The following is a 57,671-nucleotide window of genomic DNA, read 5'->3' as shown; positions in this document are numbered from 1 at the left end:
GTTGATATAAACTTACAGAAAATTATATCCGATTATGAAAATATGATGGAGAAATATGAGTTTTTAATAGTAGAAGGTAGTGGAGGTATTATTTGTCCAATAAAAATAGAAGGAGACGAAATAATACTTCTAGAGGATATTATAAAAGACTTAGGATTATCTACTATATTAGTTGCAAGAGCTGGTCTTGGAACTATAAATCATACAATACTTACTGTAAATCATTTAAAGAGCATTGGAATAGAAGTTAAAGGGATAATACTAAATGGATATGATGAAGATGATATAATACATAAGGATAATAAAAAAGTAATTGAGAGACTTACAGGTATAACAAATATATGTACAGTTTCAGAGATGAATAGAAATAGTATTGATGAAGAAGCTATATTAAATATTCTTAGATTGATGAAGAGTGCCAATATATAAGAGTTTTTATGGAGAGATTCAATAGTAAGAATGAACAGATATTATTATATGACATGAACTATAAAAGAAATAAAAAGAAAAATATATAAGTTTAAAGAGTATCTAAATGATACTCTTTTTTTATAATAAATGATTTAGTTTATCAATTGATAATTATTAATCATAGATTAAATTATGGCAAAATATAGTATTTTAGCATACAATATATTATCAGTTGATAATAAAGGAGTAAGTCTTATGGAAAAAAGGTATAATGAATCTAATAAGGTAACAGTAATTTCTATAGTGCTAAATATATTTCTAACAATAATAAAAATTTTTGCAGGTGTAATAGGAAAATCTAATGCAATAATAGCAGATGGTTTACATTCTGCATCCGACATAGTAACCTCAGTAGGAGTATTAATTGGAAATAAAATATCTAGAAAGCCTAAAGATGTTGAACATCAATATGGACATGAGAAAGCTGAGACTATAGTAGCATTTATACTATCTGCAGTTCTAATAATTGTAGCTTTAGATATAGGAATACAAGGGATAAAAGCTTTGTTTAATCCTAGTGGTCTAGGTACCCCAACTATTTTGCCACTTATAGTATCAGTAATATCTATACTAGTAAAAGAATATCAGTATCGAATAACAATAAAAGTAGCTAAGAAAATAAATTCCCCATCTTTAAAGGCAGATGCTTGGCATCATAGATCTGATGCATTATCATCAATAGCTGCCTTTATAGGAATTGGAGGTGCAATTTTAGGATTTAAGATACTTGATCCTATTGCTTCAATTACAGTAGCTTTAGTAGTAGTAAAAGTAGGTGTTGATATATTCAAAACATCTTGTAATGAATTAATGGATACATCTATTAATCCTAAAGATCTAAAACTTATAAATTCAATTGCAAATAACTATAGTGATATAAAAGGTATTAGTAGTATAAAATCAAGAAAGCATGGATCCTATGCATATATTGATATGAGTATATTAATTGATCACAATAAAACATTATGTAGTGCTCATGAAATTTCTCATAAATTAGAAAAGCTCATAATATCAGAATTACCTTATATTAAAGAGATAAATATTCATATAGAACCATATTCAAAAGGTTAAATTTAGTAATATAAATAACAGCTTTATATATTTAAGGTTTAGAGCATCATTTTATGATGCTCTTTTATTTACTATTTAATTAACACACAGAATAATAAATGGATATTATATAATGTTGATGAATAAAAAGGATGCTTTAAATGATTATACGGAGAATATCTATACGGGGAGATACTTTTGAAGTATCATCACTTAACGATTATAAGAGAATTAATGGATTAGATCATATTTTAGTAGGACTTATACAAGAGACGAATATAATTCATAAATATAGTGGAATATTTACATTTGATATATATCCAGAGGATTTTATGGATTTATTTATACGGAAAATCAGTTTTAATTTCTATATAAAAAAAATAAATAAATATAATATGAAGTCAGATAAAAATACAGATGAAAACGAACATGTAGAACTTAGTATTAAAATTATAGGTAAAAGAGAAAATTCACAGGATGAGCTTAATTCCAATGTTATGTATGTTCTCTCTGAAGAAATAATATCTTTTAATATATGTCATGAGTATGAGTTAATAGAATTAGATATATCAAAAATGATTAAGGAATGGGAGGTATATGGAAAAACAAAATTAACAATAGAATTTTCAATAAATACGTTAAATGTTGCTATTTTAATAAATAAGGAATATAAAAATAAAGCTTTTATTAAAATTTGTTGTAATAATAAGAAGAAATATACATTTATAAAAGAATCTAAAGGTGAGATAGATTCAAGAGAGCCAATAGAGGAAACAGAAGCAACAGATAAACAAGAAGTAATATGGGAAACAGAAGAACAGGGACTAATAGAATCGGAAGAAGTAAAGAGGGGACAAGGATTAATAGAGAGAACAACAGAAAGAGTGGTAGAACAAGAGCAAATAGGGTCTACGGGAGAACAGGGACGGATATGGTCAGCAGTACAATATGTAAATTTGGGTGGAATGGTTGCTCAAGCACAATTTCAAAAAGGACAGGAGGTTTCAGTAAATGGAATAATTCCATTTGATACAACCGTTATTCCATTTTCAGGGATAGTGAGGAATGGAGGCTCTTTTACGTTAAATATGCCAGGAGTATATTTAGTAGATTGGTCAGTAGTAGTTGAAGGAGAAACAACACTTGGAGAAATCTCAGTATCATTAAAGGCAACGAAAAATAAAATTGTAACTTCAACAGTTCCGTCTTCCTTATCAGCACAATTATGTGGAAGTTCAATAGTAATGGTAGATAATATAACTATATTGACACTTATAAATACTAGTACAGGAGTCATTAAATTATCAGATACAGTTTCTGTACAATGTCATATTAGAATAGCAAGATTAATGAATTAGAATAATATTAAAGGAAGTGCTAATATTAGCACTTCCTTTTCTAGCTGTTTAATATTGAATTTAAATCATCAATTAAAACTTTAAGGTCATAAGCATCTCTTGGTATTAAGATTCTATATCTACCTTTATCGTCTTCTTCATATTTATTTTTTAAACCACTAAAATATTTTCTAATTTCACTAGATTTTTTTTCACCTAGTTGTTTTTCTTTATCTGAATCTAAGGTAATTTTGTGGAAGTTTGTTGACTCTTTCTTTCCAGATACGCCATCTTCATTTTCAATTTTTATATAATCATTTATATTTTTCATCTATATCACCTCTAAGTATATTTTAACACTAAAAATAATAGAATATCTGAAATAATATATTGTTTTACTGTAAATTAATAATATTCAGTTAAAAGAAACTATTATAAATTCTATGTGATATAATAATTATTACGTTATAAGAAACTTAAGGAGACAAATAGATGAGAAATTTAAAACTTACATTACAGTATGATGGAACAAGATATAAGGGTTTTCAGAAGCAAAATCAAAAGGGAAGCAATGTAGTAACTATACAAGGTAAACTGGAGAATGTTTTAAGTAAAATGACAGGTGAAGAAATTAAAATTATAGGATGTGGTAGAACTGATAGTGGAGTTCATGCAGAAAATTATATAGCTAATTTCACAACAAATAGTGTAATGACTTGTGAGAAAATGTTTAAGTATTTATTAGAATATTTACCAGAGGATATAGCAATAAAGTCAATTAAAAATGTTAGTGAAAGATTTCATTCAAGATATAATGTTAAATCAAAAACATACGTATATACTATAGATAATAATACATATAGAAATGTTTTTTTGAAAAAATATGCATACTACATAGATAGTGAATTAGATATAGAAAAAATGAAAGAAGCTGCTAAGCTATTAGTGGGAACTCATGATTTTGAAAGTTTTACTAGTCTTAAGGGTAAGAAAAAGTCAACTATAAGAACTATAAATTATATAGATATAAGTAAAAAAGATGGAATAATTAAAGTTGAAGTTAATGGGAATAGCTTTATGTTAAATATGGTTAGAATATTAGCTGGAACACTAATAGAAGTTGGATTAGATAAGATACAGGTTAAAGATATAAATGAAATTATAGAAGCTAAGGATAGAGCAAGGGCAGGACATAGAGCACCTGCACATGGGTTATGTTTAAAAGAATTACAATATTAATTAAAAGGAGATGGTATAAATATTTATACTATCTCCTTTCTTATGTAATAAGGGTGTAATTAAAATGAACTACTTATTGTGAGAAAGCTTTGAACGTTTAGTAAATTTCTTTCCATTAGCATGACTACCAATCTTTTTACCATGTTCTATTCCGATTTCTGCACCTTGCTCAGAATACATTTTTCTAAGCTCAGCATTACTTTTTGGGTGATCTTTTAATCTGTTTTTGTTATTATCCATTTCAAAAATCCTCCTTAGAGCTATAATAATGTACAAGATTAGTTTGCCTAAATATTAAGATTTTATTTGCTTGAAAATGAATATTTGTGTTATTAAATTTATGATAAAATAGAAGAAGTTTGTATAAGGGGGAAAGTTTATGATTATAAAAGATAAAATTTATGGAAGTATAGAAATTGAACCAGTATTAGAGGAACTTTTAAATACAAAAGCTGTAAAAAGGCTTAAAAATGTACATCAAGGTGGAGCAAATTATTTAGTTAATCCTAAATGTGATGTTACACGCTATGAGCATTCTGTAGGTGTCATGATACTTATAAAAATTATGGGTGGTTCAATAGAAGAGCAAATAGCAGGACTGTTACATGATATTTCTCATACTGCATTTTCTCATGTTATAGATTTTGCATTAGAATGTAGCAATGAGGATTACCATGAAAAAATATTTTTAGAAGTTATAGAAAAATCTGATATACCAACTGTTCTTAAAAAATATGGATTTGATTATAAAGATATTTTATTAAATGAAGAAAAGTGGACTATATTAGAAAGGAAAGCTCCAGATCTTTGCGCAGATAGAATTGATTATACATTAAGGGATATGTTTGCAGATGAAAAGATATCTAAAGAAGAGATTAATAAGTTTATAAATTCTTTAATTATATTCGATGGAGAAATAGTTATAGATTCATTGGATACGGCAATATGGTTTACAGAGCTTTATTATAAAGAAGTTATAGATTATTTTATGGATCCATTAAATATTTATGCTTCCGATAGATTATCTAAAGCAATAAAATTAGCAATTGATAGTGGAGAAATTAAATTAAAAGATATGATGAAGACTGATGACGAGATTATACAGAAATTAGAAAAGTCTAATATAGATGAGGTAAGAAAACTTATTTTATCATTACATAGTGGTGTGAAAGTAATAGAAGATACAAAAGAATGGGATATAGTAATTAAGAATAAAATAAGATTAATAGATCCTAAAGTATATTATAAAGAAAAAACTTTTAGAGCTAGTGAAAAGTCTTATTATATAAAAAATTTAAATAATAAAGCATATAATAGAGCGAAAGAAGGTACGTATGTAAAAATTATAGAGAATTAGAATAAAAAAAGTTGATGACTAATTGTCATCAACTTTTATATTAATCTTGGTATAGATAATCTCTAGTTAAAGGTAAATCGTTATTTACTCCCTTTGAATATAGTGTTTGATGTATATCTATAGTCCAGTAGTGGAATGCAGCTGCACATGAGCATAAGTATATATGCCACATTCTTAAGAATCTTTCATCAAACATTTCTCTTTCTTCTTCCATATGTTCTTCAAAGTTCTTAACCCATTCTTGTAATGTTTTCATATAGTGAAGTCTTAAACTTTCTACATCAAGAACATGGAAATTAAGTTCTCCAGCAATATGGATTTCTTCTCTTAAAGTTGGTAAGTATCCACCTGGGAATATATAAGTAGTTATCCACTTATTACCTTCAGTTTCAACTAAGTTTGTTATATTGTGAAGTAGGAATAATCCACCTTCTTTTAAAACAGCATCAACATTCTTATAGAATAATGGGATGTTTGCATGACCAACGTGTTCTACCATACCTACACTTACTACTCTATCAAAAACTAACCCAGATTTAGCTAGATCTCTATAGTCCATTAATTTAACTGTAACTAAATCTTCAAGACCTTCTTCTTTAATTCTTTGATTTGCTTTTGCAAATTGTTCTTCGCTTAAAGTTATACCCATAGCTTTAACTTTATAAAGTTTAGCAGCTTCTATTATAAGGTATCCCCATCCACATCCAATATCAAGAAGTGATTGACCTTCTTGTAAGTTTAATTTCTTTAGTATGTGATGTATTTTATTCATCTGAGCATCATAAAGAGTGTCATTTTCACTTTTAAAATATCCACATGAATAACTCATTGTTTTATCTAGCCATAAACTATAGAAGTCATTTCCTATATCATAGTGATGTGCTATATCTTTCTTTGATTTTAAAAGTGAAGGCGCTTTAATTTTTCCAGCAAGCTTTAATAAGATGCTTTCATTTAAGAAGCTATCTTTGTTTCTCATCATGCTTTCAAATATTTCTTGTGGATCTCCTTCAAAATCTATATCTCCATCCATATAAGCTTCACCTAAAGCTACACTAGCATCAGATAATAAATCCTTTTTACTTGGGAATTTATTTATAACTATAGTGAATTTTGGTTCACCTTCACCGATTTGTGTTATTTCTCCATCCCATAATTTTAAATTGAAAGTTTCGTCAGCTAAATGTTTAGCGAATGACTTTACTATACTTTTATTCATTTCCATGTTTTACACCTCATTTGTTTAACTGTACCTTAAAGATTATAGACCTTATAAGTTTTTACTTTAATTCCTAAAAATATTCGCATATAACTATTTTTACTAATTAAAATAATATTTTAAGTGAAATACTACTAAAATCTTAACTTTACTCTGGTTTACTAAATTTGAATATTATTTGAATGATGAGAAAATGCTTGAATAGGAGCTTATAGAGGTAATACCAATTTTGAAGTTTCAAAAAATACATATAATAAGTTTTTGTAAATATTGTGGTAAAATTTTTAGGTAATTCTTAAATTATAGATATATATTGTAGTTTATATGAACATTATTACGATAAATATGAAATAAAATTAAGAACCGTTAACAAATATGTATTTAGATGAATAATGAGTATAGATTGTAAATAAATTAACATGATATTACAAAACACTAGAAAATATATTAAGATATATATGTTAACAAAAATATAGGGGGAATTAAATATGAAAAAAATAATAGCTTTATTACTTACAAGCATGCTTTCTTTTACTTTAGTTGCTTGCGGAGGAGAGAAGCCAAGTGCTGTTGTAGATAAATTTTATACAGCCTTAAAAGAATGTAACAAAGAGGAATTGAAAACATTAACTAATAAGGATTTAGTTAAAGAGGTTACTAAAATAGAGATAACAAAAGAGCAAGAGGATACAATAAAAAGGGTTCTTTCAAGTATTGATTTTAAAATAATGGGTACTGATGAAAAAGATAACGAGGCTACAGTAGATGTTGAAGTAACAGCAATTGATGGTAATGATATAGCAACTAAGTATATTAAATCAAGTTTGCAAACTTCATTAGAAGCTTCTTTAAAAGGGGAAAGCGAAGAAGAGATAACTAAGAAGTGTAGCGATATTTTAATAAAATTACTTAATGAAAAAAATTTAAAAAAGTCTACCCAAACTATTAAAGTTAATTTAGAGAAAGTAGATGGAGAATGGAAAATAAAAGATCCTGAAAATGTACTTTTAGAAACATTTAATTTAAAAAATATGTCAGACTTCTTTAAGGAGTTTTCAGAAAATAAGAAAAAGTAATTAAATTACGCTTGCATAATATATTGTACAATTTATTATGTGGGCGTTTTTATATATAATAAATAATATATGTTTAAAGGAGATTAATGTTATGTATGATATGCCATTATATAGACCACCAAGTGAAGCTTATAGTCTTATTATTCAAGTTACTCTTGGATGCTCTCATAATAAATGTAATTTTTGTAGTATGTATAAGACAAAAATATTTTCAATAAAAGAATTAGATATAATAAAGAAAGAAATTAATGAATTTAGAAGAATGTACAATAATGTAGAAAGAATTTTCTTAGCAGATGGTGATGCTTTAATTATTCCTATGGAGAAGCTTAGAAAAATATTAAAATATATAAATAAGGTTTTTCCAGAATGTAATAGGATAACTATGTATGCTTCTCCAAAATCAATTAAGAACAAAACATTAAATGAATTAATGGAACTAAATGATTTAGGATTAAAAATGGTATATATGGGAATAGAGAGTGGAAGTGAAGTTGTATTAGAAAAAATAAATAAAGGTGCAACTAGAGATGAGTTAATAGATTCATGTGAAAAGATAAAAGAAAGTGGGATATTTTTATCAGCTACAGTAATTGCTGGTATTGGAGGAAAGAAGTATTCTCATATTCACGCAAAGGATACTGGAAGTTTGATAAGTAAGATCTCACCAAATTATTTAGGGGTTCTAAGTCTTATGGTTGAAGAAAATACTAATCTTTATAATGATATTAAAGAGGGTAGATTCAAGTTATTAAACAATATAGAAATATTAAAAGAGATAAAAGAATTAATTATTAATATAAATACAGAAGAGAAAATAATATTTAGAAGTAACCACGCTTCTAATTATGTAAGTTTAAAGGGAACGTTAATGGAGGATAAGGATAGACTTATTTATGATATAGAGTGGTGTATTAAGAATCATAAATTAGTAAAAGAAGAGGATAGAAGATTATAAAATTACTGCTCTTAAAAATAAGAGCAGATTTTTTAAAAAGTTAATTGTAAAATATTTCCTATTAAAATATAATATAAATATAAAATAAAGTTTGGTAAAGGATCAATAAGCAAGAAAAGAATATTAAAGGATTAAGAAGAATATAAGAGGGATAGGAGTGAAAAATAAATCAGGTAAAATTTTATGTGATAACAGAAATATTATGTTTAATAGGAGTGAAAATATGAAGTGTAAGTATAAAAAAAGCATGTATATGATAGTACTTGTTATGATTATGGTTTTTATTGTGGGTTGCACTCCTAAGAGTGAAGAGTTTAGTATTAATGATTTTGCATACAGTATGGAAGAGAGAAATTATGAATTTGAAATTATAAATGCGGAAGATGATTTCTTATCAGGTGATAGAAAAATACTAAAGGTAGATAAAGAGCAGATAGATATATATGTATATAAAGATAGTAAAGCTATGGAAAAGGATGCAAGTTGTATAGGAAATGTCAGTGAATACAATAATGAAAAAGAAAGCGTTAAAGTAGATTGGGTAGCAATACCTCATTTTTTTAAAAATGGTAATATAATAGTTATTTATGTTGGTGAAAATATAGAGATTATAAATTCATTAACTGAGATATTTGGAAGAGAATTTGTAAATGATAATTATAAGGATATAAAGGCTAAGGAGAATATTTAAATTGTATATTTTAAATTAGAGAACCACTAGGAGGAAAAAAATGCTTCTTAGTGGTTCTTCATTTCTAGGTGGACATTAATATAATAGTATTATAGGATTATATATTAAGAGGTGATTTTTAATGGATAAGATTATAAGACCTGTATGGGCTGAAATAGATTTAGATAAAATAGCATTTAACATGAGAAATATTAAGAACGTTGCAGGAGATAGAGAAGTAATAGCAGTAATAAAAGCAGATGCTTATGGTCATGGTGCTGTAGAGCTTGCTGAAGTTTTATTAGAAAATGGAGCTTCAAGATTTGCTGTTGCAATTATAACAGAAGCAATAGAGCTTAGAGAAAGTGGTATTAAAGCTCCAATTATGATACTAGGATATACACCTATAGAGTTTGGACAAGATTTAATAAAATATGATATAGAACAAACAGTATATGATTTAGAATATGCAAAGCAATTATCAGAGATAGCTTTAAAGATGGGCAAAAAGGCTAAGATTCATATTGCATTAGATACAGGAATGGGAAGAATAGGATTTATGCCAAATGAAGAGAGCTTAAATGAAGTTTTAGAAATTGCTTCTTTAGATGGTATAGAAACAGTAGGAATATTTACGCATTTTTCAACAGCAGACGAAGAAGATAAAGAATATACTAATTATCAATTCGCAAAAATACAAAACTTTATAAAAATGCTTTCAAATAATGGGGTAAATATACCAATAAAGCATGTATCAAATAGTGGAGCTATAATAGATTTACCAGAGACTTATTTAGATGCAGTTAGAGCTGGAATTATATTATATGGATATTATCCTTCTAATGAAGTTAATAAAGAAAGACTTTCTATAGAACCTGCATTAACATTAAAAGCGAAGATAGGACATGTTAAAAAATTAGAAAAAGGCATGTATGTAAGTTATGGTAGAACATTTAAAACTGAAAGAGATAGTATAATTGCAACTCTTCCAATTGGATACGCAGATGGATATTCAAGACTTTTAAGTGGAAAGGCTAAAGTTATTGTAAATGGAAAATTTGCAAATGTAATAGGTAGAATATGTATGGACCAATGTATGATAGATGTAACAGATGTTGGTGAAGTTAAAGTTGGGGATGAAGTTATTATCCTTGGTGAAGATAGAGATTTAAAATTTAATGCTGATGATATGGCAGAACTTATTGGTACAATAAATTACGATATACTTTGTATGATAAAGCATAGAGTACCTAGAATATATAAAAAGAATAATGAAATAATTAAAGTTAAAAATTATTTTTAGATAAAATATAAGTTATAATATAAGGAGATAAAATTAGAGAGGTAGGTGATTCTTTGATTTTTTCATCCTTTAAAATAAATGAAGAAGAAAAGATACATGTGCAAATAGAACAGCACATAAAAGATAGCATAGAAAAGGGACTACTTCAAAAAGGAAGTAAGCTTCCTTCAACAAGAGAAGTTAGTAAAGTGCTTTCAATAAGTAGAAACTCTGTTATTTCTGCCTATGAGGGATTAGAGAGTGAAGGCATTATAGAAAGTGTAAAAGGAAAAGGGACATTTATAGCTGTAGAAAATAAAAGTAGTAAAGGCGACTTATATATAGATTGGGAAAATATGATAAGCGATTATGGCAATATTTGTGAAAAATTAGATGTAGTAAAAAATGAACTTCCATGGAAAAAAGGTATGATTTCCTTTAAAAGTATTGCCCCTGATGAAAGTCTTTTTGACCTAGAAGAATTTAAAAGAGCATTTTTGAATGTTTTTTCTATAGAAGGAGATAAGCTTTTAAATTATGGATATGCAAAGGGATATAAACCACTTATAGATTATTTAAAAGAATATATGAGAAAAAAGGGAGTTAATGTAGAGGGAAAAGATATATTAATAACAAACGGATTTACAGAAGGATTTGATATATTATTAAGTACTCTTACAAATCAGAAGGATATTATAATTTGTGAGGAACCTACTCATAATACAGCAATAAAAATCATGAAATCTCATGGACTTAATATAAAGTCTGTAAAGATGGATGCTGATGGAATAAATACCAAGTTATTAGATAAAACATTAAGGGAAGAACCTGCAAAACTTGTTTACTTAATTCCTTCATATCATAATCCAACTGGGATAGTAATGAAGGGGGAGAAGAGGAAAGAAGTTTATGAGATTTGCGAAAAGTATAAAGTACCAATATTAGAAGATGGCTTCAATGAAGAGTTATTATATTCAAGTTCTCATGTGGCACCTCTTGCATCTCTTTGTGCAAAGGGAAATGGAATTGTATATATTGGTAGTTTTTCTAAAATACTTTTCCCAGGCCTTAGAATTGGATGGGTTTTTGGTGATGAAAAATTAATTAGTAAACTAGAAAGTGTAAAGAGAGCGAGAAATATTCACTCATCATTTTTAGATCAGGCAGTATTTCATAAATATATGGAAAGTGGCGCTTTTAAAAGATATATGAAAAAAATAAGAAAGCATTATAAGGATAAGTATAACTTTACTCTTATTCAAGTAAAAAAATATATTCCACATGAATATATACTAGGAGAAGGGGGATTACATATCTTTATAAAGCTAAAAGGCGTTAAAGGCCGAGATGTTTTAGAGGAATGCTATAAAAGAGGCGTAGTATTTATGCCTGGAGATATATTTTATAGCAATGATTATGGTTCTGAGAGAATAAGGCTTGGATTTTCCAGAGTTAGCGAAGAAGATATTGAAAAAGGAATAAAAATAATTGGCGACGTTGTATCTGAAATAACGGATAAAAATAAAGAATGAAAAATTAATATTATATAAGTATATAGTAAATAAAAGGTGAGGAATAATTCCTCACCTGTCTTCTTCTTTATGTTTATTAACTAAAAAGTTTGGAAGTGTATTAGATGGTTTAGTATAACCACATTGAAGGGAGGATTCATCTTGATTACATAGCGTATTTAATGTATTATTTTTAGGGTCTATATTTATATTAAATATATCTTCCATCCATTTAGGTGGAGGTTCTAATTTACTAGAATCTTTTATAAATTCTCGTTTATTTTTTAATTTAAAGAATTGATTGAGTTTTTTTAGTTGATGAAGAGAATAAGGAGGAGAGTCAGTGTAATTATGAGCTGGACACACAATAAGATGATTAGGCAATTTTGATATTTTATATATGCTATCGTAATGGTCATCATAGTTTCCAGTAGACATATCGCTTCTTCCAGCACCATCTAAGAGAATCGTATCACCGGTCAAAAGTTTATCTTCAAATATTATACACATACTATCTAGAGTATGTCCTGGTGTATGAAAAAATTTTAGAATAATGCCATCTATATTCATAATTTCATGATTTTTAATCTTTTTATTTATTGATACACAATTTGTATGCTCATTCATTATGAATTTACAGTCTGTAATTTCTTTAAGATATAGAGATGCACTTATGTGATCACAGTGAGTATGAGTATCTATTACGGCTTTTAAAACTCCATTTTTCTCTTTTAAAATATCTAAATATCTATCTATATAGTCAAGCTTTGGATCGATTAAGACACAACTATTATTATTAGGGTTTAATATAAGATAGCAGCAGCAATAATCAAAGTTTAAATTATAGAATTTCATATACTTCTCCTTAAAATTGATATACTTTAGTATATGTAAAAATGAAAGACTGGGTGAAAGATACATAATAAAAAATCACCTAAATAAATATATAGGTGACTTTAGATATGCTTAACTATTTTTTCTATACTTTTCAAGTTCGGCATCAAGACTATCTTTTTCAAGAGCTGCAAATTCATCATCTAATGATGGTGTTTTTAAATCAGCTAATCCTTCTGCATAGCTTTCTTCTTTAGTAATTTTTCTTTCTATATCATCTAAGTTTATAGAATTACTTTTAGTTTGTACATTTGCCATTATTTCATTAACTTGCTTTGTAGCATTTGCAGTGTTAAGTCTTGCGGCAGCTTCATCTCTATAGCTTCTTGTCTTAGCTATTTCATCTTGAAGTTTATTTAAGTTTTCTTTTAAAGTTTGAGCCTTTACAGCTAATTCATCATAAGATTTCTTTAGTGTTTCATATTTTTTATCTGAATCAAGCTTTAATTGAAGAGCTTTCTTTGCAAGGTCCTCATTTCCTTTGCTCATAGCTAGTCTTACTTTTTCATCATATTCTGCTGAAGCACTTTTAGATTTTTCCATTTCTTTTTGTGTATCTTTTAAATTACCAAAAATTTGAGCTGAAGATATTTTTGCTTTGTTTAAGCTTTCCTCCATATCTCTAATCTTTTGATCTAATAATTCTATTGGATTTTCCATATTATCAAGTGCTGAGTTTGTTTTTGCCTTCATCATGTTAGATATTCTATTAAATATACCCATAAATAAGCCTCCTTTTTCTTTTGATTATTATAATTATAATGCTTAATTTATTTAAAGCAATCGATAAGAAATATAATTCATAAATTATTAATTAAAGAAGAAATAGTATATAACAAATATTATAATTGCTATAATACAAAGGATCACTATTGCTTTAAATATAAATGACATTCCAAAAGAACGTCCAAATAGTGAAAAGCCTGGTATAAAACTATTATTTCTTCTTCCGTAATTGTAATCATTCATGCTTGGGTTTTGATTTGTATTTGCATTATTATTAGAGCTATTGTTATTTGTAGTATTATTGCTGTTTTTAGGACCGTCATTATTATATTTATCAGATGTATTAAATTTAGAGTTTACCTTATCATTTGAGTTAGTAGAACTCTTTGGATTGTTATATTTATTAGATGTGTTAAATCTTGAATTTGATTTACTGCTTGATGGAGTGCTAAAGGAACTTTTACTGCTAGAAGATGAACTATTGTAGCTTGATGAACTTTTAAATCCAATTGCATATGCAGGAATAACAGATGCTAGAATATTAGTTAAAAGTATAGTAAGCACCACAAGAAATTTAACAATGGATTTTTTCTTATTTTTCATTAATACCTAAACCCCTTCCTAAAATAGTCTTAAATTTAATTTACTATAAAAAACATACAATTATAAAAACAATCTATTAACATTTTGTTTTATTTTGTTAAATTCACATTTAAACAAGGAAAAAAGTATTAAAATTGACAAGAGGTGAAGCATAATGAATATAGATAAGGCTAAAGATATTATAAAAAGTGAAAAAGATCACTTAGGAGAGGATTATACTAATATAACCTTTTCTATAAATGATATTATGGAATTTGAAGAAGGTACTGATATAAAAACAAGATATTTTGTTAAAAATATAAAAATACTTGATAAATATATGGAAATGTTAGATCAAGGAGAAAATAAATTAAACAAAAAGAAAAAAGTACTATTTTTTACTGTAAATGAAGCTGATTCAAATGAGATAAATAATGTAGTTAATGAAGTGTTAGATTATAAGAAAAAATATGAGAATGTTATAGAAAAGCTTAGATGTTGTTCTAAGTGTCAGTGTTTAAGTTGTTTAAGAAATTGTCCATTTCATGCTTGTTTATCATGTGGTAAGAGTGGTAGAGTAACTGAATGTGATAAAGAAAAGTATAATATAACTATGTTTGAGAATACTTATGCAAACTTATATAATTCTGAAATAAATGCATATGATTCAGTTGAAGTACTTGCACAAGTAGACATACTTACAGAAAAAACATCATTTAGAGTAATTAATTCAAATGGAGATTTTTTAATTCTTACATATATTCATGATATGCAAGGTAAGGACAATTACGGTGCTGTTAATGATAAAGAAGTTTTTAATTTTATAGCAGATCTTTATGAGCGAAATGTTGAAGATTTAGTATAAATAAAAATAGAGATTATAAAAATAGGAACCCTAAGTAATTTTTAAAATTATTTAGGGTTCCTATTCTTGTATGGAAAATTTAAAAATGCTTAATTTGTTGAGTAATAGTATTCTTATTTTAAAGTTTATTTCTCATTTTCTTTAAATGGAAACAGTAATCCTACAAGTGACAAAACTAATCCAGTAAGCATAATTGAAATTGTTTTTGTAATTTTAAAAACCTCAGGATATGCTCCGTTTGAATAAGAAATAGTAAAAATAGTATTAGAAAATATGATTAATAATATCCCCATTACTATAAATGTTATTCTCTTCTTCATATATTCCTCCCAGTATTAATTTAAAATACTTATATATAATATATATGAGTTTTTACAAAATTATATATCCAAGTGTTAGCTAAGTAAAAGTTTCGTTAAACTGTAGTATACTATAGAAATGCAATAAATGTTAAATATAGGAAGAAAAACAATGTAATTAAATAATATTATTGTATAACAGGTGATTATTTAAAATTCATTATTAAAAACTTCAAAATCTTCAGTCTCCATATTGTCATTACTATTAATATTTACTTCTATTTTGGATTTGCTGTGTGCTTTAAATCTCTTATAAAGCAGTGTAGCTATTAATCCAAATAATATAGGGCCACCACCAACCCAAATACTATTTTGTATGTTACCTTCAAGTGCAGGTTCTATAATTGAGAAGATGTTAGTAAATGTAACTACAACAAAACATATGGATCCCATTATTATTCCAGGTTTTTTAGAGAAGAACTGATATTCTTTTATTATATTATCATTTTTCTTAAATTTTATATAAGAGAAGATTATAAATGATAGTGGAACAGTACCAGATACAAAAGTCATAAGTGTCATTTTATTAAATATTGCAGATACACTTCCTCCACCAAATCCTAATAGTAGTACAAAGAATACTATAATAATAGTTTGAAGTATTATTGCATTTTGAGGCATTCCGTATTTATTATCTTTTAAAAGTTTATCTGGAAGCATTCCTTTAGGAAGACCTTCAAACATATGCTTTATAGGAGTATATATTCTAAGTGGAACAGAAGTTAGTCCTATTATAGTTAAAATAGTCATAATTCTATTTATCCATTCACCTAAAAGAATTGAATTTGAATGATTTAATCCTAGTAATACACCCAATCTATAAAATTCTTGTTGATATATATATACAGAGAAATTAGCCAAATTTACTTTGCCAGATCCAAATGTATCATCCCAATTACAAACCATCCCAAGTACTAATACGCTAGATATATATAGCACAGTTATTACTATAGTTGAAAGTATTATAGCTTTTGGTACATTCTTTTTTGCATTATGCACTTTATCAACGAGTCCACCACTATTTTCCATACCAGCAAAAGTAAATATAGAAAATACTAAAAATGCAAGTGCAGGCAAGAAGCTTGAATAACTTGAGTTAGGGCTATAGAAGTATGATTGTATATTAGTAAAGTCAAAGCCTTGTTGAAATTTAAAACCTTGAAGTACAAATACAATTAGTCCCCCACCTAAAATAAAAATATGTGAAAGAATTACAGTTACTATTGATATATTAGAAAGAAACGTTAATTTCTTTAAACCTCTAGTAGCAATAAATGCAACAACTATCATATATATAGCACCTACAATTGCAAGCGTTTGTGGTGAATTTAATCCAAATAGATGCCAAGTTGAAGTGGTATCAGAACCATAAATTGCAACAGAGAAGTATATACATATTCTTGAAGCAGCAAACCATAGTATAACGAATCCACCATACCATATAAATGTTCCTATAAGCGCGAATTTTTCACCTACACTTTCACACATCCATGAAAATATGCCGCCAGATTTATTTTTAAAGGCGGAACTCATTTCTGCAACTATAAAAGAATAGGGTATGAAAAAGAAGATCGCAGCTATTATAAAATAAGTTATTGCTGCATAGCCCATTTGATAATAAACTTGTAGACTATTTGCTAGTCCATATACAGTTAAAAATATAATTGATACGAAGCTCCAAAAGGAAATGGAATACTTACTTTTATCATCATTTAATTCTAGATTTTTTTCTTTAGTTTTACTCATAATTTTGCTTTAATAAATTAGTGTGTTTTAATTTATAAAAAGCTTCCCTCCTTATTTGTGTATTATTATACAAAAAATGCATAGTAATATTTTATTGGTGTATTTACAACAAATACAATTGTTCTTCTGTGAAATAAATTATTATAATTTTACACTTAATTATTTAACTTAAAATATATAAAGTGTATACAAAGTATAAATTATTAAGAATTAAAGTGCATAAAAATTCATGAGATAAAGGTTATTATGAAAGAGATAATAATGATATAATTAAGTAATATAATTATAGAAAAGGTGATTAATTTGATAAATGAAAATTCTATTAGAAAGGTAGAAAAGAGCTCTTATAAAGATTATAGAATTCCTCTTTATGATAGTTACTGTTTCTCTAATATACCGGATACAATAAAAAATTTATTTGGAATAAAAAATAAAAATGGACTTCCAAGTGATACTCTAGGAGGAAAAAAAGTTCAATCCAATAAAGTAATATTCTTGCTTATAGATGCTTTTGGTTGGAGATTTTATGAAAAATACAAAAATGATTCTAGATTTATGAAAAAGATAGAGAAAAAAGGAGTAGTATCAAAGATAACATCACAATTTCCATCAACAACAACTGCTCATGTTACAACAGCGCTTACAGGATTACCTGTTTATAAGCATGGTCTTTATGAGTGGTTTTATTATGAAAAGGAAGTTGATGATATAATAACGGCTTTTCTATTTAAAGAAGCTAGATCTAATGAGTATCAAAGTTTAAAAAATAAAAACATAGATCCTAAATCATTCCTTCCATCAGATAATATATTTAAAGAATTAAATACTAATGGAATTAAAAGTAGAGTATATCAGCCATCTTATATAAATAATAGTATTTATACTAATACAATGTGTGAGGGCGCAGAGATAATTGGGTATGAAGAATATAGTGATTTATTTAATAGAGTTTATAATGATCTTAAAGAAAATGATAATAAAGAATACTATTATATTTATCTACCAGAAATAGATTCTGTAGCTCATGAGTTTGGTTGTAATTCAGAAGAATTTGATTTAAAGGTAAAAGAATTTTTAAAAAGCTTAGATATGTTTTATGAAGATATAGAAAAGGATATAGAAGATATCTCTATATTAATTTCAGCAGATCATGGACAAATAGAAACAGATTTAAATAAAAAGAATTATTTAAATGAGATAATACCAGATATAGAAATATATTTAAAGAGGAATGAAAAGGGTGAGTTACTATCTCCAACTGGATATTGTAGAGATTTATTTCTTATGGTAGAGGAAGAATATATATTAAAGGTTAAAGAGGTGATTGAGGAAAAATTTAAGGATGTTGTAGAGATATTTACTTATGAGGATTTATTCGATATAGGGTTATTTAAAGAAGATAGTGAGAGATTAAATGATAGATGCCCAAATATATTATTAATTCCAAAAGGAGATAATAATATATGGTGGTATGAAGAAGGAGTCTTTGATATTTCTTTAAAAGGAGTTCATGGTGGAATAAGTAAAGAGGAGATGGAGATACCATTCCTTTATTATAGAAAAGGTGAAAAAAGTGAATAAAAAAAGATTTCTATATATTATCTTAACAATAGTAACTATGATTCTTGGATTAGCTTCAAGAAAATACGGGAGTTTATTACCAAACTTTTTAATGGAATACTCAGGGGATGCTCTTTGGGCTTTGATGGTATACTTTGGATTTAGCTTTGTATTTATAGAATTATCAATTAGTAAAAGAGGAATTATTGCATTAGTTTTTTCTTTTAGTATAGAGATTTCTCAAATTTATCAAGGTGTATGGATTAATAAAATAAGAGCTACTACATTAGGTGGATTAATATTAGGGCATGGATTTTTAGTTAGTGATCTTATATGTTATACAGTTGGAATAAGTATTGGTTTAATAATTAGTATAGTGATAGAGAATAAAATAGGAAAAGAAAAAAGCTCTTTGGATTAGCACAGTCCAAAGAGTCTTTTTTAGCATACATTTTTTAAAAAGCATATATTTTTTTATATTTTTTCAAGAAAAATATAGATACTATTATTGTAGTTAATTCGGCAAAAGGTACTACTAGCCAAAGACCATTAATATCAAATAATGGTGGTAATAGTATACAACCAAGTATTACAAATATGAATGCTCTTGCAGCAGAAATTAATGAAGAAATTTTCCCATTTGAAAAAGCAGTAAACAATCCTGAAGCAAATATATTTACACCTACAAATAAGAAGGCTACTGAAAAGATTTTTAAGCCGCTTAAAGCTAAGTCAAATACTGGATCGCCAGGTTTTACAAAGACACCTACTATATTTTTAGAAAATACTATTGATATTACAAAAATTATTATTGAAGAAACTAATATAAAAATTTCAGAGTATTTATAGGTTTCTTTTAATTTATTTGAATTATTAGCACCATAATTGTAACTAATTAATGGTGATATTCCTGAAGCAAATCCTAAGTAAGTTGAAACTAATAAAAAGTGTGCATAAAGAATTATTGTAAGGGCTGCAACACCATTTTCTCCAGCATATTTAAGTGCAATCATGTTAAATAAAAGTGTAGTAATACCAGTAGATAACTCAGTAACCATCTCTGAAAATCCATTAATCAATGTATTTAGTAACAACTTAAAATCAATTACTATTTTTGTAAATTTAAGAGTAGACTTTGATGATAGAAAGTACCAAACACCAAAAATTAAAGATATTAGTACACCTAAAACTGTGGCAAGTGCTGCTCCAGCTATACCAAGTCCTAGTATTTTTATAAATATATAATCAAATACTATATTTATAACTCCTCCAATAATAGATATATATAAGCTGAATTTAAAATCTCCATCAGTTCTTATATAATATTCTGCTAAAGATTTTAATATAAACACTGGTGTAAATAAAGCAATTATACGTCCATATGAAATACAATAATCAATAAGTTTATCTGTTGCTCCAAGGGAAATAGATATATCTTCTATAAATAAAAACATTACTATTCCTGCTATAAGTCCTAGTATAAGTGCAGAAAAGCTTAAAAAGGAAAAAGCTTTATTTGCATCTTCTAATTTACCTTGTCCAAGTTTTTGTGCAATTATGGCACTTCCACCAGTACCAAACATTACTGCTATTGCAAATACTATACTTATAATAGGGAGGACAATGTTTATACTTGCTAGTGCATCGGATCCAACAAAGATTGATACAAATATTCCATCTATAATTGTATATAAAGATATAAATACCATTGAAACAATAGCTGGTGATACGAATTTTAAAAATTCAATAAATGTAAGTTTTTTGCTAAATAAGTTTTCCATAAAAATTCTCCTTTGATAGTATATAAAATCTCTAATTATATAAGTTTTAGCTGTTAGTATTAGAGTGTATGTTATAATACGATTGTATTATAAAGTGTATAGTTACTATACAGTCAAGAAATTTTTAAAAAATATGAGGGGGGAAGTTTATGAGTGAGAAAAAAGAAAAATATTTAACTATAAGTGAATTCGGTAAATTATGTGGAGTTACAAGAAAGACCTTAATATTTTATGATAAAGAAGGAATATTTTCTCCAAGTTATAGAGATAAAAATGGATATAGATATTATAGTTTAAAACAGTATGATACATTTAATCTAATTCTAGATCTTAGGAAAATAGGTGTAACTTTAGAAGATATAAAATTGTATTTAGATGAAAGAGCTCCCGAGAAATGTATAGATTTATTACAGGAAGAAAATAAAAAAATACAGAAAAAAATTGAAGAGCTTAATCTTATATCTAAAGTTATAAATAATAAGATTAAATTAACAAAAGAAGGTATAGAAGAAATAAATAATCTAGATGTATCTATAGAAGATAGAGAGGAAGAATATATGCTTTATTCAAGAATTGAATCAAATAATCAAAAAGATTTAATGATGGACTTAATTAACTTTGTTAATTATTGCAGTGAAAAAGGGATTAATCATGGATATTCAATTGGTGCAACTGTAAGCAGGGAAAGTATACTAAATAAAAAATTTACTGCTTGCGATAAGTTTTTTGTAAATGTTAGTGATGAATATAAGAAATATAAAGAAGATAGACTATTAATAAAACCTAAAGGGTTATATGCAATAATAAATCATAGGGGAGATTACTATTGTACAGATAAGTCTTATGAAAAACTTCTAGAGTATATAGATTCTAATGGATATAGAATTTGTGGAGAATCCTATGAAAATTCTTTACTAGATTATTTTTCAATAAAAGATGAGAAGGATTATTTAACAGAAATATCTATTAGAGTGGAGAAGAAATAATAGATATTTAATAGTGATACATAAGTATTAGAAAAGATAAGAGTACACTAGTGAATTTTGAAAAAATAATTAAATTTAAAATTTCGTAACTTTTGTTACAGAATTAAATATGAGTATTTTAGTATACTTTCTTTTGTCAGAGGAAAAAAGTAGACAAATAAATTTACATAATTATTTAATAAGGTAACTAAGGAGGAAATATAAAATATGGGAATGTTTTGTTTTCAATGTCAAGAAGCAGCAGGATGCGCAGGGTGTACAGTAAGAGGAGTCTGTGGAAAGACAGAAGATGTAGCTAAGGCACAAGATTTACTAGTATATGTAACAAAGGGTCTTGCGATAGTAAGTGATGAAGGAAGAAAAGTTGGAATAATAGATACTAATGTTGATAGATACATAACAGAGAACTTGTTTACAACAATTACAAATGCAAACTTTGATAAAGAAGCAATTTTAAATAGAGTAAGAGAAACCTTAAAACTTAGAGAGTCTTTAAAAAATAGAGTAATAAAAGCTGGTGGAAAAGTTGGAGAAGTTGTAATTAAGGGTGGATTCTTTAAAAAGTTATTTGGTATGCAAACAAAAGAGTTTATAATGCCAGATGCAGCTACATGGAGTGGACAAGATGAAATAGCTTTTGTTGCAAAATCAGAAACAGTTGGAGTATTAGCAACTGAAAATGAAGATATAAGAAGCTTAAGAGAACTTATAATGTATGGGTTAAAGGGATTATCTGCATATATGAAACATGCTATGAATTTAGGATATGATGATTCAGAAATTCATGGATTTATGGCAAAGGCATTAGCAGCTACTTTAAATGATGATTTAACTGTAGATGACTATGTTGCATTAGCTTTAGAAGCAGGTAAATATGGAGTAAATGGTATGGCGTTATTAGATAAAGCTAATACTGAAAGCTATGGACATCCAGAAATAACAAAGGTTAATATTGGAGTTAGAAAAAATCCAGGAATAATAATTTCAGGACATGATTTAAGAGATTTAGAAATGCTTTTAGAACAAACACAAGGAACAGGGGTAGATGTATATACTCATAGTGAGATGTTAGCAGGACAATATTATCCAGCATTTAAGAAGTACGATAACTTTGCAGGAAACTATGGAAACGCATGGTGGTTACAAGATAAAGAATTTGAATCATTTAATGGACCAATACTTATGACTACTAACTGTGTAGTGCCTACTAATAAACCATACATGAAGAGATTATTCACAACAGGTGCTAGTGGTGTACCAGGATGTAAGCATATAAAAGCAGATAAAGATGGAAAGAAAGATTTTAGTGAAATAATAGAATTAGCTAAAAAGTGTAAGGCACCAGTAGAAATTGAAACTGGAGAAATAATTGGTGGATTTGCACACAACCAAGTATTTGCATTAGCTGATAAAGTTATAGATGCAGTTAAAAGTGGAGCTATAAGAAGATTTTTTGTAATGGCTGGATGTGATGGTAGAATGAAATCAAGAAATTACTACACAGATTTTGCTAAAAATCTTCCAAAGGATACAGTAATTCTTACTGCAGGTTGTGCTAAATATAAGTATAACAAGTTAAACTTAGGAGATATTGGTGGAATACCTAGAGTATTAGATGCTGGACAATGTAATGATTCATACTCATTAGTACTAATTGCATTGAAATTAGTTGAGGCATTTGGATTAAATGATGTTAATGAATTACCAATTAGTTATAATATAGCTTGGTATGAGCAAAAAGCTGTAGTAGTATTACTTTCATTATTACATTTAGGAGTGAAGAACATCCATTTAGGACCAACATTACCTGCATTCCTTTCACCAAATGTAGCTAAAGTATTAATTGACAACTTTAGAATTGCAGGAATATCAAATGTTAGCGATGATATAAAAATGTTTATGGAAAACTAATAATCTATAAATAATAAAAAAATTAAATTTATTGAAGGAGTTATATTATTTAATATAACTCCTTTTGTTATTTTTTTGTACAATTTTCATGTTCACAATTGATTAATAAAGTTTACTGATTGACAATAAATGCAGTATATGGGAAAATGACAGTATATTTGGTAAAAAATTTGTCGAAAGATAAGGGGTTGGAAATTATAAGTAAGAAAAGAGTTATAAGCTTATTTCTGTTAAGTATATTTTTAATAAGCAATTTTTTTTGCGTAAAAGTTAGTGCTGAGGAAAAAGATAAATATTTAAAATTTACAAATTTGACAATAAAAGATGGTCTATCTCAAGGATCAGTTTATGCAATTCATAGAGATGAAGATGGATACATGTGGTTTGGAACAAATGATGGTTTAAATAGATTTAATGGGTATGAGTACGAAGTAATAAAATCTGACGATAAAGATCCAAATACATTATTTCCAGGAATCATAGGGTCAATAGTAGAGGATAAAGAAGGTTATCTATGGGTTGGTACAAGCTCTGGTCTTTCTAAATTAAATAAAAAGACCTTATCTGTAGAGAGAATAGAGGCTGATGTTAATGATCCTAAAAAAACATCCAGCAAGCATATTTGGGACTTGTATATTGATAGCGCGGAAGACTTATGGGTAGGAACAGAAAATGGATTAAATAGATATGATTTTAAGACAAAAGAGTTTAAAAAATATTTTAGTTTTAGCAATGATGAAAGTACATTAAGTGATAATTTTACTAGCTCTATTGCAGAAGGATTAAATGGCGATATTTGGGTTGGAACAAGAAATGGATTAAATATATTAAATAAAGAGACAGGAAAGGTAGTTAGAATCCCAAGTGATGAATTACCAAGTAATAATATAGTAAAGCTTTATAAAGATTCTAATAATAATATGTGGGTAACCACACAAAATAAAGGAATAGTTAAGTTTGATTTAAAGACAAATAAGGTGGATAAGCTAGAAAATTTAAATAAATTATATGGCTCTGAAAAATTTGCAGTGAATAGTATGTATGAAGATTTTCATAATAATATGTGGCTTGGAAGTAAAGGTGGGCTTATAAAATACTCTATGAATGATGGAAGTATAGAGAGTTATACAAATAAACCCTACGATACAGAGAGTTTAGTAGATAATAGCATACAAAGTGTTTATAGAGACAATGATGGACTTATATGGATTGGTACCTATAGTGGAATAAGTATATTAGATCCAGATCAAGAGTTTACGCATTATAAAAGTCAACCAGGTGAAAAGAATACTTTAAGTGGAAATAGTATTGGCGGTATTTATAAAGATGATGATGGAAACCTATGGATTGGTACTACAAATGATGGTCTAAATAAATTTGATAGAGAAAAAGATGAAATAACCCATTATAAATTTGATCCTAATAATGATAACAGTATACCAAGCAACACTGTCTTCCAAATAACTGGAGATAAGAAGGGTAATATATGGGTAGGAACGAAGGAAGGGTTATGTAAGTTAGATCCTAAAACGGGTAAGATAAAAAGATACCAGCATAATACAGGTGAGAATTCAATAGTAGATAATGATGTTAAGGAAGTCTTCATTGATAATAAAGGATATATTTGGCTTGGAACTAGAGACGGACTGGATGTGTTTGATAGTGATAAAGAAGAATTCACTAATTTAAATAGTATTATTATAGATAATAATGTAGGAGAGACATTTATAAGGAGAATATTCCAAGATTCAAAAGGAAACTATTGGATAGGTATGGGATGGAATGGAGGAGTTATAAAACTTGATCCTAACAGAAAGTTCCTAAAAAATTATAAGGTTGAAGAAGAGAATGTTAATTCTTTAAGCAATAATGCTATTAAAGGTATTAATGAAGACAAAGAGGGAAGCATATGGATTAGTACTTCAGTGGGGATTAATAAACTAAACCCTAAAACAGAAGAATTTACAGTTTATACTGAGAAGGATGGACTTGCAAATAACTATGTATATGGAGTTCTTATAGATGATGAAGATAATGTATGGGTTAGTACAAATGGTGGGTTATCTAAGTACAATCAGAAAAAGAATTTATTTAGAAATTTTACTTTCGTAGATGGAATACAAAGCAATGAATTTAATGGTACTGCTGAATTTAAAAGTAAAAATGGAGAAATGTTCTTTGGAGGAGTTAATGGAGTTACAGCATTTTTCCCAAAAGATGTATACAGAGATAAACCTACTGATTCAAAGGTTACTATATCTAATTTCAAAGTTTATAACAATAAGGATATAAGATTAAATAATGACGGTGCAGTTTTAGAAAACGATGAAAATACATTTTCTTTTGAATTTTTTCTTCCAGATTATAGGGGTATAAGAGAAGGAAAATATGAATATATGCTTGAAGGCTTTGATAAAGATTGGGTATATTCTGGTAAAAGAAATTATGCAAGTTATACTAATATAGAGCCAGGAAAGTATACATTTAAAGTTAGGGCAAGGGATAGAAATGGTGAAATTAGTAAAGTTGAACATGTTAATATAAGGATTAAGAAGGCTTGGTATAAATCTACATTGGCCTACTGTATCTATTTTATAATACTTATTAGCTTAATTTATTTTATTATAAATTATGTGAAGATACTAAATGGATTAGTTAAGCAAAGAACTGAAGAGCTTAATAAAGAACTTTTAGAGAACGAAAAAATATATAACCAATTATTAAAGTATGAGAAATTTAGAAACACATACTTAGTGAACTTATCACATGAACTTAGAACTCCTCTAAATGTTATCTTATCAAGTGAGCAGCTTATAACTTCATTAAATAAAAAAGAAGATAATATAAATAAGCTTGATTTAAATAAGTATATGAATATAATAAAGAAAAATTCAAAGACTCTTTTAAAGGTTATAAATGATTTAATTGACAGTTCTAAGATTAGTTCCGGAGCTTATAAGTTAGATATAGGAGAAGTGGATATTGTTTATTTAGTTGAAGAAGTGGCACTATCTATGAAAACATATATAGAAAGCAATGCTCTTGAGCTTATAATAGATCCAGAAATTGAAGAAAAGATTATAGAATGTGATAAAACAAATATAGAGAGATGTGTTATAAATCTTATCTCTAATGCTGTGAAATTTACAGAAGCTAAGGGGACTATATTTGTAAGTATTAAAGAGAATAAAGATAGTATTGATATAATAGTTAAAGATACTGGTGTTGGAATACCTGAAGAACAAAAGGATATAATCTTTAATAGATTTGCTCAAGTTGAGACACAAGTTTCTAGTAAACATTGTAGCAGTGGAATAGGACTTACACTAGTTAAGAGCTTGGTAGAACTTCATAATGGTAAAATAACATTGATAAGTGAAGTTGGTAAGGGAAGTGAGTTTATAATAACTCTTCCAATAAAGCAGAAAAAACAAAATAAAGGTGATTAATTTAAAAGAAGTTATGCGAAGAGAAGCATAACTTCTTTCTTTTTAATAAAAAATTCATATGTAGAACATATGAAGAAAATATTAGAGTATTAAAATAAACATATAAATAGGTTTAGGAGGGATTATATATGAGTTTAAGAGCAAGAACGAAACAATTAGAGGAAAAACTTAGAAAAGAATATAAGAAATTAGGAAAAGAAGATGGAGAAGCTTCAATAGAAGAAATGGAAAATGCAGTTACTGATTATTATAAAGGCGAAGGTAATGCTATTGAAGATCTATATGATTTCCTAGAAAGAAACTGCTAAATTACATAGTTACTAATCAATATCAATGATTTATATTAATATTGATTAGTAACTAATTATAATAATTAATTAAATAGTAATTACTTATTATTAAAAGTATGATATTATTTAACCAAATAATATCATTTCGTGAATTAAATTATCTTTACTATATAACTATATTCTTATATAGTTATATAGTAAAGATGAAAATTTAATCTTAAAATAAATTTATTAACTGTTCTTAGCTACTATATGGATATTATTCATATTATATTTCTATAATAAATATAGAATTTTAGCAATTTTTAAACTTATAAAAATAATATAGATAAGAAGAAGTTATTTGGAATAAATATAGTTTAAATGAGTATAAGTGTTATTAGTTTACTTAAAATGGCACAACTATTTAGAGAGTTTTTAGTAGATAATAAAGATTAAGGTTTCAGCATGATGAAAGGTAGAGAAAAATATGTATAATGATTTATTACATTTAATTAAAGATAATAATTTAAGCAAAAGACTTTTAAAAAGTGGATTTGGACTTGAAAAGGAGAATTTAAGAGTAGACTCTAAAGGAAGACTTGCATTAACAAGACATCCTAAAATTTTTAGTGAGGATAATCCTTATATAAAGAGGGATTTTTCAGAAAGTCAAGTTGAAATGGTAACACCAATATGCAATTCAATAGATGATGTCTATGATTTTATGGAGAATTTGCATAATATAGTATCAACAAGCTTGAAGGATGAATATCTGTGGCCACAAAGTAATCCACCTATAATTCCTAAGGACGAAGAGATACCAGTTGCAGTACTTAAAAATGAAAAGGAAATTAAGTATAGAGAAGGTCTTGTAGAAAAATACGGAGCTAAAAGACAGCTTGTAAGTGGAGTTCATTTTAACTTTTCTTTTAATGAAGAACTATTAAAAGAAATTTATAAATTAACTGAATGTAAAGTGAGTTATAAAGACTTTAAAAATGATATTTACTTTAAGGTAGGAAGAAATTTAATAAAATATAAATGGTTTTTAATATATTTAACAGGAGCTAGCCCAGTATTCCATAAAAGCTATAAGGGAACATGTAGCAAGCAATCTAAGAGACTTGGTACAGATGATTACTATTTTAAAGGAGTAAACTCTTTAAGAAATAGTGAGTGCGGATATAAAAATGCAGAAGATTTTTATGTTTCTTATAATAATGTAGAAGAATATGTTGATGATATAAGAAGACTTATATCTGACAATTGTATACAAGGTGCAAGAGAGTATTATAGCCCTATTAGATTTAAGACTAAAGAAGATGGAGATATGCTTCAAAATCTTTTAGAACATGGAGTTAAGTATATAGAGATTAGACTTCTTGATTTAGATCCACTATGTAAAATAGGAGTAAGTAAAGATACACTAAATCTAATTTTCTTATTTATATTATTTACGGTATTTACTGATGATCAAGAATATACAGTTAAATTACATGATGAGTATGTAGAGAATGATAATAATGCTATAGAAAATCATGAATATCATTTAATAAACCTTAATGGCGAAAAAGTTGGATTAAGACAACAAGGACTTAAGGTATTAAATGAAATAGAAAATATATCTAATACTCTATTCCCAGATAATGAGGAACTTAAAAAGGTTATTAATATTTCAAGAGATAGATTTAATAATTATAAAGATACAATTGCAAGTCAGCTTATTAATGGAATAAAAAAATCAAACTATATTGATTACTTCATGAAGCTTAGTAAAGAGTATTTAGAATATAGCAAGAAAAATGTATTTAAGCTAAAGGGATATGAAGATTTAGAATTATCTACTCAAATATTAATTATAGATAGTATTAAAAAAGGTATAGAGTTTAAAGTGCTAGATAGAATGGATAACTTTATTTCATTAAAAAAAGGTAATCATATAGAATATGTAAAACAAGCTACAAAAACATCAAAAGATAGCTATATAACAGCTTTAATAATGGAGAATAAGCTTGTTACTAAAAAGGTATTAGAAGAAAATAATATAAGAGTTCCAAAAGGTGATTACTATAGTAATCTTGAAGATGCATTAATGGATTTTTATATATACAAGAATAAACAAATTGTAATTAAGCCAAAATCAACAAACTTTGGAATTGGTATTACTATATTTAAGGGTAATTTCTCAGAAGAAGAATTTAAAAGAGCTTGTGAAATAGGTTTTGAAAATGATAATGAAATATTAATTGAAGAATTCATTCATGGAAAAGAATACAGATTCTTAATTATAGATGATGAAGTTGTTGGTATACTGCATAGAGTTCCAGCTAATGTATTAGGTGATGGAAAAAGTACTATAAGAGATCTTGTAAATGAAAAGAATAAAGATCCATTAAGAGGAAAAGGATATAAAACACCACTTGAAAAGATATCTTTAGGTGAAGCAGAAGAAATGTTCTTAAAAGAACAAGAAAAGAATTTTGAGTATATACCTAAAAAAGATGAAATTGTGTATTTAAGAGAAAATTCTAATATAAGCACAGGTGGAGATAGTATAGACTTTACAGATGATATTCATGATAGTTATAAAAAAATAGCAATAGATGCAGCGAAGAGTGTTAATGCTAAAATAACTGGAGTAGATATGATGATAGAAGATATAAAGAAGAAAGCTTATGAAGATGGTTATGGAATTATAGAAATAAACTTTAATCCAGCTATTCATATACATTGTTATCCTTATAAAGGATTAAACAGAAAAGTGGGAGATAAGGTATTAAACTTGCTTTTTAAGGAGACAAATTAATGGATGAAAAAACAAGCGAGATTTTAAAGGCTATAGCTCATCCAGTTAGAATAAAAATAATAAAGCAGTTATATGACGGTCCCATTTGTGTTTGCAATTTAAATAAAAATATAGATTATTCTCAGGCTAATATTTCAAAGCATCTTAAAATATTAAAAAATGCAAGGATTGTTGAGTCTACAAAAGAAGGTATGTATCAGTATTATGAGTTAACAAATAGCAAAGTTATGGAAATAATATATTTAGCAGAAGAAATAGTATGTAATTAAGATATAAAACAAAAGAATAAGAGGAGAAAGATAAGTAGAATGAAGATTATAAATCCATATGGATATGAAGGTAAATTTTTAAAAGGAAACCTCCATACACACAGTAAGAATAGTCCTTGCGGTTTTTATAGAACTGATAGAATTGTAGAAATGTATACATCATATAAGATGGAATATGATTTTTTATCAATAACAGATCATTATACTTTGACAGATGTTAGTGAATTTAAAAATAGGGAAGACATATTACTTCTCCCAGGAGTAGAGTATAAAAGAAAAGATCATCAGACTTTAGGTATAAATATTAAAGAGTATAATGATGATTTAGATAATGATAATAATCATCAAGAATTATTTAATAGTGTAGATGCTCAAGGTGGAATAAATATAATATGTCATCCCCATGTTATTAGAGAAGATTATTGGACATTAGAGGAATTATTAAAATTAGATAATTACACAGGTATAGAGATTTTTAATAATAATGTTAGAATGGATTGCAAAGGTAGAGCTCTTGCAACAGATCTGTGGGATGATTTATTAAGTAATGGTAAATATGTATATGGTTTTGCAAATGATGATATGCATATTTTTTCAAGAGTTGGTGGAGCCTATAATATGGTATTAGCTGAAGAGAAAACTATAGATAGTATAATAAAAGCAATAAAGCGAGGTAGTTTTTATGCTAGTTTTGGAATTACTATAGAAGATATACAGCTAAAAGATAATATAATATCATTAAAAAATGGAGACAGAAGGGTACCGTATATATACTTTAGATTTATTGGCAAAAATGGAAGGTTACTTAAAGAAGAAAAAGGTAATGTAGCTACATATGAAATAAAAGGTGATGAAGGATATGTTAGAGTAGAAGCTTACAGAGAAGAGGGTTCAAAGGCTTGGCTTCAACCTTTTATAATTGTGCGATAAATTAAGAATATTTTGAAAATTTACTTGAAATGATAAATTTCATATGATATACTTAATTTGTAAATTAAATAAAGATTCAAATAATTAGATATTTTCTGTTTTTAGAGTTTGTTCCAATTACATAGAAAAGGCTAATTATTAAGGAACTTTATATGTTTTGGAGGAATGAAAAATGGAAGATAAGACTATTCAATGTAGAGATTGTGGAAAGGAATTTGTTTTCACTGTAGGAGAACAAGAATTCTATAAAGAAAAAGGATTCGAAAACGAACCTACTAGATGCCCAGAGTGCAGAAAAGCTAGAAAACAAAGATTCAACAATAGATAATATTAGTTAATTACAAGCCATAGAACTTTAAGTTCTATGGCTTTTTTATGATTACACTTTTAAATTTCTTTGATATAATATTTCTATAAATCATAAGAAGAGAGGCAAAAATAGTAATGGATAGCTACTTATTTAATAATCATATAAATGTTGCTAGAAATTTTAAAGCAGAGGGGAATAGATTAAAGGCTCTTCAATTTTATAAAAAGGCTTATAAATTAGAAGAAGGAAAATACGATATAGAACTTCTTTTGGATATGGCACTTTTATATCATGAGTTAGAGCAGATAGATTTAGCAGAAGAAAAATATAGAGAAGTTTTAGAAATAGATAATGAAGAGGAAAGAGCTTATTATGGACTTGGAACTCTTTATGATGAAGATGGATTTTTTGAAGAGGCAAAGGAATATTATAAGAAGGCAATAGAGCTTAATGAAAATTATGATAAGGCATATTTCTTTTTAGCTAATATATATGATGAAGAAGGAGAGAAAGAAAAGGCAATAAAGCTTTATAAAAAAGTTTTAGAGATAAATCCAAGAGATCTTTGGGCCAATGCCAATCTTGCTTGTATAATGGAGGAACTTGGAAGGCTTAAAGATGGAGAAGAATATAATAAAAGAGCATTAGATATAGAGCCTAAACAATTTAGAATATTATTTAATATGGGAGTAATACAAAAAGGATTAGGAAATATTGAAAAAGCAAAAGAATACTATGAAAAATCAATAGAAAGTAATCCTAAATATCCATATAGCCATTTAAATTTAGGAGTAATTTATAGAGAAAATGGGAACTATAATAAGGCTATAGAAATTATATCAAAGGGAATAGATGAAAATTCAGAGGAAGGATTTTTGTATTATAATAGAGCATGTTTTTATGCCTTAATTGGAGAAAAAGACAAGGCACTAGAAGGTGTAATAAAAGCAATAAAACTTAATGACTTTTTTATAGAATATATGAAAAAGGATAAAGAACTTGACTCTATAAGAAGTTTACCTAGATACAAAGAAATATTTTTATAGTAAATATACTAGAAATAAGGTGAATTTACATGGGAATAATTAAGAAAATTCTATATATGATATTAGGATTTATATGTCTTATAGTAGGTGCTATTGCATCTTTAATTCCCTTAGTACCTGGTTTTGTAATAATTGGATTTGCTGGAGCTTGTTTTGCAAAAGGATCAAAAAGATTTAAAAATTGGCTTAAGGGAACCAAAGTATATAAAAAATATTTAGAAAAACATATGAAAGATTTTATAGATAAATAGAAGCAACTGTCTTTAAATAGGCAGTTTCTTTTTTATATATTAATAATACAAGGTGAAAAACTATACTTGATGTTTTTTCTTAGTGCGGTTTCTTTTCTATAAATTAATAATAGAATCTACTATTAATTTATAGAAAAGAAACTTTTGAGATAATTTTAGTTATTCTTTGTAAAAAAATTAACAAAAAATTTAAAACAGTATTGATAATCATTATCAAGTATGATATATTATTCTAGTAATTAATGGAGGGGAGAGAGTTGTTATGATGATTAATAAAAGATTAATTAATCTTTGCAGTGAATCAAAAAAATACATAGGACTTACGGTACTTTCAAATTGGATTGTAGCCGTATGTAATCTAGTTATGATACTTTTAATTGGTGAAATAATAAACAAAGTATTTTATAACATAAAAGTCTTAGAAGGAGTAGGATTTAGGGAGTTTATAAGGGATAATATAGGTATATATTTAGGAATATTTATGATTTTATTAATTATAAGATTTTTTGCAAATATACTATATGGATATTTTTCAAATAAATCTTCGGATGTAGTAAAAGTAAAACTTAGAGATATGATCTATGATAAATTGCTTAGACTTGGATTAGATTATAATAAAAACTTATCTACATCATCTATTGTTCAAAGTGCAATTGAAGGGGTTGAAGCTTTAGAAATATATTTTGGTAAATACCTGTCTCAATTATTCTATGCATTACTTGCACCAATAACTTTATTTTTTGTAATTTCATTTATATCATTTAAATCTGCAATTGTATTTATATTATGTGTACCTTTAATACCAATATCAATAATTGCAATTATGAGATTTGCAAAAAGATTACTAAAAAATTATTGGAATAACTATTCAAATTTAGGTGAAACATTCTTAGAAAATCTTCAAGGACTTACAACACTAAAAGTGTTTAATATTGATGGAAAACGACATAAAAAAATGAATGAAGAAGCAGAAAGCTTTAGAAAAATAACAATGAAAGTTTTAAGTATGCAGCTAAATTCAATAACAGTTATGGATTTAATAGCCTTTGGAGGAGCTGCGCTTGGGTCAATAGTTGCTTTAATTTCATTTAAAAATGGTCAAATAAATCTTGGACAAACAGTAATTATTATTTTATTATCATCTGAGTTTTTTATTCCACTTAGGCTTCTTGGTTCATTCTTCCATGTTGCAATGAATGGGATAGCAGCATCAGATAAGATATTTGAATTATTAGATAGTAAGGAAAGAGATAAGGAAATCATAGAGGATATTAGTGATTTAAACAATATAGATATTAATGTGAAAAATATTACTTTCTCTTATGATGGAAAAAGAGATGTTATTAAAGATGTTTCATTAAATATAAAGAACAAAGGATTTACGGCTATAGTTGGAAAGAGTGGAAGTGGAAAGAGTACTATTGCAAATCTTTTATTAAATACTTATGAAGTAAATAAAGGTGAAATGTTGTTTAATAATACAAATCTTAATAATATTGCATTTGATGATATATACGAAAAGATAATGCTTATAAATACTAATAGTTATATATTTAATGGAACTATATTAGATAACTTAAAGATTACAAAAGAAGATTTAAGTGATAATGAAATTCAATATGCATTAGAACTTTCTAATTTGAAATCTTTTGTAGATAATCTTAAAGATGGAATTCATACAAAGGTTGGAGAAGGGGGTTCTCTTTTATCAGGAGGACAAAAACAAAGATTAGCTCTTGCAAGAGCAGTGCTTGCAGATAGAGAAATCTATATATTTGATGAAGCAACATCAAATGTAGATGTTGAGTCAGAAGAAATAATATGGGATGCGATTAACAAATTAGCTAAAGAAAAGACAGTAATAGTAATATCGCATAGATTAGCAAATGTAAAAAATGCTAATGTTATATATGTACTTGATGATGGAAAATTAGTTGAAAGCGGTAGACATGATGAACTTTTAAGAAAAGAAAGATATTATTTTAATATGATAAAAGAACAAGAATTTTTAGAAAGAAGAGAGGTAGTATAAATGAACAGAAAATCAGGATTTTATCTTATGAAAAGATTAATTTTAGAATTAAAACCTTTAATACCTGTTATGTTTATAACTATATCTATGGGAGTATTAGGATTTTTAGCATCTATTTCAATAACTTCTTTTGGAGCAGTTGCTATAGTTAGCTTAATAAGTGAAGGTCTAAAAATAACATTTACTACTTCTTTAATAATAATGACAATATGTGCAATTTTAAGGGGACCACTTAGATATGCAGAACAATTATCAGGTCACTATATTGCATTTAAAATTCTAGTTATTTTAAGAGATAAAGTATTTACAGCTCTTAGAAAACTTGCACCGTCTAAACTTGAAAATAAAGAAAAAGGTAACTTAGTTTCTTTAATTACCTCAGATATTGAGCTTTTAGAAGTATTTTATGCTCATACCATAGCCCCAATTTCTATAGCAATAATAACAAACACAATTATAGCAATAGTACTATATAGTATTAATCCTTACTATGGTTTAGCAGCAGCAATTTTATATCTTACTATTGGTCTTTTTATACCATACTTTACATCAAAGATAGGTAAGAAATCAGGATTAGAGTATAGAAATAAATTTGGAGAAACAAACTCATATCTTTTAGATTCTTTAAGGGGACTTAGAGAAGTATTAGTATTTAAAAATGGTGATAAGAGAAGAGAAAATATTCATAAATATTCAGAAGAACTTAATGAAAAGCAAAAGAAAATAAAATTACATGAAGGTATTATAAGAGCTACAACAGACTTTACTATAATGATTGGAATGATGGGATTTGTAGTCCTTGGAATATATTTATACTTAGATGGAACAATTGAATTTGGAAGTATGATTATAGCTATAGTTATACTAGCATCATCTTTTGGGCCAGTAGTCGCATTAAGTAATTTATCAAATAACCTATTACAGACATTTGCTTCAGCAGAGAGAATATTTAATCTTTTAGATGAAAAGCCAGAAGTTGTTGAAAATGAGGGCGAGAAGCAATTAGAAAATACAGATATAACTTATGAGAATGTTACCTTTGGATATAAAGGAAGAGAAGATGTACTAAAAAATATAGATATGAAAATTAAAAAGGGAGATAGCATTTCTATTGTAGGTGAAAGTGGAAGTGGTAAGAGTACCTTTGTAAAATTACTTATGAGATTTTGGGATGTTAAGTCAGGACAGATTGAATTTGGAGGAGAGAACGTAAAAACTCTTGAAACAAATGCACTTAGAAATCATCAAGTTCTAATGAGCCAAGAAACATATCTGTTCAATGAAACAATTGAAGATAATATAAAAATTAGTAACCTTAAAGCAACTGAAGTTCAAGTGAAAGAAGCGGCAAAGAAAGCTGCTATCCATGATTTTATAGAAAGTCTTCCAAAGGGATATAAGACAAAGGTTGGAGAGCTTGGATCTAATCTTTCATCTGGAGAAAAGCAAAGGATAGGTCTTGCTAGAGCCTTTTTAAGTAAGGGTGAAGTGCTTATTTTAGATGAACCAACTAGTAATTTAGATACATTAAATGAAGGTGTAATTTTAAATTCTATAAAAGAGAACAAAAAGGATAAGACAATAATATTAATAACTCATAGGAAATCAACTTCTTCAGTATGCGAAAAAGTATTTAGGGTGCAAAATAAAAAATTAATAAGAGAATAGTTTAGGAGCGGTTAAAATGAATAAGATAAAAAAATGTTTATATGTTACTGTAGGAATTATCTCTTTTGGATTAGGAGCAATAGGAGTGATACTTCCAATATTACCTACAACTCCTTTCTTACTCCTTTCATCCTTTTGTTTTGTTAGAGGATCAGATAGATTTGATAGATGGTTTAAGGGAACAAAGTTATATAAAAAGCACTTAGAAAACTTTGTAAATAACAGAGTTATGACTATGAAGCAAAAAATAACAATATTATTATTTGCAGATGCTATGTTAATGTTCCCTCTTATTATATTAGATTCAATTATGGCAAAAGTCTTAATAGTAGCAGTTATGCTAACTAAGTATTGGTACTTTATGTTTAGGATAAAAACTGTAAAGAAAGAAGATTTAATGAAGGATGTAGCGTAAAAATGGCAAAAAGAAGCAGGATAGAAAAGGAAAAAGATATTGTTAAGTTTATGATAGAAATTTATTGTTCTAAGAAACATAAGACAAAAGATAATAAGTTATGTGATGAATGTACAGAGCTATTAGAATATGCACATAAAAGATTGAGTTATTGTAAGTTTGGAAATGAAAAAAGTTCTTGTAGTAAGTGTCCTATTCATTGTTATAAGAAGGATATGAAAATGAAGATAAAAGAAGTTATGAGATTCTCAGGGTGGAGGCTTATAGTGTATAAACCACACGAATTCATAAGGCATATTTTTAAATAAGGGAGAAGAAGTTTATGAGAAACAAAATAATAGCATTAACTATTGTAGGCGCTATGACATTTTCAATTACAACTCCAGTAACTGCAACTCCTTTAAATGAAATAATAAAAGAAAATGATTCAAAAGAGGATGATAAAGTTTTTAAAGATGGTAAATATAAAATAGAAAATGATGCACTTCATATAACAGAAGATAAAGAATCTATGGCTAGAAAGTTTCTTGAAAAAGAAAGTAGCATAAGAGTAAAAGAGGGACAACAGTTCTTATCAATAACATTTTCAAACAAAAGTATGATGAAAAATGTTAAAGTAACTGTAAATGAAACGGTAGCAGAAATTAAAACAACAAATGAAACAGATAATACAATTACATATGAATTTAAGATAAATTCTATAATAAAAGATAAAATTATAGTAAGTGCAACGCCTTTCCCTTCAATGAAAGTAGATTTTAGATTGGTATTAAAAGAAGATACACTTGAAAAAGAAGGAGATGGTAATCAAGAATCAGACAAGCCAGATACTAATAAGCCAGAAAATAATAAACCAGAAACTGAAAAACCACAAGAAAAACCAGATACGAATAAACCAGAAGTAGAAAAGCCAACTAATAAACCAAACAATACAACTGGATCTAATAATACACAAAATCAAAATAAAGAGTTATATAAGATGCAAAACGAAATACTAACAGATAGTGAAATAGGATATGGTGCAGCTAGAGGAGCTATAGCTAAAACAAATTATATGGAAGTTAGGAATGGCAAAAAGTATATAACTATGAGTATTTCAGGAACTGATTTAATGTCTAATATAAGAGTTATAGTAAATGGCAAGTCAATTAATTATACAGTTTTAAAGAATGATAAGAGTAATAACCTAATGGATATAGAATTCTTAATAGGTTCACTAGATGATAATGTTAAATTTAAAATACATATAGATGTATTGGGTGAAGATATAGATTTTGGAGTTAAATTCTTAAAGGATACTTTAACTCAAATAGGTTTTTTACCAGAATCTAAGCCAAGCACAAATCTATCAATACCAAATACTGAAGAACTTTTAGCTACAACTAAATCAAAATCAGATGATGAAAAAGAAGCTGAAGATAAAAAAGCTAGCAAAAGTAATGATAAAACTAGTAAGAAGAATACAGCAAAAGAAAGCTATAAAGAATACACTATAAAAAATGAAATCATAAGTGATAGTTCAGTTGGACGTAAGATGGCAAGAAAATACTTAAATAAAACTGCTCTATTAGAAGAAGTAGATGGAGTAAAGTATATAACTTTAAGATTTTCAGGAATGGATCTTATGAATGATATAAAGATAAAAGTAAATGATGAAGATATAGATATGGAATTAGTAGATGAAGATGCTACAAATAACGTAAAGGCTTATAGATTTAAAATAAATAATATAAATGATGATATAAAGGTCTATGCGCATATAATACCAATGAATATGGATATTGATTTTGGTGTTAAGCTTTTAGAAGATACATTAGAACTTGTAACTGAATATACTCCAGAGGATGTAACAATTGACGGAAAGAAACTTAAGACAACTTTAGCTGCAAGCTTTGGTGGAGGAATGTTCTTACTTGGGGTAGGGACAAGTGCAATTGGAACAAATGTTATTAGAAGAGTAAAAGTAAAGAAAAAAGAAAATTAGTACAGTAGTGTAAAGTAAATTTATTTTACATGTAAATAAAATGTACACAAAATATCAGTAATATATTAGCTTAATAATTAAAATTAACAGGTAGATTCTTAGGAGAATCTTTGATATAGCTTGTCTTAGAGGTTATATGAACTATGTAGTTAAACTTTAAAATAAATATGGCATATTATTTGCTAAAGAATTATTATATAAGATTTAAAATTGATAATTCTATGGAGGTTTTAATTATGAAAGGTTTAACTATAAAGGATTTAAAGATAGGGGATAAGGATTTTTTTCAAAAAACTATAACTGAAACAGATGTATATTTATATGCAGGAATAACAGGGGATTTAAATCCAGCTCATATAAACGAAGTTGAAGCAGAAAAAGGAATGTTTAAAGGAAGAATAGCTCATGGAATGCTTACAGCTGGACTTGTTTCTACAGTATTAGGAATGAAGCTACCTGGACCTGGAACAATTTATTTAGGTCAAGAGTTAAAGTTTACAGCTCCAGTAAAGTTTGGAGATACAATAAAAGCAGAAGCAGAAGTTATTGAAATAAATGAAGAAAAGAACATAATATCACTAAAAACTACATGTACAAATCAAGATGGGAAAATTGTTCTAACAGGAGTGGCTAAGGCAATGCCTCCTAAATAAAATCATTAGTTTGTAAAGTAGAAATTTATTAAATTATGAGAAATATTTTAATCTTTGCAATATAAATTTCAAAGACTAGGATATTTCTCTTATTTTTTATTTAAAATTAATTATATTAGTATAATTTAACTTATGTTAGCTTTATAATTAATATAATTAGAAAGTAAAAAAATATATAAATTCAAATTAATATAGATTAATTCTTTTGAAATAGGAATTTCTATATTATTAACTTTAAAGTTAACAATATTATTAAGGAGGGCTATTTTGTGGAAGATATGAGGGATGATATTTATATTGATATTTTGAACACTGTAATGGATTCTGTAAATGAATGGGTAGTTGTAGTAGATAGGGATGCTAAGATTACTATGATGAGCAAGGCTTATAAAGAATTCTTAGGAGAATATTCTCCAGAGGGTAAACATGTAACTGAAGTAATTGATAATACCAAAATGCACGAAATTGTTAAAAGCGGGAAATCTATAATTGGAGATATACAATATATTAGAGGAAATAGAATGATAGCTATGAGGGTACCTGTAAAAAAGGATGGATTAATTATAGGTGCAGTAGGTAAAGTTATGTTTAAGGATATAAGTGATTATTATTCATTAGGTAAACAAATAACTAAGTTAGAGAAAGAATTAGAATATTATAAAAATGAACTTGGAAATGAAAGATCTGCAAAATATTTTTTTTCAGATATAATTGGAGACTCTGAAGAAAATACTAAGGTTAAAGAAATAGCAACAAGGGCAGCAAAGACTAGGTCTAATGTACTTATTATTGGAGAAAGCGGCACAGGGAAGGAACTATTAGCTCATGCAATACATAATGCAAGCTATAGGAGACAAGGTCCCTTTGTTAAGATAAACTGTGCAGCAATACCAGAGGAATTAATTGAGTCAGAACTTTTTGGATATGAAGAAGGTGCTTTTACTGGAGCAAAAAAGAGTGGAAAAAAGGGGAAGTTTGAACTAGCTAATAATGGAACAATATTATTAGATGAAATAGGTGATATGCCTTTATCATCTCAAGTTAAGCTACTTAGAGTTCTTCAGGAGAGAGAAATTGAAAAAGTTGGAGGCAATGTTGTTAAAGAGATTGATGTTAGAATAATATCATCTACCAATAAGAACTTAAAGAAAGCAATAGAAGAGGGAAAATTTAGAGAAGATTTATATTATAGATTAAATGTTATAAGAATTAGTGTACCTCCTTTAAGAAATAGAAAGAAGGATATAGAGCCTTTAGCAAATATATTAAAACGAAAAGTAGCAGATAAGCTTGGTATATATGTAGAAGGTATATCAAAAGAGGCTATGGAAAGATTAAAAGAGTATGATTGGCCAGGAAACATAAGGGAGCTTGAAAATGCAATTGAAAGATCAATTAATATGTTAGATTCAGATATTTATATACAGGAAAAGCATTTGCCTGAGAAGTTAATACAAAAGAAGAGTACGTACATAAGAGATACTAAGGGAAAATATTTAAAGGATATAGTTGCAGAGGTTGAGAAGGAAATAATAAGCGATTGTTTAAACAGTGTAGAGTGGAATAAAAATAAGGCTGCTAAGATTTTGGGAATCAGTAGAGTTGGTTTATACAAAAAGATAGAGTACTATAATTTAAGTGATGCAAAATAAAAATACATGTAAATAAATTTTACAGTTTGAAGAAACATATATAAATAGCTAATTTTTGAAAAAGTAATATGAAACTGTAAATAAAATAAACATAACTAAATATTAGATATTAAGCTCTAGAGAAGTGTAAACGCTTGTGTTTACAGGATTTTCTAGAGTTTTTTGTATGTAAATAACATTGGCACATTAATTGCTATTTAATATTGTATATAGTTTAAGGAGGTAATTTAAATGTCAAAGGTAAAATCACTTAAAGAAGCACTACATATGATAAGAGATAATTCCACAGTAGCAGTTGGAGGGTTTATAGGGGCTGGACATCCTGAAGAAATAACATCAGCTATAGAAAAGAAATACCTAGAAACTGGACATCCTAAAGATTTAACACTTGTATATGCAGCAGGTCAAGGGGATTCAAAAGAAAAGGGATTAAATCATTTTGGATACGAAGGGCTTGTTAAAAAAGTTATAGGTGGTCATTGGGGATTAGCACCTAAGCTACAAAAATTAGCAATTGAAAATAAAATAGAAGCTTATAATCTTCCGCAAGGAACTATAACGCATCTTTTAAGAGATATAGCAGCTAAAAAGGTGGGTACATTAACTCACGTTGGATTGAAAACGTTTGTAGATCCAAGAGTAAGTGGTGGAAAACTAAATAGTAAAACTGAAGAAGATATAGTTAAGTTAGTGGAGATAGAAGGAGTAGAAAGATTATTATATAAAGCATTTCCTATAGATGTTGCAATAATAAGAGCTACTTTTGCAGATGAAAGGGGAAATTTATCTCTTCAAAAAGAAGTTGCTACATTAGAAGGATTATCTATGGCACAAGCTGCAAAAAACTCAGGGGGAATAGTAATAGCCCAAGTTGAAAAAGTTGTAACAGATGGAAGTATAAAAAGTAAGGAAGTAAAAATTCCTGGAATATATGTTGATGCTATAGTGGTTGCTAAAGAAGAAAATAATATGCAAACATTTGGAGAGAAATATAATCCAGCTTACAGTGGAGAAATAACAATTCCTTTAAATGAAGTAGATAATATGCCACTAAATGAGAGAAAGATAATATCAAGAAGGGCAGCAATGGAGATCTTACCTAATTCAATAGTAAACTTAGGAATTGGAGTTCCAGAAGGGGTTGCAGTAGTTGCTAACGAGGAAGGAATAAAAGATAGTATGGTACTTACTGTAGAGTCTGGTCCTATTGGTGGAATACCAGCAAGCGGATTAAACTTTGGTGCATCTCTTAATGCAGAATGTGTAATAGATCAAGCTTATCAATTTGATTTTTATGATGGCGGAGGATTAGATGTAGCTTTCCTAGGTCTTGCACAATGTGATAAAGATGGAAACATTAACGTAAGCAAATTTGGTCCTAAGATAGCAGGTTGTGGAGGATTTATAAATATAACTCAGAATGCTAAGAAAGTAGTTTATTGTGGTACTTTTACTGCTGGAGGTCTAAAAATAAAGGTTGATGATAGAAGGCTAGTTATTGAAAAGGAAGGTAAAATAAATAAATTTATAGATGAAGTAGAGCAAATAACTTTTAGTGGTAAATATGCTAGTGAGCTTGGACAAAAGGTTTTATATATAACAGAAAGAGCTGTTTTTGAACTTGGAAAAGATGGATTGATTCTTACAGAGATAGCACCAGGAGTAGACATGCAAAAAGATATATTAGACAATATGGACTTTAAACCTACTATATCTAAAGATTTAAAAATTATGGAAGAAAAAATATTTAAAGATGAGTTAATGAATTTAGAACTTAAAACAAATAAGGAAGTGTTAGTTTAAAACACAAAAGGGGGATAAGATGAAAAAGAGTAGAGGAATAATAGTAGTAATTGCATCATTAGCAATTCAATTAGTTATGGGAACTATCTTTATGTGGAGCTTATTTAATATACCATTTACAGAGAAATTTGGATGGGATAAAAGTTCTATAGTATTCACTTTTTCAGTTATGATATTTTTCTTTACATTCTCAGCTATATTTGGTGGTAGATTACAGGATAAATATGGACCTAGAAAGATAGCAACAATAGGAAGTATCTTATTTGGTGCAGGAGTGATACTTTCTAGTACAGCAAGTGAAGTATGGCAATTATATTTATATTATGGAGTGATTGCAGGGATAGGAGCAGGTTTTGTTTATGTGTGTCCAGTGGCTACTTGTGTTAAGTGGTTTCCAGATAAGAGAGGTTTAGTCACAGGACTTGCAGTAAGTGCCTTTGGATTATCAGCATTAGTTTTTAAGCCTATAGCAATACATTTTATTAATGTTGCTAGTGTTCCAGGTGTGTTCTTATATTTAGGAATTATTTATACAATCTTAGCAATAATTCCTGCACAATTTCTTTCACTTCCAGATGAAGAGGTTGAAGCTAATAATAAAAATACAACTAATGATAAGGATGAAATTAATATTACTCCTAAAGAGATGTTAAGTCATGGAAAGTTTTATGTGTTAGCTATGATGTATCTATTTGGTGGAACAGCATGTTTAACAGTAATTGGACTAGCTAGAGATATAGGAGTTGAACTAGCTAATATAACTCCAGAGGCAGCAGCAAATGCAGTTGCAGTAATATCACTGTTTAATGCTGGAGGAAGACTTTTCTGGGGGATGATTTCAGATAAGCTCGGAATAGAAAAATCAGCTGGAATAATTTATATTATAATGACAGTATCAATGGCTTATACTGCCTTTGGAGATTTGAGCGGAAATAAATACTTTATTGTATTAGGATTTATGGCAATAAGCTATGGAGGAATGTTAACTATATTCCCAACTATTATGGCAGCTTATTATGGTACTAAGAATTTTGGGGTTAACTATGGAATAATATTTGCAATATATGGACTAGGAGCTGTAATTGGACCTATGACAGCTACAGCTATAGGGCTAAAACTAACATTTATAGCATCTACAATATTATGTTTTATAGCGGTACTTGGAGCGTTATATATTTACAAGAACAATATAGTTAAAGTAACTAGAGAAATGCAATTAGATTAAATATAAAATGATTTTTATGAACACGGAATTTTATAGATTAAAGTATATTAAAGATTTTAAAGTATTCCAATTTATATAGAAAATAGATGTGATAAACATTTATTTTTAAAATTTATATTTATAAAGAATACAAGATATTTAAAGAGCTTTATAATAGATATAATATAGAAATAAAAGAGTTAAGAAAGTACGATTTCTTAACTCTTTTTAAATATAGCTATATTCAATAATAATGTTGAAAATAAGATATTTAAAAAAGAACCGATGAATTATTGGTCCTTTTAGTTCGTTGTTTTCTAAGAATGCGTACTATATTTAATATCATTTTATAAAAGTTATAAAATATCACAACAGCCATAACAACAAATCCAAATGTATAAGCTATTCCATCATATTTAAAAAAACCATCAATGCTCAATGAATTTTTTAAAATAATAAACCAAATTATTGTTGGTAAGCTTAACAACAAAACATTAAAAATGTGGATCTTGCTTTTATTAATATAAAAAACTTGAATAATCAAATATAAAATTAATACTACAATATAAATTATTATCTCTTTTAATGAATAAAATGCCTTTGAATCACTCGTAATTCTTGTTGCATATATCCAATTTAAAGTGCCCCAAATAAATAATATAAAACTAATAAATATATCTATAACTTTATACACATCGCCCTCCAACTAATTATACAATTTAATATAAATAAGAATTACTTTCTTATTTAATTATACATAAATAATGGTAAATGTTAAACATTATTTACCATAGCACACATTACAGATACTTGAAGTTGAAAGAAATTTTATTACAGAACTTGCTCTAGACATAGTAGAATCCTCTATCTTTTACATTAGATTTATATTACAACCTATTTAGGAGAATTTAATCAAATATCAATATATATCTTGAACATAGAATTAAATATTTATAAAAGACTGGATTAATGTAGTATAATAGGAATAGTAAATTGAATTAAGGAAGGAAATAAAGATTTATGAAATCATTAGTTTTAGCAGAAAAGCCTTCAGTTGGAAGAGAACTTGGAAGAGTTTTAAGATGTAATAAAAAAGGAAATGGATTCCTAGAAGGAGATAAATATATAGTAACTTGGGCACTTGGTCATTTAGTAACTTTAGATGCACCAGAAGGATATAACCCAGAATGGAAAAAATGGTCTATGGAGACATTACCAATGCTTCCAAAGCATATGAAGCTTACAGTAATTAAAGGTAGTGGAAAGCAATACAAGATTGTAAAAGATCAAATGGTTAGAAAAGATGTTAATGAAATAATCATTGCAACAGATGCTGGACGTGAAGGAGAGTTAGTTGCTCGTTGGATTATAGAAAAGGCACATGTAAAGAAACCTATTAAGAGACTTTGGATATCATCTCAAACAGATAAAGCAATAAAAGATGGATTTAAGAATTTAAAGGATGGAAGAGCCTACGATAACCTATATCATGCAGCAGAGTGTAGAGCAGAGGCAGACTGGATTGTTGGACTTAATGTAACAAGAGCATTAACTTGTAAGCATAATGCACAATTATCAGCAGGTAGAGTTCAATCACCAACACTCGCTATGATAGTACAAAGAGAAGAGGATATTAGAAACTTTAAACCAAAAGAATACTACACTATTAATGTTAAAACAGATAGATGTAATTTCACTTGGGTAAATAAAGATAATAATTCAAGAGTATTTAATAAAGATTTCTCAGATAAAGTAGTATCAAAGCTTAGAGGTTCAGAAGGAAAAATAATAGATGTTAATGAAAGTCATAAAAAAACATTCTCACCAAAGCTTTATGATTTAACAGAGCTTCAAAGAGATTGTAATAAGATATGGGGATACTCAGCAAAGCAAACATTAAATATAATGCAAAGACTTTATGAGAACCATAAGCTTCTAACATATCCAAGAACAGATTCAAGATATATATCTAAAGATATAGTAGCTACAATTCCAGACAGACTTAAAGGAATTGCTGTAGGTGAATATAGAATGATAGCTACAGACTTACTTAAAACTAAGATAACAGGAAATAAAAGCTTTGTTGATGATGCAAAGGTTTCAGATCACCATGCTATAATTCCAACAGAAGAGAGAGGAAACTTAGCAAACCTTAGCTCTGAAGAAAGGCACGTTTATGACTTAGTAGTTAAGAGATTCTTATCAGTACTTATGCCTCCATTTGAATATATACAAACAACTCTTACTGGAGAAGTAAATGGAGAAAAGCTTATAGCAAAAGGAAAAGTTGTAAAGTCAAAGGGATGGAAAAAGGTCTTTGATAGAGAAGATGATGAAGAAGATTCAGATATAAAAGAGCAAGAGCTTCCTAAGATGAATAAAGGTGATTCATTTAAAGTTAAAGAAGTAATAGAAAAGAAGGGTGAAACAAAACCACCTGCAAGATTTAATGAAGGAACACTTCTATCTGCAATGGAAAATCCTCAAAAGTATATAGCAGTAGATAAAGAGTCAGCTAAGACTTTAGGGGAAACAGGAGGACTTGGAACTGTTGCAACTAGAGCAGATATAATAGAAAAGTTATTTAACTCATTTGTTATAGAGAAGAAAGGAAAGGAAATATTCCCAACTTCAAAGGGTAAGCAACTTATAGAATTAGTACCTAATGAACTAAAATCACCTCTTCTTACAGCAAAATGGGAAGGTGAACTTGATAGAATAGCAAAAGGGAAGGAAGATCCTAATTTATTTATAAAGAATATGAAAAATTATTCAACTGCATTAGTTGAAGCAGTAAAGCAAGAAAATGCTAAATTCCATCATGATAATTTAACTGGTAAGAAGTGCCCAGAGTGTGGAAAATATATGCTTGAAGTTAAAGGCAAGAATGGAACTATGAATGTATGCCAAGATAGAGAATGCGGACATAGAGAAAATGTAGCAAGACTTACTAATGCAAGATGCCCTGAGTGTAAGAAGAAGTTAGAGCTTAGAGGTAGTGGAGAAGGAAAGATATATGTATGCCCAGGTACTAACTGTAACTTTAGGGAGAAGGAATCTCAATTTAAGAAGAGATTTGATAAAAATGGTAAGGTAAACAAGAAAGAAGTAAATAAGATAATGAAACAAATGAAGAAGGAAGCTGAAGAGGAAATGAATAATCCATTTGCAGCACTTTTAAAAGATTTTAAATAAGTAGTATTTATAGCAGAGTAGTTAATAAATAATATTAATTATTCTGCTATTTATTTAAAATTTAATATATAATAAGATAATCTAGAGAATGAATAGGAGATAGTAATATGAATGGAACTAATAGAAAAGATATAAAGGTTGGACTTGAGGTATTAGTTGTTAAGAAGGAAGATCAACGTACTGGAAAATTAACTAAGGGAATAGTTAAGAGAATTCTTACAAATTCAGCAATTCATCATAGAGGTATAAAAGTTATGCTTGAAGATGGAACTGTTGGAAGAGTACAAGAAATACCAGCAAAATAGTAAAGTTTATAAGCCTTATAAGAAAAATTATGAAGAAGATTTAAAAAGAGAATTTTATATATTATAATAACTTTAAAATACATAAGATACTAAGAGGTGATTGGGTTTGAGTAATAAAGAAAAGATTAAATGTCCAATTTGTGGAGAAGATATGAAAGAGCATGATTATGCTTATGATAATAAAATCTATGGGAAAAAGTATTATAAATGTAAGGTTTGCGGACATAAAATGAATACTATGGATTAATAGATTATAAGCTTTTAAAAGATTATATGTTTAATGTAAAAAAGAAATATTAATGTAACTTAATAGATAATTAGTAATAAAGGAATTTGCTTTTAGTAGGCAAGTTCTTTTATTTTTTATATTTATTATAAATAAAATTTATTTAGTTATATTTATTATATGGAAATTAATGTTATGATTAGATTAGAGATAAACTAGAATCTATAAGATATTTATAAAATATAAACATAAGAAAAGAGGTATATTATGAAAAATTTATTGATGATATTTATAATAATACTTAGTATAAGTTTAATTATATATGGAATTAGTAAACAAAAGAAATCAACAAAAAGTATAGGATATGCAGTAATTATTTTTATAATTATAGCTATTTTTTCTGATTTTATAGGTAATTTAAACTTTTAACAATTAATCACTTATAATTGCTATTTTATCGTTAGATAAAGATTAAAATTAACTTAAAATAATAAACGGACAAGCATGTACTTGTCCGTTTATTTAGTATTATATCAATAATAATTTAAAACATGGCTTTATTTTTTTTATTAGTACTTATATATATATTCAATGTTTTTAAATTTGATAATACTTTAATTAGCAGTTTCTATATGCTGTTTCTTATCAATCTTTTTCCAAAGAATTATACCGTATACAGAGTTAACAGTAAATTGAATCCACATTAATGCACCTGATAAAGCTGCAAGTGAAAGGTTTGGATCAGAAAGGAATGAGTGTAAGTATAATACTATTCCTACTGCATCTGCTAATAACCAGAAATACCAAGTTTCTTTAAATCTTTGAGTAGAAACTATAACAGCACAAATTGTTACTGTTGCAGTAAATGAATCTATTAAGTAACTTTTATCTGGTGGTATAATATTTCCAGTAAAATTCTTTATTATATCTGGTAGATAATAAGCAAATCTTGAATAAAGGAACCAAAGTACTATTATAAATATAATAATTCCTATCCATTGCTTTTTATTTAATGATCTAACTTCTATAGTTGATGATTCAGAATTATCTTTTTTAGCTTCTAATGCACTTTTTCTCCAAGCAAAGAAACCATAACAATTCATTGGTAACATGTATAATGTATATAAAATAACCTCAGCATACATTGTACGAGATAAAGAAATAAATATATAAAAACAAGTATTAACAACTCCCCAAGCATAAGCTGCTGCTTCTGCACGAGCTGTGTATACTGCTGCAAGTAATCCAGTTACTGCTGATAAAAGTCCTGCAATTGATAATACAGTTATTGTTTCAGAAATTGAACCACCACTATATAAAGGACTAAAGAAAAAGAATATATTTACAAGTAAGAAAAATATAAAATATCCTTTATGAAATTTTGAAAACGATTTAAACCAAGTCATTAAAATTCCTCCTAAAAGTATGTTAAATAAATACGTCTCTAAATGACAACGTTATTATATAGCTAATAAATCAATAAAACAATGACATAAAAGTATCTAAAAGTAAGCGTATGAAAATATTTACATGCAGAAGGGAGGCGTACATATTTTTGAAACAAAATAAATTGATTCAATGCAAGTGGGTAAAAGGTTTTCATAAGTGAGAGAACTATAGAATTTCAATAAAGTAAATAAAAAAAGAATAAAGTTAATAAATTTTAAAGGTATTCAATGAAAAAACTATAAAAAGTTTTTAGTGAATTTAAGTTTGATGAGTATTTGAATCAAAAAGAAGAGATAATTAGGACAGTTCCAAGTGATTAACAATATAGTGAGTTTAAATTTGATTAAAATATTAAAATAGTTTTCCTTATGGAAAGTAAAGTTATTAAATATAATTAGAGTATTTATATAAAAATAATATTTATATATAAATTTAAAGGCAAAGTAACTTTAGAATTATATAGGTTACTCTGCCTTTGAAATAAATATAATTTTATCTATACTTAATTTTTATATTATTAGCTATAATTACTTTTTTAGAAAATATTCCATGAATCAATTTGACCTTACCATTTTTATTAAAATAGGGAGTGTCATAAGTTGAATATACTATTTCTCGTTTATGTACAAAGTCAGTTACATAGATTGTGAAATAACGTTTATTATCATTATCATCATTAAATTCATCAATGCCTGTACAAATTCCAGTTAATGAAGTATATAGGCCAAATATGTACTCTATTAAAGCAAGGAGACTTTTTAGTATACCTATTAAAAATAACCAAACTAGAATAGATTTAAAAAGTAAATCATAGCAAAAGTAAATAAATATAACCGCATAAAATATTGAGAATTTAGAGAAATATCTTTGCTTAAAAGGTACTTTCTCAAGGGGATAAAACCAAATTTTAAATCTCCAAAATATACTACTATCATTCATATCAGAATCTGCACCTGACATAGCTTGTTGCCATTTTAGTTTACGGTCAGTAGCTAGTAGAGAATATATTATTTTACTATAAATTATAACTGCAATATAAGAAGCCTCCATAATTAGAGAAGAGATAAAGAGCGACATATTCTTAAATATAATTATAGTAATTACACTATATAAAATAAAAATTATATTTAAAAATAATAAAGGCTTTAATTTAGACTTTACAATAAATCTATCTTCTTCAGATAATTTAGGTGATTTATTAAATATTGCACCAAGAGCTAAAGCGATTAGAGTAAAAGCAGTAAATTGATTAATTAAGTTAATATTTATACCATCAAATAGAGAGAAGGAATATCCTTTTAAATTTAAATATAATAGAATATTACCTAAAATATTAATGAGTATATTGGAAATTGCAAGAATTCTTAAAGATTTCATACTATGTTTTTCTGTCATTTATATCACCTCATTTCGTTAAAATAATATAAATTATATCATGAATTACTTGTAAAAAATATAAATTAAAAAAGAACTCTATACTAAAAAGGTGAAACCTTAAAAGGATATAGTTCTTTCATTTAGTGTTGAATTAAAGGAGAACAACTCATATAAAATTAAATAGACTTTGAAAAAATACAAGAAAAATTGTAAGTTAATAGTATAAAATTACAAATTAATTTACAGTTAAAAAATACATATTAAATATAAATGTAAATATTTTGTATATAATTGGGGATAAATAATAAATTTATCATATTTATGGGTTAGGGTAAACTATACACTTTTTTAGGATTGATAAAAAAGTGTAATTACTCAATTGAAAAAAGATTAAAATTTTTGATATGTACAAAAATGGATATACTGCAAATGAAATTAGCAAAAGTATTGGAAGAACAAAAGGTGCTATTGTAGCTAATAATATAAAGTAATACCATTAGTATTAAAAAGTAATTGTATTATTGTATCAAAATCAGAGCAACCAGCAAAACCAGCAAAACCAGTAAAATCAGAACAAGAGAAACAAACTTATATAAAAGAATTATCTAAAATAGGAGAGACATGAGAATTACCATATATGGGAGTATTAATGGTAAACTTAGGTGGAGGACTATTTTTAAAGTTTAAAAAATAGTTTATAGCAATAGAAAAATAAAAGAAATTAAAAGACTAGCAATAGTTTATGTAGAGAATTAATAAAGATTATAGTTTAATTAGGAGTGTAGTATCGAGGATTAAAGATATTTATTTAATGCTCTTAGCATAAATTTGAAAAGAGTTTGAATATATTACTTAAGAAATACTATAATAAAAAATAATGGCTTAATCATATTTAATTTCTAAAGTTTTATTATAAAAAAAGTTGATAAGAAATTTAATAATTAAATATGTTAGTATACAAATATAAACAGTAATTATAATAAAGTAATTTGGTATTAATCAAAAATATAATTATAATTGATTTTTTAATAAAAGGAATGTCTTAAATACATAATTAGTTTCAAATTAATTATGTGCTTTCTGTTTATTTTACGGGATTATTGCTATTTTGCTCATAGTAATAGTACAAAGAAAGGTGAAAGTTATTATAGCACCACTTTAGCTATAGGCGAAAGGAGGTGAAAATCTATAAATAAAAAATCAAAACAATATTCATTTGATAGTTTTTATAAAAAAGTATTAAATAATAAAGTTATTGACAGTGAGAGGAGGAATAAAAATATTAGAGAAAAACAAATATTGTTTTCAGAATTGACTGAGAGACAAATGAACATTCTATCATTAAATGAAAGAAGATTAAGTACTCAAATAATTTTATTTTTAACTATAAAAAAATTTATATTTAAACCTATATCATATTTAATATAGAAAAACAAAAATGAGGTGAATATATAATTGTAAATACAAAACTATTTTTTAAGTCCAGCATATAAAAGTAAAGGATTTAAATAAAGCTTTACTTTTAGAAAATATTTATGGTATTGCAGAATTTTATATAAAAGATAGAGCTTTAGGGGGACCCTAAAATAACAGAAAAGAAATATATAAAGAGCTTAGAGAACAAAAAGAATTAAGGAAATCAAAGCAGTAAGCAAAAATTGAGAAATTTCTTTCATGCATCAGGTAGGGTGAGTTAATTCTAGAATATGATATTTAGTTGAAGCTAAAAAACAAATAGACAAGTCATTAATGAGTAAAGGTTAAATACTTCAAAGAAATTTAGATTTTTATTATATTAATAAGTTGAGAAAAGGAGAAGTTTATGTGGATTAAAACTCAAGATAAGAAAAAATTAGTTGAAGTTACAAAAGTAGAATTACAGAAAGCAATTGGTTCTAAATATAAATGTGCAATTATTGGGACTTTAAAAAATCCAAGTTTTTTTTCAAGTGAAATAATAGAATTAGGGAAATATTCATCTTTAGAAGATGCTAATATTGAACTGAAAAATATAGAAAAATGCATAACTGAAGATAAAAAGTTGTATTCCATGGGGTAGGGGGATGTAAATATGGAATTTAAGATGGTTATTAATCTAATTATAATAATGTTAAATTTATTGGTTTTATATTTATTATTACGAAGTAAAATGAAATTAACCAATAGATCATTTACAGTTATAAATTTAAATAATATAAATAAAGGTAATTGGAATAGGTGGATAAATTTTTTTGTTATTCCATTAGCGATTATTAGCTTTATTATATTAGTTTATAATCTATTTAGTAAAAATAATGATTATTATAATATTTGGTTTATATATTATGTACCATTAATTTTTTTTGTTAATCCAGTTATTTATATTAATGATAAGTATATAGGTACTATTTATAAAATTATAGATACACAAAATTTAAAATATATTGAAGTTTCTATAAAATATAATAATGTAAAGGTTTTATTTTATTATGTAGATAAGACTAATAATGAAATAACATTTAATGTTTCTACATATGCAGCTAAAAGAAATTATGAATTATCAAAAAAGATTATAGATGCATTAAGAAAATATAATTATGAAGTGTATTTAAATGAGATAGGATAAATAAAAAATAAAAGGATATTATAATAAAATCAAAATAGATAAATTAAAGATTGTTATGAGATACTGATTATCATACCTTTTTTGAACGGGAGTGATAGATATGAGTATTGGTAAGTTAAGGTTATTATTTAATGATGGAATGTTTTTACTAGCATTATTAACGTTTATAGTCATATTTATAAAAAATAACAAAAAAATAGTAGCCCTTGACCGCAATTGAGTGCTACTATTTTAATAATATTATTATAGTGATATTAGTTGCCTAAGCAACTTTAATTTATATTCTAGTAGAGTGTTAGAATCGCTCTACTTTTTGTATTTAGGATACCATCTGCTATGCGGGTATTAGTTTCTCTAATTTCAAGTGATACTTCTGAGACAAGGAGACAAATAAAAGCCATATGGGATGTAGCCAAAAGACATGGAGAAAGAGTATATCAATATTGTGGTGGTCATGTTCATGTTGAAATGAATAAATTAGATACTGAAAGACAAAGGTGGAGAAGGTTTTTTAAGACAATAGAAAATTATGAAGAAGGTATATGTAGCTTCATGAGGCGATTTAGGATAGGTTAAACAGTACACAAAATTTAGTAGAGTAGCTTCTGGCACTAAAAATATGCGATGTAACTTAGAATCTGATGAGGAGGTTAAAGGAATGGAATCTAGATTATCAGGAATGAATAGATTCTATGGAATAAATTTAAAAAATATAGCAACAAGAAGAGCTCATACAGTAGAATTTCGTTATTTTAACGGATCATTAAATTATAAGCAAATCCGGGCAAATATAAAAATGGCAGCAGGAATAATTAATGCATATGAAAAGGCAAGATTTAGAGATGCAGATGATGAAAACTATAAAAAAAGAGGTAACATATTAAAAGCTTCTGCTATAGCTACAGTGACAAGAACAAAGGATAAAATGATGGGATTTATAGATATAGCTTTTTCAAGAAAAAAGATAAGGATGCAATAATAATGTATTTAAAAAGAATGAATGGAGATGAAAATTTTAGAATTTTTAGAGTTTAGTGTATAATAATATCAGATGATGTTTCATAAATTAATTAAAATTTAGATTCTGTTAAGTTATGATGATTAATAATTATATGAGTACACTTTCTATTACAGCATTTATAGAGAGTGTAATGTTTATATTTATGATATAAATAAGTTTTTTATCGCATTTTGGTGTCTTGGATAATTGGATTTAACCTTTCCAATACCGTCTACAAGACGAATTGACGGTTACAATTTTTATATTGATATTATTGATTAGCCTGCTTATCAAAGCCAAACTTATATAGTTTAATCGAATGACAGTGAGGATATTTTAAATTAGTTTTGTTCATTGCTTTTTTCTCTTTTTGTGGGGAGTATATTGTGGTCTAGTCAAACTTAGTGTATTTCCTTAGGTTAAGAAGAGCGATGTTCATATAAATTAACAGAACGTACTTTACAATGAGGGGGCATATTATGAAGAGAAAATTAAAAAAAATATCAATTATATCAGCAGTTTTTTTGAGTGGAATTTTATTTTTTTCTGGATGTAGTAATAAAGTTAAAGAACAGATGGATTTAGCTATGAATTACTTGAATTCAGGAAAATATAATGAAGCTAAAAATGAATTGGAAGTAGTTTTGAAGGAGAATTCAAATAATTCAGAAGCAAAATTACTAATAGAGATCATAAGTGATTTTGAAACTGCTAAAAAATTATTTGATGATGGGAAAATTAATAAGGCTAATGAAGAAGTGTTAAATATTCCAAAAGAATATAGTAATTATGATATAAAAAATGAAATTGAAAATTTAAAAAGTAGTATAAATAAAAGATTAGAAGAAATAAAACAATTTAATAACAATTTAGATAAAGTACATAAATTAATTAGTGATGGAAAGTTAGAAGAGGCTAAAAAAGGAATAGATAATATAAAAAATGAAAATTTAACTACTGATCAAGTCAAAAAAGTAAAAGATTTAGAAGATTCATTAAACAAAAAAATAGATGAGAAAAAGAGAGAAGAAAAGCTACTTAAAGAGAAAAAACAAAAGGAGTTAGAACAAAAGAAAAAAGAAGAAGAAATTGTAAAACAAAATACACCTAAGAAAAAAGAAACAAATATTAATTCAAAAAATGAAAAAGGTAGTAATAGTAACTCTAATAAAAATCAGTCTAAGTCTTATGTGTATGTAAATAATGAATTAGGATTACAAATGACAATTCCAGCTAGTTGGAATGATCTTTATACAATAAAATCTGATAATGATGGTATATATTTAAGTGTAAAGCATAAAAAAAGCAATCCAAATTTAAGACAAGGCTTTTTATTTGCTGTAACTAAAAGAAGTCCGATGGATGATGAAGATCATATGGATAGTGTAGGTAGAAAAAGATATATAAAAGCTAAGGGAGTAGCTTATATTATTTGGGGTCCAACTGGTGTTACAATGGGGGAGGATAATCCAGATTGGGATATATATCGTAGACTGAATCATCAAAAGTATTCGGTAGCAGATACTGTAAAAGCTATACTATAGATTAGAAATGAATAAAAACATAAAAACGAAAAATATTAATAAATTGGTTCAAAAAATTAAAAAATTGTAAAAAATGAGAAAAATAATTTAAATGGATATATAAGAAAATGTCTCAAAAATTATTGCTTAAAGATTATAAAAATAATAAAGGCTTTGTAACATTTGATGAGAGATTAAACTATGTTATTTTTTCAAATGATTATTTTGAAGACATATCAGACAGGGAGTTTAGTAAAGATAATTTGGTTATAGAAATATCTAATATTTTAGATAATGATGAAAAAGAAATCTTTCTTAGTGCTTATTTAAATAATATATCAATAAATGATTTAGTTAAAGTAAAGCGGCAATAGCAATTGTAAAGTCAAAAGATAGTTTGATGAAAATTGGATTAGTATAATAATAATTGTTGTAAAAGTAATTGAAATTGGATTTGAGTTTATCGAAAAGAATATGGACCTTTTATGGTTATATTAATGGCGTTATAATAAACTATAATTAATAAGAAATAAGGAAAGTGAATATGTTATGAAAAAATTAACAAAAAAAAGCTCCAAAATTAAAGGATATATATTTTAAATGAATAAAGATATTAAAGAAAATTAGAGTTATATTTGTTGTATCAGTGACGTTATTGGTGGTTTTTTATAATTTTAATAGTATTAGGGGGTAGTAGTAAGTTTTATCATAGTAGCTATATGTATATTATATACATAAGCAAAAAAATTGCTAAAGAAAAATGGAAAGATATTTAAATATTAAGATATGTAAAATTAGTTAGTTATACTAAACAGAATAGGTGATTCTAAGATGAAAACTATAAAAAGATGGGAAATGTATTTAAAAAGAATGATTAGAGATAACTAATGGAAAGGTTAATAGTAACTTTATTAAGATCTTGTTTAAAGAATAAACATAGATATTAAAATATTAAATATGAATATATATGAGTTTAAAAATATATATAAATAAATTAATAAACGTATGAAAATCAAGGTATAAAATGTTGAATATTTAAGTAATATAAACAGTTTAAGGATTTAAAATATCAAAAGTGATTGGAGTGGCAATAGCCACTTTTTTATTTAAACAAATATAAAGTAAAAATGTGTGAATGAAAAATTAAATTAAAGATTAAATAATAAGTATAGAGAGAAAAAATTAATAGTGAGATATAATTAAAATGTATATTTTTAGGAGGTGGATATCTTATTAAGAGTAGATTTGCTGCTTGATAAGAGAGAAATAAGATCAATTTTAAGAAAATTAGATAGATATAAGTTATTACTTTTATCTAAGGTTTTACTAGTTTTTTTAGAATTATTTTTTATGATTATTTGCCAGTATTAATGTGCTTTTACTTATTCCTAATAATTCATTATAGTTACATCATTTATAGAAAGCATATTTAAAGCATTATCTATTTGTCTTTTAGTAAACTTTTTTGGTCTACCTTTTTAAAAGTCAGATCTTCTTCGGGCTATTTCTTTTTCTGTTTGAGTTCTTTCTATTTATTAAGCTATCTATACTTTCAAGACTTTCTTTTACAGTTCTAAAATCTATCTAATTTTATTATATTTGAATTAAGTAATATTAATAATTATATTAAGAGATTGTCCTATAAATATAGTTTATTATAGCTATTT

At 26.8% G+C, this 57,671-nt stretch carries 55 protein-coding genes and 1 pseudogene (1 of these 56 running past the window's edge); 43 read left to right on the top strand and 13 right to left on the bottom strand.

All coding sequences use genetic code 11. From position 1 onward, the window contains the following. The 3 genes from bioD to K5V21_RS02120 all read left to right on the top strand — a co-directional run. On the top strand, nucleotides 1–429 hold the 3' portion of the coding sequence (bioD, locus tag K5V21_RS02130; RefSeq protein ID WP_221858761.1) for a dethiobiotin synthase. The gene continues 273 nt to the left of window position 1, outside the view; 429 of the gene's 702 nt are visible here — the last part of the coding sequence; the start codon falls outside the window, past its left edge; its stop codon occupies nucleotides 427–429. 237 nt (nucleotides 430–666) lie between these two features. Next, nucleotides 667–1,542, top strand: coding sequence for a cation diffusion facilitator family transporter (locus tag K5V21_RS02125; protein ID WP_221858759.1), 876 nt, complete (start codon nucleotides 667–669; stop codon nucleotides 1,540–1,542). Nucleotides 1,543–1,682: 140 nt separating this feature from the next. Further along, nucleotides 1,683–2,879, top strand: coding sequence for a hypothetical protein (locus tag K5V21_RS02120; RefSeq protein ID WP_221858757.1), 1,197 nt, complete (start codon nucleotides 1,683–1,685; stop codon nucleotides 2,877–2,879). A gap of 40 nt (nucleotides 2,880–2,919) precedes the next feature. On the opposite strand, the gene K5V21_RS02115 is transcribed toward K5V21_RS02120, so the two are convergent. Next, nucleotides 2,920–3,189, bottom strand: a complete 270-nt coding sequence (locus K5V21_RS02115; protein WP_221858755.1) for a hypothetical protein — start codon at nucleotides 3,187–3,189, stop codon at nucleotides 2,920–2,922. A gap of 161 nt (nucleotides 3,190–3,350) precedes the next feature. Between K5V21_RS02115 and truA the strand changes: the two genes are divergently transcribed. Then, complete coding sequence (gene truA, locus K5V21_RS02110) at nucleotides 3,351–4,097, top strand: tRNA pseudouridine(38-40) synthase TruA (RefSeq protein WP_221858753.1); 747 nt, start codon at nucleotides 3,351–3,353, stop codon at nucleotides 4,095–4,097. A 69-nt stretch (nucleotides 4,098–4,166) separates the two neighbouring features. Here truA and K5V21_RS02105 read toward each other — a convergent pair whose 3' ends face one another. After that, nucleotides 4,167–4,337 (bottom strand): hypothetical protein, encoded by a 171-nt coding sequence (locus tag K5V21_RS02105; RefSeq protein ID WP_204596104.1) that lies wholly within the window; start codon nucleotides 4,335–4,337, stop codon nucleotides 4,167–4,169. Between the two features lie 139 nt (nucleotides 4,338–4,476). Between K5V21_RS02105 and K5V21_RS02100 the strand changes: the two genes are divergently transcribed. Then, nucleotides 4,477–5,454 carry an HD domain-containing protein gene (locus K5V21_RS02100; RefSeq protein ID WP_221858751.1) on the top strand — a complete coding sequence of 326 codons (978 nt, stop codon included), beginning with the start codon at nucleotides 4,477–4,479 and terminating at the stop codon, nucleotides 5,452–5,454. Between the two features lie 40 nt (nucleotides 5,455–5,494). Here K5V21_RS02100 and K5V21_RS02095 read toward each other — a convergent pair whose 3' ends face one another. Continuing rightward, nucleotides 5,495–6,679, bottom strand: coding sequence for an SAM-dependent methyltransferase (locus K5V21_RS02095; protein ID WP_221858749.1), 1,185 nt, complete (start codon nucleotides 6,677–6,679; stop codon nucleotides 5,495–5,497). Nucleotides 6,680–7,161: 482 nt separating this feature from the next. On the opposite strand from K5V21_RS02095, the gene K5V21_RS02090 reads away from it, so the two are divergent. The 5 genes from K5V21_RS02090 (at nucleotide 7,162) to pdxR (ending at nucleotide 12,191) form a co-directional block, all read left to right on the top strand. Beyond that, a complete protein-coding gene (locus K5V21_RS02090; RefSeq protein ID WP_221858747.1) occupies nucleotides 7,162–7,749 on the top strand; it encodes a lipoprotein in 588 nt (195 codons plus the stop codon). Between the two features lie 91 nt (nucleotides 7,750–7,840). Continuing rightward, complete coding sequence (locus K5V21_RS02085) at nucleotides 7,841–8,707, top strand: radical SAM protein (protein ID WP_221858745.1); 867 nt, start codon at nucleotides 7,841–7,843, stop codon at nucleotides 8,705–8,707. 223 nt (nucleotides 8,708–8,930) lie between these two features. Next, a complete protein-coding gene (locus K5V21_RS02080; RefSeq protein WP_221858743.1) occupies nucleotides 8,931–9,398 on the top strand; it encodes a hypothetical protein in 468 nt (155 codons plus the stop codon). Nucleotides 9,399–9,519: 121 nt separating this feature from the next. Then, nucleotides 9,520–10,680, top strand: coding sequence for an alanine racemase (gene alr / locus K5V21_RS02075; protein ID WP_221858741.1), 1,161 nt, complete (start codon nucleotides 9,520–9,522; stop codon nucleotides 10,678–10,680). 53 nt (nucleotides 10,681–10,733) lie between these two features. After that, on the top strand, nucleotides 10,734–12,191 hold the full coding sequence (pdxR, locus tag K5V21_RS02070; protein WP_221858739.1) for a MocR-like pyridoxine biosynthesis transcription factor PdxR: 1,458 nt from the start codon (nucleotides 10,734–10,736) through the stop codon (nucleotides 12,189–12,191). A 51-nt stretch (nucleotides 12,192–12,242) separates the two neighbouring features. On the opposite strand, the gene K5V21_RS02065 is transcribed toward pdxR, so the two are convergent. The 3 genes from K5V21_RS02065 to K5V21_RS02055 form a co-directional block, all read right to left on the bottom strand. Next, the gene (locus K5V21_RS02065; RefSeq protein WP_221858737.1) at nucleotides 12,243–13,025 is read right to left on the bottom strand and encodes an MBL fold metallo-hydrolase; all 783 of its coding nucleotides are present in this window, start codon (nucleotides 13,023–13,025) and stop codon (nucleotides 12,243–12,245) included. Nucleotides 13,026–13,136: 111 nt separating this feature from the next. Continuing rightward, entirely contained in the window at nucleotides 13,137–13,787 is a 651-nt protein-coding gene (locus tag K5V21_RS02060; RefSeq protein WP_221858734.1) for a PspA/IM30 family protein, read from the bottom strand. A gap of 87 nt (nucleotides 13,788–13,874) precedes the next feature. Then, nucleotides 13,875–14,393: a hypothetical protein gene (locus tag K5V21_RS02055; protein WP_221858732.1), complete on the bottom strand. Its 519-nt coding sequence runs from the start codon at nucleotides 14,391–14,393 to the stop codon at nucleotides 13,875–13,877. Between the two features lie 154 nt (nucleotides 14,394–14,547). On the opposite strand from K5V21_RS02055, the gene K5V21_RS02050 reads away from it, so the two are divergent. Continuing rightward, nucleotides 14,548–15,237 (top strand): hypothetical protein, encoded by a 690-nt coding sequence (locus K5V21_RS02050; protein ID WP_221858731.1) that lies wholly within the window; start codon nucleotides 14,548–14,550, stop codon nucleotides 15,235–15,237. A gap of 125 nt (nucleotides 15,238–15,362) precedes the next feature. Here the strand turns inward: K5V21_RS02050 and K5V21_RS02045 are convergent, their stop codons facing one another. Further along, complete coding sequence (locus tag K5V21_RS02045) at nucleotides 15,363–15,557, bottom strand: hypothetical protein (RefSeq protein WP_221858730.1); 195 nt, start codon at nucleotides 15,555–15,557, stop codon at nucleotides 15,363–15,365. A 189-nt stretch (nucleotides 15,558–15,746) separates the two neighbouring features. After that, nucleotides 15,747–17,342 (bottom strand): glutamate/gamma-aminobutyrate family transporter YjeM, encoded by a 1,596-nt coding sequence (yjeM, locus tag K5V21_RS02040; protein WP_221858729.1) that lies wholly within the window; start codon nucleotides 17,340–17,342, stop codon nucleotides 15,747–15,749. Between the two features lie 303 nt (nucleotides 17,343–17,645). Here yjeM and K5V21_RS02035 point away from each other — a divergent pair, with 303 nt between their 5' ends. After that, a complete protein-coding gene (locus tag K5V21_RS02035) occupies nucleotides 17,646–18,923 on the top strand; it encodes an alkaline phosphatase family protein (protein ID WP_221858728.1) in 1,278 nt (425 codons plus the stop codon). Between the two features lie 37 nt (nucleotides 18,924–18,960). After that, the gene (locus tag K5V21_RS02030; protein ID WP_221859162.1) at nucleotides 18,961–19,323 is read left to right on the top strand and encodes a ribosomal maturation YjgA family protein; all 363 of its coding nucleotides are present in this window, start codon (nucleotides 18,961–18,963) and stop codon (nucleotides 19,321–19,323) included. A 34-nt stretch (nucleotides 19,324–19,357) separates the two neighbouring features. Here K5V21_RS02030 and K5V21_RS02025 read toward each other — a convergent pair whose 3' ends face one another. Continuing rightward, nucleotides 19,358–20,683, bottom strand: coding sequence for an MATE family efflux transporter (locus tag K5V21_RS02025; protein WP_221858727.1), 1,326 nt, complete (start codon nucleotides 20,681–20,683; stop codon nucleotides 19,358–19,360). 149 nt (nucleotides 20,684–20,832) lie between these two features. Here K5V21_RS02025 and K5V21_RS02020 point away from each other — a divergent pair, with 149 nt between their 5' ends. From K5V21_RS02020 to K5V21_RS01930, 19 genes are all read left to right on the top strand, one after another. After that, entirely contained in the window at nucleotides 20,833–21,669 is an 837-nt protein-coding gene (locus K5V21_RS02020) for a MerR family transcriptional regulator (protein ID WP_221858726.1), read from the top strand. 207 nt (nucleotides 21,670–21,876) lie between these two features. Next, nucleotides 21,877–23,580 carry a hydroxylamine reductase gene (gene hcp, locus K5V21_RS02015; RefSeq protein ID WP_221858725.1) on the top strand — a complete coding sequence of 568 codons (1,704 nt, stop codon included), beginning with the start codon at nucleotides 21,877–21,879 and terminating at the stop codon, nucleotides 23,578–23,580. Between the two features lie 188 nt (nucleotides 23,581–23,768). Continuing rightward, nucleotides 23,769–27,029 (top strand): ligand-binding sensor domain-containing protein, encoded by a 3,261-nt coding sequence (locus tag K5V21_RS02010; protein WP_221858723.1) that lies wholly within the window; start codon nucleotides 23,769–23,771, stop codon nucleotides 27,027–27,029. 128 nt (nucleotides 27,030–27,157) lie between these two features. Then, entirely contained in the window at nucleotides 27,158–27,337 is a 180-nt protein-coding gene (locus K5V21_RS02005; RefSeq protein WP_221858721.1) for a hypothetical protein, read from the top strand. Between the two features lie 451 nt (nucleotides 27,338–27,788). Further along, a complete protein-coding gene (gshAB, locus tag K5V21_RS02000) occupies nucleotides 27,789–30,107 on the top strand; it encodes a bifunctional glutamate--cysteine ligase GshA/glutathione synthetase GshB (protein ID WP_221858719.1) in 2,319 nt (772 codons plus the stop codon). Further along, nucleotides 30,107–30,376 carry an ArsR/SmtB family transcription factor gene (locus tag K5V21_RS01995; protein WP_204596318.1) on the top strand — a complete coding sequence of 90 codons (270 nt, stop codon included), beginning with the start codon at nucleotides 30,107–30,109 and terminating at the stop codon, nucleotides 30,374–30,376. The genes gshAB and K5V21_RS01995 overlap by 1 nt, the downstream gene beginning before the upstream one ends. A gap of 39 nt (nucleotides 30,377–30,415) precedes the next feature. Beyond that, a complete protein-coding gene (locus tag K5V21_RS01990) occupies nucleotides 30,416–31,306 on the top strand; it encodes a CehA/McbA family metallohydrolase domain-containing protein (RefSeq protein ID WP_221858717.1) in 891 nt (296 codons plus the stop codon). Nucleotides 31,307–31,478: 172 nt separating this feature from the next. Next, complete coding sequence (locus K5V21_RS01985; protein WP_204596320.1) at nucleotides 31,479–31,634, top strand: zinc-ribbon domain-containing protein; 156 nt, start codon at nucleotides 31,479–31,481, stop codon at nucleotides 31,632–31,634. A 116-nt stretch (nucleotides 31,635–31,750) separates the two neighbouring features. Further along, entirely contained in the window at nucleotides 31,751–32,662 is a 912-nt protein-coding gene (locus tag K5V21_RS01980) for a tetratricopeptide repeat protein (protein WP_245000612.1), read from the top strand. Between the two features lie 29 nt (nucleotides 32,663–32,691). Beyond that, complete coding sequence (locus tag K5V21_RS01975; RefSeq protein WP_204596322.1) at nucleotides 32,692–32,913, top strand: DUF454 family protein; 222 nt, start codon at nucleotides 32,692–32,694, stop codon at nucleotides 32,911–32,913. A gap of 262 nt (nucleotides 32,914–33,175) precedes the next feature. Continuing rightward, entirely contained in the window at nucleotides 33,176–34,945 is a 1,770-nt protein-coding gene (locus K5V21_RS01970; protein ID WP_221858715.1) for an ABC transporter ATP-binding protein/permease, read from the top strand. Continuing rightward, nucleotides 34,946–36,613, top strand: a complete 1,668-nt coding sequence (locus tag K5V21_RS01965) for an ABC transporter ATP-binding protein (protein ID WP_221858713.1) — start codon at nucleotides 34,946–34,948, stop codon at nucleotides 36,611–36,613. A 16-nt stretch (nucleotides 36,614–36,629) separates the two neighbouring features. Further along, entirely contained in the window at nucleotides 36,630–37,028 is a 399-nt protein-coding gene (locus K5V21_RS01960; protein WP_221858711.1) for a YbaN family protein, read from the top strand. 2 nt (nucleotides 37,029–37,030) lie between these two features. Then, nucleotides 37,031–37,336: a nitrous oxide-stimulated promoter family protein gene (locus K5V21_RS01955; protein WP_221858709.1), complete on the top strand. Its 306-nt coding sequence runs from the start codon at nucleotides 37,031–37,033 to the stop codon at nucleotides 37,334–37,336. 14 nt (nucleotides 37,337–37,350) lie between these two features. After that, nucleotides 37,351–39,012, top strand: a complete 1,662-nt coding sequence (locus K5V21_RS01950; protein ID WP_221858707.1) for an NEAT domain-containing protein — start codon at nucleotides 37,351–37,353, stop codon at nucleotides 39,010–39,012. 236 nt (nucleotides 39,013–39,248) lie between these two features. Next, entirely contained in the window at nucleotides 39,249–39,665 is a 417-nt protein-coding gene (locus K5V21_RS01945; RefSeq protein WP_221858705.1) for a MaoC family dehydratase, read from the top strand. Nucleotides 39,666–39,943: 278 nt separating this feature from the next. Beyond that, nucleotides 39,944–41,317, top strand: coding sequence for a sigma-54 interaction domain-containing protein (locus tag K5V21_RS01940; protein WP_221859157.1), 1,374 nt, complete (start codon nucleotides 39,944–39,946; stop codon nucleotides 41,315–41,317). Nucleotides 41,318–41,548: 231 nt separating this feature from the next. Next, a complete protein-coding gene (locus tag K5V21_RS01935) occupies nucleotides 41,549–43,120 on the top strand; it encodes an acyl CoA:acetate/3-ketoacid CoA transferase (RefSeq protein WP_221858703.1) in 1,572 nt (523 codons plus the stop codon). Between the two features lie 19 nt (nucleotides 43,121–43,139). After that, nucleotides 43,140–44,345, top strand: coding sequence for an L-lactate MFS transporter (locus K5V21_RS01930; protein ID WP_221858701.1), 1,206 nt, complete (start codon nucleotides 43,140–43,142; stop codon nucleotides 44,343–44,345). Nucleotides 44,346–44,595: 250 nt separating this feature from the next. On the opposite strand, the gene K5V21_RS01925 is transcribed toward K5V21_RS01930, so the two are convergent. Next, on the bottom strand, nucleotides 44,596–45,018 hold the full coding sequence (locus K5V21_RS01925) for a hypothetical protein (RefSeq protein ID WP_245000611.1): 423 nt from the start codon (nucleotides 45,016–45,018) through the stop codon (nucleotides 44,596–44,598). A gap of 326 nt (nucleotides 45,019–45,344) precedes the next feature. Between K5V21_RS01925 and K5V21_RS01920 the strand changes: the two genes are divergently transcribed. From K5V21_RS01920 to K5V21_RS01905, 4 genes are all read left to right on the top strand, one after another. Then, a complete protein-coding gene (locus K5V21_RS01920) occupies nucleotides 45,345–47,519 on the top strand; it encodes a DNA topoisomerase III (RefSeq protein WP_221858699.1) in 2,175 nt (724 codons plus the stop codon). Between the two features lie 107 nt (nucleotides 47,520–47,626). Next, a complete protein-coding gene (locus K5V21_RS01915) occupies nucleotides 47,627–47,824 on the top strand; it encodes a YwbE family protein (protein WP_221858697.1) in 198 nt (65 codons plus the stop codon). A 106-nt stretch (nucleotides 47,825–47,930) separates the two neighbouring features. Next, nucleotides 47,931–48,071, top strand: a complete 141-nt coding sequence (locus tag K5V21_RS01910) for a hypothetical protein (RefSeq protein WP_204596352.1) — start codon at nucleotides 47,931–47,933, stop codon at nucleotides 48,069–48,071. A gap of 246 nt (nucleotides 48,072–48,317) precedes the next feature. Further along, complete coding sequence (locus tag K5V21_RS01905) at nucleotides 48,318–48,479, top strand: hypothetical protein (protein ID WP_221858695.1); 162 nt, start codon at nucleotides 48,318–48,320, stop codon at nucleotides 48,477–48,479. Between the two features lie 185 nt (nucleotides 48,480–48,664). Here K5V21_RS01905 and pnuC read toward each other — a convergent pair whose 3' ends face one another. Beyond that, entirely contained in the window at nucleotides 48,665–49,456 is a 792-nt protein-coding gene (pnuC, locus tag K5V21_RS01900) for a nicotinamide riboside transporter PnuC (protein ID WP_221858693.1), read from the bottom strand. Between the two features lie 535 nt (nucleotides 49,457–49,991). Beyond that, nucleotides 49,992–50,894 carry a hypothetical protein gene (locus K5V21_RS01895; protein ID WP_221858691.1) on the bottom strand — a complete coding sequence of 301 codons (903 nt, stop codon included), beginning with the start codon at nucleotides 50,892–50,894 and terminating at the stop codon, nucleotides 49,992–49,994. Nucleotides 50,895–52,698: 1,804 nt separating this feature from the next. Between K5V21_RS01895 and K5V21_RS01890 the strand changes: the two genes are divergently transcribed. The 5 genes from K5V21_RS01890 to K5V21_RS19300 all read left to right on the top strand — a co-directional run bounded on the left by K5V21_RS01890 (nucleotide 52,699) and on the right by K5V21_RS19300 (nucleotide 54,460). Beyond that, complete coding sequence (locus K5V21_RS01890; RefSeq protein ID WP_221858689.1) at nucleotides 52,699–52,935, top strand: hypothetical protein; 237 nt, start codon at nucleotides 52,699–52,701, stop codon at nucleotides 52,933–52,935. Between the two features lie 12 nt (nucleotides 52,936–52,947). Further along, nucleotides 52,948–53,481: a hypothetical protein gene (locus tag K5V21_RS01885; protein ID WP_221858687.1), complete on the top strand. Its 534-nt coding sequence runs from the start codon at nucleotides 52,948–52,950 to the stop codon at nucleotides 53,479–53,481. A gap of 100 nt (nucleotides 53,482–53,581) precedes the next feature. Then, nucleotides 53,582–53,701, top strand: a complete 120-nt coding sequence (locus K5V21_RS01880; protein ID WP_221858685.1) for a putative holin-like toxin — start codon at nucleotides 53,582–53,584, stop codon at nucleotides 53,699–53,701. A 116-nt stretch (nucleotides 53,702–53,817) separates the two neighbouring features. Further along, nucleotides 53,818–54,057 carry a hypothetical protein gene (locus K5V21_RS19305; protein ID WP_245000610.1) on the top strand — a complete coding sequence of 80 codons (240 nt, stop codon included), beginning with the start codon at nucleotides 53,818–53,820 and terminating at the stop codon, nucleotides 54,055–54,057. Nucleotides 54,058–54,139: 82 nt separating this feature from the next. Then, nucleotides 54,140–54,460 (top strand): amidoligase family protein, encoded by a 321-nt coding sequence (locus K5V21_RS19300; protein ID WP_245000609.1) that lies wholly within the window; start codon nucleotides 54,140–54,142, stop codon nucleotides 54,458–54,460. A 109-nt stretch (nucleotides 54,461–54,569) separates the two neighbouring features. On the opposite strand, the pseudogene K5V21_RS19740 reads toward K5V21_RS19300, so the two are convergent. Beyond that, nucleotides 54,570–54,836 (bottom strand): annotated as a pseudogene (locus K5V21_RS19740) (IS1/IS1595 family N-terminal zinc-binding domain-containing protein); the annotation flags it as partial. Nucleotides 54,837–54,960: 124 nt separating this feature from the next. Here K5V21_RS19740 and K5V21_RS01870 point away from each other — a divergent pair. Together K5V21_RS01870 and K5V21_RS01865 are read left to right on the top strand one after the other, a co-directional pair. Continuing rightward, complete coding sequence (locus K5V21_RS01870) at nucleotides 54,961–56,025, top strand: ABC transporter permease (protein WP_221858683.1); 1,065 nt, start codon at nucleotides 54,961–54,963, stop codon at nucleotides 56,023–56,025. Between the two features lie 107 nt (nucleotides 56,026–56,132). Further along, nucleotides 56,133–56,378 carry a hypothetical protein gene (locus K5V21_RS01865; protein ID WP_221858681.1) on the top strand — a complete coding sequence of 82 codons (246 nt, stop codon included), beginning with the start codon at nucleotides 56,133–56,135 and terminating at the stop codon, nucleotides 56,376–56,378. Nucleotides 56,379–57,671: the final 1,293 nt, after the last annotated feature.

Origin of the sequence: Clostridium sardiniense (assembly GCF_019753795.1) — a bacterium.
Taxonomy (GTDB): Bacteria; Bacillota; Clostridia; order Clostridiales; family Clostridiaceae; genus Clostridium; species Clostridium sardiniense.
Note: the sequence above shows the minus strand (reverse complement) of the source record. Positions and strands in the feature narration are given on the sequence as shown.

Excerpts from the sequence above, each read along its gene's own strand:
- K5V21_RS02125 (WP_221858759.1), top strand. The coding sequence starts at position 667 with ATGGAAAAAAGGTATAATGAATCTAATAAGGTAACAGTAATTTCTATA.
- K5V21_RS02120 (WP_221858757.1), top strand. The coding sequence starts at position 1,683 with ATGATTATACGGAGAATATCTATACGGGGAGATACTTTTGAAGTATCA.
- K5V21_RS02115 (WP_221858755.1), bottom strand. The coding sequence starts at position 3,189 with ATGAAAAATATAAATGATTATATAAAAATTGAAAATGAAGATGGCGTA.
- truA (WP_221858753.1), top strand. The coding sequence starts at position 3,351 with ATGAGAAATTTAAAACTTACATTACAGTATGATGGAACAAGATATAAG.
- K5V21_RS02105 (WP_204596104.1), bottom strand. The coding sequence starts at position 4,337 with ATGGATAATAACAAAAACAGATTAAAAGATCACCCAAAAAGTAATGCT.
- K5V21_RS02100 (WP_221858751.1), top strand. The coding sequence starts at position 4,477 with ATGATTATAAAAGATAAAATTTATGGAAGTATAGAAATTGAACCAGTA.
- K5V21_RS02095 (WP_221858749.1), bottom strand. The coding sequence starts at position 6,679 with ATGGAAATGAATAAAAGTATAGTAAAGTCATTCGCTAAACATTTAGCT.
- K5V21_RS02090 (WP_221858747.1), top strand. The coding sequence starts at position 7,162 with ATGAAAAAAATAATAGCTTTATTACTTACAAGCATGCTTTCTTTTACT.
- K5V21_RS02085 (WP_221858745.1), top strand. The coding sequence starts at position 7,841 with ATGTATGATATGCCATTATATAGACCACCAAGTGAAGCTTATAGTCTT.
- K5V21_RS02080 (WP_221858743.1), top strand. The coding sequence starts at position 8,931 with ATGAAGTGTAAGTATAAAAAAAGCATGTATATGATAGTACTTGTTATG.
- alr (WP_221858741.1), top strand. The coding sequence starts at position 9,520 with ATGGATAAGATTATAAGACCTGTATGGGCTGAAATAGATTTAGATAAA.
- K5V21_RS02065 (WP_221858737.1), bottom strand. The coding sequence starts at position 13,025 with ATGAAATTCTATAATTTAAACTTTGATTATTGCTGCTGCTATCTTATA.
- K5V21_RS02060 (WP_221858734.1), bottom strand. The coding sequence starts at position 13,787 with ATGGGTATATTTAATAGAATATCTAACATGATGAAGGCAAAAACAAAC.
- K5V21_RS02055 (WP_221858732.1), bottom strand. The coding sequence starts at position 14,393 with ATGAAAAATAAGAAAAAATCCATTGTTAAATTTCTTGTGGTGCTTACT.
- K5V21_RS02050 (WP_221858731.1), top strand. The coding sequence starts at position 14,548 with ATGAATATAGATAAGGCTAAAGATATTATAAAAAGTGAAAAAGATCAC.
- K5V21_RS02045 (WP_221858730.1), bottom strand. The coding sequence starts at position 15,557 with ATGAAGAAGAGAATAACATTTATAGTAATGGGGATATTATTAATCATA.
- yjeM (WP_221858729.1), bottom strand. The coding sequence starts at position 17,342 with ATGAGTAAAACTAAAGAAAAAAATCTAGAATTAAATGATGATAAAAGT.
- K5V21_RS02030 (WP_221859162.1), top strand. The coding sequence starts at position 18,961 with ATGATTCTTGGATTAGCTTCAAGAAAATACGGGAGTTTATTACCAAAC.
- K5V21_RS02025 (WP_221858727.1), bottom strand. The coding sequence starts at position 20,683 with ATGGAAAACTTATTTAGCAAAAAACTTACATTTATTGAATTTTTAAAA.
- K5V21_RS02020 (WP_221858726.1), top strand. The coding sequence starts at position 20,833 with ATGAGTGAGAAAAAAGAAAAATATTTAACTATAAGTGAATTCGGTAAA.
- hcp (WP_221858725.1), top strand. The coding sequence starts at position 21,877 with ATGGGAATGTTTTGTTTTCAATGTCAAGAAGCAGCAGGATGCGCAGGG.
- K5V21_RS02005 (WP_221858721.1), top strand. The coding sequence starts at position 27,158 with ATGAGTTTAAGAGCAAGAACGAAACAATTAGAGGAAAAACTTAGAAAA.
- gshAB (WP_221858719.1), top strand. The coding sequence starts at position 27,789 with ATGTATAATGATTTATTACATTTAATTAAAGATAATAATTTAAGCAAA.
- K5V21_RS01995 (WP_204596318.1), top strand. The coding sequence starts at position 30,107 with ATGGATGAAAAAACAAGCGAGATTTTAAAGGCTATAGCTCATCCAGTT.
- K5V21_RS01990 (WP_221858717.1), top strand. The coding sequence starts at position 30,416 with ATGAAGATTATAAATCCATATGGATATGAAGGTAAATTTTTAAAAGGA.
- K5V21_RS01985 (WP_204596320.1), top strand. The coding sequence starts at position 31,479 with ATGGAAGATAAGACTATTCAATGTAGAGATTGTGGAAAGGAATTTGTT.
- K5V21_RS01980 (WP_245000612.1), top strand. The coding sequence starts at position 31,751 with ATGGATAGCTACTTATTTAATAATCATATAAATGTTGCTAGAAATTTT.
- K5V21_RS01975 (WP_204596322.1), top strand. The coding sequence starts at position 32,692 with ATGGGAATAATTAAGAAAATTCTATATATGATATTAGGATTTATATGT.
- K5V21_RS01970 (WP_221858715.1), top strand. The coding sequence starts at position 33,176 with ATGATGATTAATAAAAGATTAATTAATCTTTGCAGTGAATCAAAAAAA.
- K5V21_RS01965 (WP_221858713.1), top strand. The coding sequence starts at position 34,946 with ATGAACAGAAAATCAGGATTTTATCTTATGAAAAGATTAATTTTAGAA.
- K5V21_RS01960 (WP_221858711.1), top strand. The coding sequence starts at position 36,630 with ATGAATAAGATAAAAAAATGTTTATATGTTACTGTAGGAATTATCTCT.
- K5V21_RS01955 (WP_221858709.1), top strand. The coding sequence starts at position 37,031 with ATGGCAAAAAGAAGCAGGATAGAAAAGGAAAAAGATATTGTTAAGTTT.
- K5V21_RS01950 (WP_221858707.1), top strand. The coding sequence starts at position 37,351 with ATGAGAAACAAAATAATAGCATTAACTATTGTAGGCGCTATGACATTT.
- K5V21_RS01945 (WP_221858705.1), top strand. The coding sequence starts at position 39,249 with ATGAAAGGTTTAACTATAAAGGATTTAAAGATAGGGGATAAGGATTTT.
- K5V21_RS01940 (WP_221859157.1), top strand. The coding sequence starts at position 39,944 with ATGAGGGATGATATTTATATTGATATTTTGAACACTGTAATGGATTCT.
- K5V21_RS01935 (WP_221858703.1), top strand. The coding sequence starts at position 41,549 with ATGTCAAAGGTAAAATCACTTAAAGAAGCACTACATATGATAAGAGAT.
- K5V21_RS01930 (WP_221858701.1), top strand. The coding sequence starts at position 43,140 with ATGAAAAAGAGTAGAGGAATAATAGTAGTAATTGCATCATTAGCAATT.
- K5V21_RS01920 (WP_221858699.1), top strand. The coding sequence starts at position 45,345 with ATGAAATCATTAGTTTTAGCAGAAAAGCCTTCAGTTGGAAGAGAACTT.
- K5V21_RS01915 (WP_221858697.1), top strand. The coding sequence starts at position 47,627 with ATGAATGGAACTAATAGAAAAGATATAAAGGTTGGACTTGAGGTATTA.
- K5V21_RS01905 (WP_221858695.1), top strand. The coding sequence starts at position 48,318 with ATGAAAAATTTATTGATGATATTTATAATAATACTTAGTATAAGTTTA.
- pnuC (WP_221858693.1), bottom strand. The coding sequence starts at position 49,456 with ATGACTTGGTTTAAATCGTTTTCAAAATTTCATAAAGGATATTTTATA.
- K5V21_RS01895 (WP_221858691.1), bottom strand. The coding sequence starts at position 50,894 with ATGACAGAAAAACATAGTATGAAATCTTTAAGAATTCTTGCAATTTCC.
- K5V21_RS01890 (WP_221858689.1), top strand. The coding sequence starts at position 52,699 with ATGTGGATTAAAACTCAAGATAAGAAAAAATTAGTTGAAGTTACAAAA.
- K5V21_RS01885 (WP_221858687.1), top strand. The coding sequence starts at position 52,948 with ATGGAATTTAAGATGGTTATTAATCTAATTATAATAATGTTAAATTTA.
- K5V21_RS01880 (WP_221858685.1), top strand. The coding sequence starts at position 53,582 with ATGAGTATTGGTAAGTTAAGGTTATTATTTAATGATGGAATGTTTTTA.
- K5V21_RS19305 (WP_245000610.1), top strand. The coding sequence starts at position 53,818 with ATGCGGGTATTAGTTTCTCTAATTTCAAGTGATACTTCTGAGACAAGG.
- K5V21_RS19300 (WP_245000609.1), top strand. The coding sequence starts at position 54,140 with ATGGAATCTAGATTATCAGGAATGAATAGATTCTATGGAATAAATTTA.
- K5V21_RS01870 (WP_221858683.1), top strand. The coding sequence starts at position 54,961 with ATGAAGAGAAAATTAAAAAAAATATCAATTATATCAGCAGTTTTTTTG.
- K5V21_RS01865 (WP_221858681.1), top strand. The coding sequence starts at position 56,133 with ATGTCTCAAAAATTATTGCTTAAAGATTATAAAAATAATAAAGGCTTT.